Genomic DNA, 53,496 nt, shown 5'->3' with positions numbered 1-53,496 from the left:
GGCTGGCGGAGGAGGCCCGGATCGTGAATGGGGCCATTCAGATCGACCCGGCCCAACCGAGCTGGCCCCTCAGCGGTTGATCAGCCCCAGGCCACCCAGCACCCCGGCCACCGCCATGAACCAGAGCGGCGAGATGCGGGTGCGCAGCATCAACCCACACACCACCAGCGACACCAACACCCCAGGGGTATTGGTGTCGGCCGTGCGCAGGATCTTGAGCCCCACAGCAAACAGGATGCCCAAGGTGATCGGCCCCAGCCCCCGCTCAAAGGCCACCCGCCACGGGGAGTGCTCGAGCCGCTTCCAGCTGAGGCAGGCCAGCACCATCACCAGGGTGGACGGCAACAAAATGGCGGCCTCGGCTCCATAGGCGGTCAGCAGGGACCAAAACGGTCCTTCCCGCCAACTGGCCCCGAGACCCAACAACCCCACCAGCATGGAGCTGGGGCCCGGCGCTGCTTCGGCCAGGGCATAGAGATCGGCGAACTGGGCATTGCTGAGCCAGCAGAACTGACTGACGGCCAGATGGTGGTATTCCGCCAGCAAGGTGTTGCCGCCGCCGAGGGAAAACAGCGACAGCGACAGAAATTCCCAAAGCACCTGCAGCAGGGTGCCGAGGTCAGAGAGGCGGGCGGGCTCGCAAACAGCCGCTGAGGCGACCAGCCCACTCATGGCTGGCCCGACCGATGGGGCCAGTACCAAGCCATGGCCAACGGACCGGCCACGAGCACGGCCGGAATGAGGCGCACATGCCACCAGGTGAGGGCGACAAACACCAGGGCCGCCAGCAGCAGGGCCACCCGATCATTCCAGTATTGATCGAGGATCTTGAAGCCCATCGAGAGGGCCATGCCGGCCGCCGCGGCCACCACCCCCGCCAGCACCCGATCAACCGCAGGAAGGGTGTGGAACTGGAAATAGGCCAGGCCCAAGGCCATCAACAGCGTGAACGGCAACAGCAACATCCCCGCCAGGGCCACCAGGGCCCCGGCCAGGCCATGGAAGTCGGCGCCGATGTAGACGGCCATGTTGATCTGGTTCGGCCCCGGGAACAGCCGGGCCACGGTGAGCCCCGTGAGGAACTGCTCGTTGGTCATCCAGCGTCGCTGCTCCACCACGATCCGCTGACTCCAGGCCGACAGGCCGCCGCCAAAGGAGGAGAGCGCCACCTGCAACATGCCCCAGAACAGCTGGCGGAGGCTGGGGCGGGGGGCCAAGGCGGGCTCAGTCATGGACGAAATGGGGATCCGGCGGCAATTCACCCGCCTCATGGAGGCTCGGATCGAGGGGATCGGGGGCGTGGTACTTCTTCGCCGCCGCCCAGTCGGCCTCAAAGGTGCTGCGCAGGCGGGCCACCACCTCGGGGGCATCGGACTCAATGCCGAGTTCCCGGCGCAGGTCGAAGGCACTGCGGTCGATGTTCATCGAGCCGGTCTGGGCAAAGGCCCCATCCACCAAGAGCAGCTTGGCGTGCAACTTCAGGTGTTTCTGGCGCCGCACCTTGACGCCGAAGCGCTCCATCACCCGCAGCGACGAAAAGGTGTCGTAGATGTCCCAGTCGGAGATGCCGTGCTTGCCGCCGCAGAGCAGGCGCACCTTCACTCCGCGCTCCCGGGCCGAAATGATCCGTTCCAGGATCACCGCATCGACAAATTTGGGGTGCTGGATCCACAGCGTTTGCCTGGCCATGTCGATGATCCGGGCCATCTGACCGCGGCTGTGCACGCTGCTCCACACCAGCCCCACCGTGAGGTCGGGGTGGAAGAAGCTGCGGTTCCAGTCGGCCTCGAAGCCGGCGATGACCTCCTCCACCACCGGTGGGTTGTGGCTGACGATCCCGTAATCACGGGTCTCGGTGAAGTATTTGTCGCTGAGGTTGAAGGTGGAGATCAGCACGGCGCTGCGGTCCACCACCAGTGACTTCTCATGGGTCACCGGGAAGGCCTCGCTGGTCCAGGCCACCTGGATGCCCCAACCCTCCAGGCGGGCATGGGCCTCATCATTCCAGCGGTCGCCGCCGGAGGTGTGGGGGTTGAGCATCACCCGCACCTGCACGCCGCGCTGGTGGGCCCGCAGCAGGGCCTGCTCAATGGTGGGCGATTGCAGCTTGAACTGCTTGAGCCGCAGGGTTTCGGCGGCGCCATCGATCAGGGCCACCACGGCCTCGGCTCCGTCATCGGGCATCACCAACAGCTGCTGGGGGGATGGCTGCTCACCCGGCGCTGGCGGCATCGCCGCGAATTCCATCGACAGAGTCATCCCTGCGGAGGCACCGGTTTGTCCTGTTGTAGACCCTGGGCCAGGAGGGGCAATGCCAGCCAGAACACCGGCAAGCCAGGATTTTGGCCTTAACCTGCCGGCACTCCAGCCTTCGCCGTGGCCGCCGCGTCAACCCGCTACATCCTGATCTGCTCCGGCAAGGGGGGCGTGGGCAAAACCACCCTCACCGCCAACCTGGGCATCGCGCTGGCCAAGCAGGGGGCCCGCACCGCCGTACTCGATGCCGACTTCGGGCTGCGCAACCTCGACCTGTTGCTGGGGCTTGAAAACCGCATCGTCTACACCGCCCAGGAGGTGCTCTCCGAGAGCTGCCGACTCGAGCAGGCCTTGGTGAAACACAAGCAGGAACCCAACCTGGCCCTGCTGCCCGCGGGCAACCCGCGCATGCTCGAGTGGCTCCAGCCCGACGACATGCAGAAAATCGCGGCCATGCTCGGCGAGCACTTCGACTATGTGCTCATCGATGCCCCAGCCGGCATTGAAGGAGGGTTCAAGAACGCCATGGCGGCGGCCCGCGAAGCGATTGTGGTCACCACCCCCGAGGTGTCGGCCGTGCGGGATGCCGACCGGGTGATCGGCCTGCTCAACAGCGAAGGGGTCAAGCCCATTCAGCTCGTGCTCAACCGGGTGCGCCCCAAGATGATGGCGAACCAGGAAATGCTGGCGGTGACTGATGTCACCGACATCCTGGCCTTGCCCCTGCTCGGACTGGTGCTGGAAGACGAGCAGGTGATTGTGAGCACCAACCGGGGCGAGCCCCTCACCCTCAACGGCAATGGCTCTCCAGCAGCCCGCGCCTACACCAACGTGGCCCGCCGCCTGCAGGGCGAAGAGGTGCCCCTGATTGACCCGAGCAAGGAGCGCCAGGGCCTGCGCGCCACCATCGGTCGCCTGATGCAAACCAAGCTCTTCTGAAGCCGATGACCCTGCGCGATGTGATCAACAAACTGCTGGGCCGGCAACCCGCCAGCGCCAACACCGCCAAGGAGCGGCTGCAGCTGGTGCTGGCCCACGACCGCAGTGACCTCAACCCCGAACTCCTCCAGCAGATGCGGCGCGAGATTCTGGAGGTGGTGAGCCGTTACGTCGAGATCGACCTGGAAGAGGGAGATGTGACCTTGGAAACGGAAGACCGGGTCACGGCGCTGGTGGCCAACCTGCCGATCCGTCGGGCCAAACTTCCGCCCCCTGCACCCGAAGCGACACCGGCCCTGGAAGCCAACGCCAGTTCCTGACCCCGGCGACGGCCCACCGTGGGAACCCTGAAGTCCCCGGCTTCAGCACCATGGCTCTCCCTCTTCAGGGCTCCGGACTTGACATCACCCCGGCCGAGCGGCGCGTGCTCCGGGAACTGGAACTTGGCTTGAGCAACAAGGGCATCGCAGCGGTGCTGATCGTGAGTCCGCGCACGGTGGAGAGCCACCTCTCGAGCCTGCTGGCCAAAACCGGCTGCCAGAACCGCACCCAACTGGTGCTCTGGGCCTTGGCTGAGCGATAAAGTCACTGGGGGGTCTGGGCCCAGGCCGGCTTAGCTCAGTGGTAGAGCAGCGCTTTTGTAAAGCGAAGGCCATCGGTTCAAATCCGTTAGCCGGCTTCCCGCAACTCCCAGCCCCAGACGCCAAGCTCCTTCGGAATCCAGGCTTGAAGACGTCATCCCCCCCTTCCAACGCTGAGCCCAGCCCAGATCTGGGCTTTGAAAGCCGACGGGACGAGCTCCTCGAGCAGATCCTCACCCTGATTCCCCCCAGCGATTCGCCTGCCGAGCCGGACTTGCGCGAACGGATCGGTGACTGCATCGACGGATTCCTCCAACGTCAATCCAAAGCCCAGACCCGTGAGGTATCGGTGCTGCTCGCGGATATCCGGGGCTTCACCGCACTGGCGGAAATGCGCACCGCAGAAGATGTCGTCAAAATCCTGAACATCTTCTTCCGGCGGATGAATTCAATCATCCAAAAGCATGGTGGGCTGATCGACAAATACATGGGAGACGCCATTCTGGCCGTCTTTGGCGTAGGCGACCAACCCGAAGAGCATGCGCTTCGGGCCGTGACCTGTGCCATTGAGATGCAGATTGAGATGGAATCGGTGAATGCCGAGAACAGCAGCCATGGCTATCCCGAAATATTCATCGGCATCGGCGTCAATTCCGACATCGTCTCCGCAGGCTTGCTGGGTTCCGAATTGCATTCGGAATACACCGTGATTGGCAACGGGGTCAATCTCGCATCGCGAATCGAATGCCACTGCCTGAGGGGCCAGGTGCTGATCAGCGCCCAGACCCTGGAGCGCACCCACTCCGCGCTGACTGTCGAAGCCGTCAATCGTGTCCGCGTCAAAGGCAAGTCTGACCCGGTCGACCTGTTCGATGTCATCGGACTCGCCGGGGACCCCAGCATGACGGTTCCAAGACGGGAAATCCGAAAGAACCTACGGGTTGAACTCTCCGCCGACGTCTCTTTTCAGGTTCTTCAGGACAAGCGGGTGCTGCCCGAGATTCATCGCGCCAAGATTCAGGATCTCAGCAGCAATGGCATGTTTGCAACCAGCACCATTGAACTCGAGCCCCTGACCAACATCCGGCTGGTGATGTCGCTCTCGATCCTCAGTGATATCACCTCAGAGATCTACGCCAAAATCACCAGCGTTCGTCCATTGGAGCAAGGCTTTGGCTATGGAATTGAGTTCACGTCCATCGACGAAGAGAGCCAACAGGTGATCAATGATCTGGTGAACCGGCTGATTTCCGGCCACTGACACCCTGGTGGACTGGTCAGCGGCGACCGGATGGGCGAGGCTGAAGGTCCTGGTTCTTTGCTTGGCCCAAGCCGATGACCCTGAAGTCCCCCCTGCAACGCCCTGACCGGCCCCAGCGCAATCACCAAGGCCTCCTCGCAAGCCTGCTGGGCCTGGTGGCCTTCGCTCTGCCGGTGGGGCCCATCGGAGCCGCCCTGGCCCAAGTCGTCACTCCCTCCGGCACGGCCCCGGCGGGAACGGCATCCCCGAGCCAGACCAGCGCCAAAGAGCAGGTTCTGCTCGACAAGATTCGCCAGCTCAAGGCTCCCCGCTGGAAAAGCTTCGGCAGCTGTCGCTACGACTGGAGCGCCTGGCGCATCGCGGACGGGGGCGTGCGCACCACCACCAGCATCTGCGGATCCCCGGAGGTGACCAGCAAGGTGGCCGTGCACTGCGACACCCTGCGGGTGAGCCATCAATCCAGCCAGGGAACCTGGGGAGAGTGGCGCCTGCCCCTGTCCCAGGAGGAATCCAAAAGCGAGGGCGGCGAAGACCTGATGGTGGCCAATCTCTGCGCCAACGCCAAGCCGATTCCAGCCCCGCCGGCGACACCAGCCGCCACCCCGGCTGGAACGCCCAAGGCCAGCAGCTCGAAACCGGCTGCCGCGCGCCCCTAACGGTCTGCCGGCCGACCCGCCAACAACCACATCCCCAGGCCCACCAGCACCCAGGGCAGGGCCTGCAGCTCCATCACGACCGGCAGCACGTTGAGGAGCGACTCCATCAACCAGTGGAAGGCCGCTGCCGCCAGAAGCACCACCAGGGCAAGGGCCACCATGCGATTGCGCTACATCCCTGGTGGCAGTAGAGCACCGGCCCGTAGCACCTGCCAGCCCCCTGGCTCCCGCCAGGCAACCACGGTGCTGGCCTGGCCGCCGGCCACCGGCCAGGGCAGTGGAGCCAACAAGGGCACCCCCGGGAACTGCAGGGTGGCTTGCTCAGCCGTGGTGGCGGCTGGCCTTCCGGACAGGTTGGCGCTGGTGGTCGCCAGGGGACCACTGAGCCGCAACAAGGCCTGGGCTTCAGCGCAGGCCGGCAGGCGCAGCCCCAGGCTGTCCCCGCCGGGATTGAGGGCAGCGGCCACGGGCCCCGTAGCCGGCAACACCAGGGTGACGGCGCCCGGCCAGGCCCAGGCCGCCATGGCCAGCCACTCGGGCCGGGGCGGCATCCCGGTGGCCTCCAGCAAGGCCTCAGCCGTGGCCGCCATCAAAATGAGGGGCTTGTCCGCTGGCCGTTGCTTCAAGGTCCAGAGGCGGTGGGCATGGCCGGGGGCGGCCGCGAGCGCCGGCAGGGTGTCGGTGGGGAACAGCCCCGGCGAGCCCTGCTGCAGACGGGCGGCGAGGTCTGGAGCCGAGAGCGCGGTGGGGGCGGCGTGTGTCATCGGCGTGGCATCAGGGGGCAGCCCGGTGCAGGGGCTGGATGGGCACGCACCGGGCCGAGGCAAAGCGCCATTGGCCTTCCAGATCGGCGTGGCGTTGCACCTGCTCCAGCCCAGCCATCGCCAGCAGATCCAGCACGGCCTCACTCTGGTCGTGATGGTGTTCGAGCACCAGCAGCCCCCCCGGGGCCAGGCCGGTGGCGGCACCCTCAGCCAACACGCGCAGGGCCTCGAGTCCATCGCTGCCGCCATCGAGGGCGAGGGCCGGTTCGTGCTCCCGAACGAGCGGATCGAGCTCTGCCCACACAGCCGTGGGGATGTAGGGGGGATTGCTCACCACCAGCTCGAGCTGGCCCCACCAGGCCCTTAGCGGCTCCCACCAACTGCCCTCCAACAACTGCACCTGCCCGCCGGCGCCACCCTGATCGAGATTGAAGGCGGCCTGGCGCAGGGCCTCGGAGCTGCGGTCCACAGCCCAGCCCCGGCTGCCGGGCCAGGCCCGGGCTAGAGCCAGGGCCACACAGCCCGAACCCGTGCCCAGATCCGCCCAGAGCGCCGGCCTGGGGGAGGCCAGCTCCAGTGCCCACTCCACCAGGATTTCGGTTTCCTGGCGCGGGATCAACACACCGGGGGCCACGGCAAGCTCCAAATCCCGCCAGGGGCAGCGGCCCACCAGATATTGGAGCGGCTCATGGGTCTGAAGATGGCGATGCCAGAGCATCTCCAGCCCTGGCAGCTCGCAGGCGAGCACCACCGGTTGATCGGGATGGAGCCGAAGCTCCTGCTGCTTCTGCCAGGAGAGGCCCCCTGCCAGATCGACCAGCCAGTCGAGATCTGCCGGGCTGCCGCCCCGGGCCAGTTGCTGCCGCCGCCAGGCCAACCACTGCTCCCCGTTGAGCTGCCTTTGCCCCATGGAATCAGGCTAAACGGGGCGCCAGCAGAGGCCAGGCTCCGCCCGCACCACCCCATTGAGCTCCAGGGCGAGCAGGCGGGGGGCCAGGACGGATGCGGACTGCTCCAGGGCCAGGCAGAGCTGCTCGAGCGAAGCGCCATGGCCCAGGGCCGACAACAGGGCTGCATCGGCGGCCCGCGGAGCCCCGGCGCCCAAGGGGGCGGAGGGATCGGCAGGAGCCAAGGGACCTGGACCCAGCTGGCGAATCAGGTCAGCCGGGTCCAGCAGGACCGTGGCGTCCTGGGCGAGCAGGCGGTTGCTTCCAGCGGCCGAGGCCTTCCCCGCATCGGCCGGCACCACCCAAAGCGGGAGCTCCTGTTGCATGGCCAGGGCCGCCGAGTGGAGCGCACCGCTGCGCAGGGGGCACTCCACCACCACCACGGCCTGGGCCAGGCCCACCTGAAGACGATTGCGGGCTGCGAAATGGCCCGGCTGCACCGACGTGCCTGGGGACAACTCACTGAGCAGGAGCCCTTGGGCGGCCACCTCTGCCTGGAGCTCCCTGTGATGGCGGGGATAGACCCGCTCCAGGGGAGTGCCCAACACCGCCACAGGCTGCCCGCCCCGGGCCAGGCAGCCGTGATGCACAGCCCCATCGATACCTTCAGCCAGGCCGCTCACGACCGGCCAGCCGGCCTGGGCCAGGGCCGCCCCGATCGCCTCGGCCATACCGATCCCATGCCGCGAGGGACGGCGGGTGCCCACCACCGCAATGGCCTGACGGCGGCGCAGCAGGGGCCAGAGCCCCCCTCGCCCCTGCCAGTGCAAGCGCAGGGGGGGCCGCTCAAGCGCGAGCAACGCCGGGGGAAAGGCCGGATCGGCAGGCAACAGCACCCGCCGCCCACCGGCACTCTCCCGAGCCAAACGGGGCAGGGGATCGGGCCCCCAGTGGGCGCGGTAGCGCTCCAGCTGGCGGCAGGCCACCGGACCCAGCCCCGCCAGGGCTGCAAAGGGCTCGGGGGGCGACGCCCAGGCCACGGCCAGGCTGCAGAAGCTGTCGCGAATGGCCACCACCCGCCGGAGACCCAGCCCAGGACATCCCGACCAGAGCAACCACCAGAGGCGCTGCTCCCGATCCCAGCCGCCCGCATCGGCCGCCCGCAGCAACGACCAGGGAGTCGGAGCCGATTGGGCCCCACCGCCTGGCCTTCCCCCACCACCTGGCCTTCCCCCAGCCCCACGCCCGCCACAGACCGCCACGCGAGATTCAGTACAGATGTACCAATCCTAATGCGGGCCGCGCACCAGGGTCGCCACAGCGGCTTCCAGGTCGGCCGGCAGGCGGCGCAGCAAGCGGCGCTGGCCAGGCCCGCCGGACCCATCCACCAGCACCAGCTCAACCCGTGCCTCGGCGGCCACACCCCCATCCGACGCCAGGAAGCGGCTCCGCCACGGCAACTTCACGCCTTGACGGGGCAGCACCTCACTGCAGAGCCGCACGGCATCCCCGTGGAACAGGGCCTGCCGGTAGTCGATGGTCAGACTCACCACCGGCAGCTCCAGGCCCCGGGCGGAGAGATCGCTGTAGGCCAGGCCCGCCGCCGCCAGGGCCTCCACCCGCGCCTCCTCCAGCCAAGCCACATAGGCGCCGTGCCACATCACCCCGGCATGGTCGGTGTGCTGGGGCAGCACCCGGCGCTCCAGCAGCCACCCGCCTGGATCGCTCGGCATGATCACGGTCTGCATGGCGGATGGGTGACGACCACAGATCAGCCATAGGCTGCCCGAGAGCCTGCTTCAACCTGTAGTTCCCGTGTTTCGCAACGTTCTGATCGCCGATTCCGGCAAGGGCCATGTGGAGGAGATGGTGCGCATGCTGCGCGACATCCCCGCCGTTCGTCAGGCCCGCATCAACCTGCTGCATGTGGTGCCCGAGCAGGCGGGCGAAAGCTTCACCGAGCACTCCCAGAAAGCCGCCGCGATCGCCGCAGAAGCGGTGCAGCGCCTGGGGCTGAACCCCAGCGACGTGAACACGATCATTCGCCAGGGCGACACGAAGCAAACGGTGCTGAAGGTGGCCGACGAGCTCAACAGCGACCTGATCGTGATGGGGTCCCGCGGCATGAACCGGCTGCAGGCCATCCTCAGCAACAGTGCCAGCCAATACGTCTTCCAGCTCTCAACCCGGCCGATGCTGCTGGTGCGCGACGACCTCTACATCCGCCACATCAACCGGGTGATGGTGACCATCGACGGCACCGGCGTCGGGGATGACGCCCTCAAGCTGGCCTGTGAACTGGTGCGCGAGATCCCCGGGGGCAGCCTCACCGGGGTGCATGTCACCCGCCAGGACATCACCCCCTCCCGTGGGGGCAAATCGCCAGCCGATGAGGTGCTGGAGAAGGCAACCCAACGCGCCCGGGGCTACGGCGTGGAACTGAAAGCCCTGCATCGCAACGGGGATGTGGGCCGCACCGTGTGTGCTGCCGCCGACGACCTCAAGGCCGACCTGCTGGTGATCGCCTCCCAGGACCGACGCCCCGTAGTGGCCCGGGGGCTTGTCGACATCGACCGCTTGCTGGGCAGCTCGGTGAGTGACTACATCCGGGTGCATGCCCCGGCACCGGTGCTGCTGGTGCGCGAACCCGAGGGGCGCCGCTAGGCCCCCTCGGCCCCTAGGGCTCAGCCCCCCTGACGGCTGTTGGTCTGGATGTACAGGATGATCAGAAAGACCGCGGGAACCAGAACGAACAGCAGGCTGGCGACAAAGCCGAGATCGTTGGTTTCCATGGCTGTTGGGGAAGTGCTGGGAGGGTATCACCGCCAAATGGGCGGTTTTCAGGAGGCTTCATCGCTCGTTGCGGTTGGCTCCTCGCTGGCGCCCTCCCCGTCTTCCTCGTCATCACCCTCCTCCACCGGCGGAGCGGGCCAGGCGGTGGGCCCCGGGGGCAAGGGCTGGGCCTGGGCGGCGGCCACCAAGGCCTCCTGATCAGCCATGCCCACCTGGGGACGGGTCAACACCAGCACCGACTCCTGCACCATGGCCTGACAGGCCAGGCGCCAGGTCTGGGGCCTGCGGCGCAACTTCTGATCCTCCACGCCAGTGCGGCCGCTCAGCGCCTGGCCGCCACTGCCTTCGGGAATGGCCACAAAACAGGTGATGCACTGGCCGCAGCCGCCGCAGTTGCCCAGGGTGCCCTTGAGCCCATAGAGCTGAATGCCCTCCCGCAGGGCCACCTCGCGCAGGTTCTCGCCGGGGTAGCACTCCACATCCCGACCCTCGCGCACAAACCGGATCACGGGCATGGGGCACTCCCTAATGAGGCCCCCATTGTGAGCCAGGCCGTTGCGGTCCGTTACCTGGGCCGCACGGCGGCCGGGGCTCCCCTTACGATCGCCCAACCCACCCAGAACTACCCCCCATGGGATTGCCCTGGTATCGGGTGCACACGGTCGTGATCAACGACCCGGGCCGACTGCTCGCCGTGCACCTCATGCACACCGCTCTGGTTGCCGGCTGGGCCGGCTCCATGGCGCTTTATGAGCTCGCCATCTTTGATCCCTCCGACCCGGTGCTCAACCCGATGTGGCGCCAGGGCATGTTTGTCATGCCCTTCATGGCCCGCCTTGGCGTGACCGGCAGCTGGGGCGGCTGGAGCATCACCGGAGAAACCGGCGTTGACCCCGGCTTCTGGAGTTTTGAAGGTGTGGCCGCTGCCCACATCATTTTCAGCGGCCTGCTCTTCCTGGCCGCCATCTGGCACTGGACCTACTGGGATCTGGAAATCTGGCAAGACCCCCGCACCGGTGAGCCGGCGCTGGACCTGCCCAAGATCTTCGGCATCCACCTCCTGCTGGCTGGCCTCGGCTGCTTCGGCTTCGGAGCCTTCCACCTCACAGGCGTCTTCGGACCGGGGATGTGGATCAGCGATCCCTATGGCATCACCGGGCACTTGGAGCCCGTACAACCCTCTTGGGGACCAGAGGGCTTCAACCCCTTCAATCCCGGGGGCATCGTGGCCCACCACATTGCTGCTGGCATCGTCGGCATCATTGCCGGCATTTTCCACATCACCACCCGGCCGCCGGAACGCCTCTATAAGGCTCTGCGGATGGGCAACATCGAAACGGTGCTGGCTTCCGCCATTGCCGCCGTCTTCTTTGCCGCCTTCATCGTGGCCGGCACCATGTGGTACGGCGCCGCGGCAACCCCCGTGGAGCTGTTTGGCCCCACCCGTTACCAGTGGGATCAGGGCTACTTCAAGGCGGAGATCAACCGCCGTGTGCAGACCGCCCTCGACAACGGTGCCACCAAGGAACAGGCCTACGCCTCGATCCCTGAGAAGCTCGCCTTCTACGACTACGTCGGCAACAGCCCGGCCAAAGGCGGTCTGTTCCGCGTCGGTCCGATGGTGAACGGCGACGGCCTGCCCACCGGCTGGCTCGGCCACATCAGCTTCACGGACAAAGACGGCCGCGACCTCGAAGTGCGCCGCCTGCCCAACTTCTTCGAGAACTTCCCTGTGGTTCTCCAAGACCAGGAGGGCATTGTTCGGGCCGACATCCCCTTCCGCCGGGCTGAAGCGAAGTACTCCTTCGAACAGACCGGTGTAACGGCCACCGTCTACGGCGGCGCCCTCAACGGCCAGACGTTCACCGACCCCGCCGACGTGAAGCGCCTGGCACGCAAGGCCCAGCTGGGTGAGGCCTTCGAATTCGATCGCGAGACCTACCACTCCGACGGCACCTTCCGCAGCTCACCCCGCGGCTGGTTCACCTTCGGCCACGCCACCTTCGCCCTGCTCTTCTTCTTTGGCCACATCTGGCACGGTGCCCGCACCCTCTACCGCGATGTGTTCGCCGGCATCGACCCCGACCTGGGCGAGCAGGTGGAGTTCGGCCTCTTCCAGAAGCTGGGCGACAAGTCGACCCGCCGCCTGCCCGAGGGCTATGTGCCCCCGGCTGGCGCCCCCCTCAGCTGACCGCCAGACCCTTCGAGGACATCCATGGAAAGCTTCGCTTACATCCTGATCCTGGCTCTGGCCATTTCCACGCTGTTTTTCGCCATCGCCTTCCGCGATCCCCCGAAAATCGGCAAATAACCAGACCCCTGTACAGCCCCTGCTTCGGCAGGGGCTTTTTTGTTGGTTGAGTGGCTCGAGAGGACCAACAGAGCCTTATCGGCCTTCACGGAAATGGCAGCCCTTTCCAAACGAAAAAGTGCTGTCTACACTGAAGAACACCCACCCGGACGTTCGGGGATGCAATGCCCCTCCTGCCAACACACCGATAGTCGGGTGCTCGAGTCGCGGGCGGCCGACAGCGGACGCAGCGTGCGGAGGCGGCGTGAGTGCCTCAACTGTGAATTCCGGTTCACCACCTACGAGCGGGTGGAAACGGTGCCGATCACGGTGGTGAAGCGCAACTCCACCCGGGAAACCTTCAACCGCGCCAAATTGCTGCACGGCGTCCTGCGGGCCTGTGAGAAGACCGGCCTCGAGCCCTCCAGGCTGGAGGTGGTGGTGGATGAAATCGAGCTCCAGCTGCAGCAACGCAGCGGCCGCGAAGTGACCAGCGGCGAAATCGGTGAGCTGGTGCTGCAGCAACTGAGCGACATGAGTGAAGTGGCCTATGTGCGCTTTGCCTCGGTGTACCGCCAGTTCCAGGGGGTGAGTGACTTCGTCGCCACCCTCGAGGGCCTGCACAAGCGTGGCGGTGGTCGCCTGCGGGAGAAGCCCAGCCTCGCGGCTATCAGCTAGAGGCACCAGAGGCGCTGAGGATTCTGGGGCTGTCCCGTTGGTACAGTGATCGACTGCGCTCGATCTGCTGGCGGGCAGGTCGTTCCTTCCTTCGCACTGCCAACCGGCAGGCCGCCATCTCTCCATGACCGTGACCCCTTCCGACACCACCGCTGAGGTGCTCAGCAACCCTGACACCCTCAGTGCCGCCACTGATCTGGATCTCGCCGCCGACGATGGCGACGATCTTGATCTGGCCATTCCGGAAGAGGTTCCCACCGCCGACGACCCCAGCAGCCGTGCCGCCTCCCGCAGCGACGTCGACGGCGTGGGGTTCACGCTGGATGAGTTCGCGTCACTGCTGAGCAAGTACGACTACAACTTCAAGCCCGGTGACGTGGTCAACGGCACCGTGTTCGCCCTGGAATCGAAGGGCGCCATGATCGACATCGGCGCCAAGACCGCCGCCTTCATGCCCCTGCAGGAGGTGTCGATCAACCGGGTCGAGGGCCTGAGCGACGTGCTCCAGCCCGGCGAAATCCGGGAGTTCTTCATCATGAGTGAGGAGAACGAGGACGGCCAGCTCTCGCTCTCCATCCGCCGCATCGAGTACCAGCGGGCCTGGGAGCGGGTGCGCCAGCTTCAGAAGGAAGACGCCACCATCTACAGCGAAGTGTTTGCCACCAACCGCGGTGGCGCCCTGGTGCGGGTGGAGGGCCTGCGCGGCTTCATCCCCGGCAGCCACATCAGCACCCGCAAGGCGAAGGAAGAGCTGGTGGCCGACTTCCTGCCGCTCAAGTTCCTGGAGGTGGACGAAGAGCGCAACCGCCTGGTGCTCAGCCATCGCCGCGCCCTGGTGGAGCGCAAGATGAATCGCCTCGAAGTGGGCGAAGTGGTGCTCGGCACCGTCCGTGGCATCAAGCCCTACGGCGCCTTCATCGACATCGGCGGGGTCAGCGGCCTGCTGCACATTTCCGAGATCAGCCACGAGCACATCGAGACACCCCACACGGTGCTCAACGTGAACGACCAGATGAAGGTGATGATCATCGACCTCGACGCCGAGCGGGGCCGGATCTCCCTCTCCACCAAGGCCCTCGAGCCCGAGCCCGGCGACATGCTCACTGATCCCCAGAAGGTGTTCGAGAAGGCCGAGGAGATGGCCGCCCGCTACAAGCAGATGCTGCTCGAGCAGGCCGAAGACAACGAGCCGATGGGTGTCACCCTCGACTGAGGGCCAAGCGGCCCCGGAGGCGCCCATGGCACATTTGCTTCTGCGGGGTCAACTCCTGGCTGATGCCAACGGCCATCCCCACCGGATTGACGCGGTGTTGTTCGACAAGGACGGCACCCTCTCGATCAGTGAGCCCATGCTCCACGCCCTGGCCTCGGCCAGGGTTTTTCATGCCCGCACGTTGCTGCAGCAACGCCACCCGGAGCTGCCAGCCAGCAGGGGCGACGAGCTGGCAGACCTGCTCCAGCGGGCCTACGGCCTGACCGAGCAGGCCATCCATCCGGCCGGCGCCACGGCCGTTGGCTCCCGCAGCCACAACCTGATCTCCACCGCCACGGCCCTGGCCCAGGTGGGGTTGGGCTGGCCTGAAGCCCTCGAACTGAGCGAGGCCATCTTTGCGGCCACCGATGGCCTGCATGGGCAGGGCAGCCAGCAGCGACCGATCGCTACCGAGGGACTGCACGACCTGGTGGAGGCCCTGGAAGCCGCCGCCGTGGCCTGCGCCGTGATCAGCAACGATGATCGAGCCGGCATCACGGCATTTCTGGCCAGCCAGGAGCTCAGCGGCCGTTTTCAGGCCTGCTGGAGTGCCGACCACAGCCCCCGCAAACCGGACCCGGCCGCGGTGCTGGCCCTCTGCGCTGCCCTTGGGGTGCCCGTGGAGCGATGCGCCCTGATCGGAGATGCCAACAGCGACCTGCGCATGGCCCAACAGGCCGGAGTGCCCGTGGTCCTTGGCTATCGGGCGGGCTGGAGTACCACCCCTCCACTCGACCCCTGCTTCCCCTGCCTCAGCCACTGGCAGGAGCTGGAGGTGCGCACCGCGGCCGCATAGGCTTTCCCAACGTTGAATTGGGCTAAATGAGCCGCTACGTCTTCACGTCTGAGTCGGTCACCGAAGGCCACCCCGACAAGATCTGTGATCAGGTGAGCGATGCGGTGCTGGATGCCCTGCTGGCCCAGGACCCCGCCTCGCGGGTGGCCTGCGAAACCGTGGTGAACACGGGCCTGTGCCTGATCACCGGTGAGGTCACCACCACCGCCCGGGTGGACTTCAACACCCTGGTGCGGGGCGTGATCAACCAGATCGGCTACTCCGGAGCTCGGGCTGGCGGTTTCGATGCCAACAGCTGTGCCGTGCTGGTGGCCCTGGATCAGCAGTCGCCCGACATCGCCCAGGGGGTGAACGAAGCGGACGACCACGACGGCGACCCGCTCGATCTGGTGGGGGCGGGCGACCAGGGGATCATGTTTGGCTACGCCTGCAACGAAACCCCCGAGCTGATGCCGCTGCCCATCAGCCTGGCCCACCGGCTGGCCCGACGCCTGGCGGAAGTGCGCCACAACGGCAGCCTCGGCTACCTGCTGCCCGACGGCAAGACCCAGGTGAGCGTGGTGTACGAGAACGACGTGCCGGTGGCGATCGACACGATCTTGATTTCCACCCAGCACACCGCTGAGATTGACGGCATCAGCGAGGAGAAAGCCCTGCGCGAGCGCATCGCTGCCAACCTCTGGAGCCACGTGGTGGAACCCGCCACCGCCGATCTGGATCTCAAGCCCTCCAAGGAGCACACCCGCTTCCTGGTGAACCCCACCGGCAAGTTCGTGGTGGGCGGTCCCCAGGGGGATGCCGGCCTCACCGGCCGCAAGATCATCGTGGACACCTACGGCGGCTACGCCCGCCATGGCGGTGGTGCCTTCTCTGGCAAGGATCCCACCAAGGTGGATCGCTCGGCCGCCTATGCCGCCCGCTACGTGGCCAAGGCCCTCGTGGCCGCCGGCCTGGCCAGGAAGGTGGAAGTGCAGCTGAGCTACGCCATCGGTGTGGCCAAGCCCGTGAGCATCCTGGTGGAGAGCTTCGGCACCGGCGCCATCAGCAACGCCGACCTCACGGCCCTGGTGCAGGAGCATTTCGACCTGCGCCCAGGCGCCATCATTGAGATCTTCGGCCTGCGCAACCTGCCCCAGCAACGGGGCGGGCGTTTCTACCAGGACGTGGCGGCCTACGGCCACTTCGGCCGCAGCGACCTCAACCTGCCCTGGGAAGACGTGGACGCCGTCGCCAAGACGCTCCAGCAGGCCACCGCCGCACGCGTGGCCGTCTGACGCCACCGATCGGGCGGCCCATGGGCGAACTGGGGCTGGGCATCGATCTCGGCAGCAGTGGTCTACGCATCGCCCTGGTGGCGCCGGGCGGTCCACGCCTGGTTGAGGAGGCCAGCCCGTACCCCAGCAGCCTCGACGATCCCTGGGGCTGGATGAGCGGCCTGGAAGCACTCTGCGCTCGCCTGCCAGAAGAGCTGCGCCGCCGGGTGGGCGCCATCGCCATCGACGGCACCTCCGGCACCCTGCTGCTCTGCCGCCCCAACGGCGAACCCGGCCCCGGCCCCCTCGGCCTGGCCCTTCCGTATCACCAGGCCTGCGGGGAGCAGGCCGCCGCTGCAGCGGCCCTGGCCGAGCATGGCCCCGCCTGCAGCGCCAGCGGCAGCCTGGCCCGGGCCCTGCACCTGCTGGCGGCGGCGTCCCAGGCCGCGGAGAGCGGGCCCTGGCTGCTGCGCCACCAGGCCGACTGGCTGATGGGCTGGCTCCTGGGCGACTGGCGCTGGGGGGAGGAGGGCAACAACCTGCGCCTGGGCTGGAACCTGCAACGCCAGGCCTGGGCTGGGACCATCGGCGAGCAGCCCTGGGCGCCAGCCCTGCCGGAGGTGTGCCGCAGTGGAACGGTGCTGGGAACCCTCACAGCTGAGGTGGCGGCCCAACTGGGGCTGCCCAGTGACGCCCAGGTGGTGGCTGGCAGCACCGACGCCAATGCCGGCGTTCTGGCCGCAGAGCCCCAGAGCGGTGATGGCATCACCGTGCTGGGCACCACCCTGGTGCTGAAACAGTTCAGTCCAGTGCCGATCGAAGGCGCAGGGATCAGCTGCCACCGGGTGAACGGACGCTGGCTGGTGGGGGGCGCCTCCAATGCCGGGGCCGGCATCCTGCGCCGCTTCTTCTGTGACGACCAGATCGCCGCCCTGAGCCGCCAGATTGACCCTCACCAGCCCAGCGGCCTGACGCTGCGCCCCCTGCCAGCGCGCGGGGAACGCTTTCCCGTGGACGATCCAGAGCTGGAGCCGATTCTGGAGCCCAGGCCCATCAGTGATGCGCGCTATGTGCAGGCCCTGCTCGAGGGGCTCACGGCGATCGAGCGGGAGGGCTGGCAGCGGCTGCACCAGGCCGGCGCGCCAGCCCTGCGCCGGGTGATCACCCTGGGGGGCGGGGCCCGCAATCCCCAATGGCGGCGGCTGCGGCAGCAGCTTCTGGGGATACCGGTGCTGAATCGTCCTGGGCTTTCCGCCGCCCTCGGCATGGCCAGACTGGCGGCTTCCTCCCTCCTCCAACCATGAATGAACGCCTGCGCTCCGTGATCGCCATGGGGCTCTTCGTGGTGCTGGCCGGCTACGTGGGCTTCAGTGCGATCCGTCTCGGCCTGCTGCTCTGGCAGCGTTTCGGAGCCGGCTGACGCCAGAATCCGCCCCGACCCCCCGCTGCACTGCGCCATGGCTGCCGACCCCCTCACCCCCGTCGTGAGTGATCGGATCTGCAAACACATGAACGACGACCATGCCGAAGCGGTGCTGGCCTACGCCCGTCACTACGGCGGCATCGAGGCAGCCAGCGCGGCGCGCATGGTGGCGGTGACCGCCGAGGCGATGGAGCTCGAGGTGGATGGTCAGCCCGTTGCCGTCGCCTTCGACCATCCCCTCAGCGACAGCGAAGATGCCCACCGCACCCTGGTGGCGATGCTGCGCAGCCTGCCCCAGTAGGGGCTTGGGCTGCCGTGGGAACCCTGGAGCCACTGCCGCCTTCCCTGAGCCATGGCTGCCTCCAGCGCCAGCACAACGCCCCTGCTCCAGGACCTGCTGCAGCTCCTCCCCCTGCATTGGCTGGCCGCACCGCCACGCCTGGCCCCCGATCTGCAGGCGGAATTGGCCCCAGGTGGGATCCACGGGACGAGCCCAGTTCCCTGGTGGGCCTCGGGCCTTTACCAGGATCGGCTGCGGCGCCAGCTGCTTCAGCTGCGCCAATCCCCCCAGGGGCCGCTGATCGGAGCCTTGGTCCAGAACCTGGCCGCGGGCCTGCGGGCCGAACCATGGACCACACCACCCCTGCTGGTGCCCATCCCCAGCTGGAAAAAACGGGCCAATCCCCTGCCAGGCCTGCTGGTGCGCTCCCTGGCCTGGCAGCTCCGGTGGCGCCCAGCCCAGCTGCTGAAACGCAGTCGGCCGGTGCTGGGCCAGCACCACCTGGGCCGCGACCTGCGCTGGGCCAACCAGGCCGGGGCTTTCAACGCTGTGCCGTCCCCAGAGCGGCCAGGGAACACGCGGACCCCGGTGCTGCTGATCGACGACATCCTCACCACAGGGGCCACCGCCTGTGCTGCCGCCACGGCCCTCGGGGAGCAGGGCTGGCTGGTGGTGGGGATGGCCTGCCTGGGGCGCACCCCACCGAAGGGCCGTGATCTAAGATCGCCAAGTCGCTCAGGCGACGGGCCGGGATAGCTCAGTTGGTAGAGCAGGCGATTGAAAATCGCCGTGTCCCCAGTTCAAATCTGGGTCCTGGCATGCTTGTTTCTGGTGGTGTTTCTGGTGGTGTGGATCCCAGACCTCCAGGCTTCCTTGGCTCCAAAGACCATGGGATCAGTGCCCTATCTCCGCTGGTGAGCGACCCTATGGTGATCGCAACTCCTCCGGACGACCCTGTGCCGCCAGGCGCACCCCAAGGCGAGACAACCCTGCCTCCTGAACAGAAGAGCCAGATCCAGGCCTTCTTTCGGGGGGACAACATTCGCCAGTTGCTCGAATGTGACCAGGCCTTCATCGAGCATTGCAACCGCCTCAGCTACAAGGCTGAACCGAGCAGCGATCCCGAATTGGTGAGTCCCACCATGGGCCGGGCCCTGCTGGAGATCGCTCTCGGCTTCTGCGACCTTGCCCATGGCGGCAGCAGCGACAAAAACCTCTATGACGCCGCCAGCACCATCCATGCGGTGGTCTGCGATCACGAGGGTGATGGACTGGGTGCCACAGACAGCAAATCCCTGGCCCTCAAACGACTCCTGGGCAGTCGGGGAGGGATGACCGTGGCCCAGACCATCACCCGGGTGTTGATCAAAGTGGACCAGCTCGACCCTTGGGGCGAGAGCCATCTCGGCGACACCTGGCGATCGCTCATCCACCAGTACTGCCAGATCCTCGGAAACGAAAGCAGCGTGCCGATCCCTGCGGACGACCAGCCTGCCTTGATCGAGCGCTTGCTGCAGAACCTGTTCGGCTCCTGATCGGCTCCGGCACGGATCTGCCCCAGTGCTAGGACTCGGCCATCCCGGTTGATCCTTGGGGTCCCGGGCGCGACCCCGAATCGATGCGCGAGCCACCCGAAGCCTCCAACCGGCTGTTCAACAACGCCGACAGCTTTGCCCAGGCCTTTGATGACGCCTGGAAACAGCACGAAGAGCGCGACCCGCACCATGGCCTGGATCCGGGGGCCAAGGTTGACCTGATGCTGGAGCGCCTCGCCGACCACCCCTTTCTCCAGAACGAACCGGATCTGGCCCGGCAAGTGGCTGGATTCCGACTGCGGCTGTTGGGGCTGGCCGGCCCGAGCCGGTAGCGTCAGGTTCGCAGGTGACGTCTGGCGCGATGGTGAGCTCCCTGGAGCGGTTGGTACGGATGCTGAGCGGGGGCTTCAGCAACCAGGTGCAGGCCTTTGAAAACCCACCGCTCTATGCCCACATCCTGGTGAAATTCCGCCCCCTACCCCAGCTGGCACCAGGATCCCTGCTACTGGAGCAGAGCTATGCCATCAATCCAGCGGCGCCCTATCGGATCCGGGTGCTGCGAGCCGAACGTCAGGGCGACCAGCTGATCATTCACAACCAGGCCCTGGTCAATGACCAGCGCTTCTGGGGCGCCGTGGACGATGCGGAGCTCCGCAGCCAGATCCAGCCAGGCGACCTGCGCCTTCTGGAGGGGTGCGCCTATCTGGTGAAAGAAGAGGGCGACGGTTTTGTGGGCGAAGTGGAGCCCGGCTGCCGCTGCCTGGTGGAGCGCAAAGGGGCCACGTCGTACCTCGTGAGCCGACTGGAACTCAACCGCGATGGCATGCGAACCATCGACCGGGGCCATGACCCGGTGACCCATGAGCATCTCTGGGGATCGCTGCCCGGACCGTTTGAATTTGCCCGCACCGACGACTACAGCAACGACATCCCCGCGAGCTGGACAGAGCTGCTCAGCCGCTGAGGCTCAGGCGCTCAGCTCATCGAGGAACGGCTGATCCTCAGGGAAGGGTTGCTCCTCCTCATCGAGGAACGCTTCCTCCGTCAAGGTGTCGTCGGGGAACGTGTCCTGGTGGGGTTGGGGTTCGCGAGCCGCCGCCGGGCTGTCCACAGGGTGGAGATGGCGGGCCGCGCCGGGGCTCTCCATGCCGCTGAGCAGACCCTCCAGGCGAGCGAGCCGGTCTTCCGTATCCCCCAGCCGCAGCTCGGTGTCCTCCGCCATCTCACCCAAAGCGCCTCCCTGGTCCTCCAGCAGGGACTGGACTTTCAGCTCCTGGGCCGCGAGGCGCTCCTCCAGCTCCAGCAGGCGAAAGGTGAGGGTTTCAGCCACCTCGGAGAGGGTCTGCAGCTGGTCAGCCAGCCGCTGGGTGCAATCTGCGACCTTCAGCTCAACAGCCATGGCCAATGCCGGTGGATTGGGCGGATGGTATCGGCGCTGCAGCGAGGCGCCAGCGCCAGGTTTGTAACGATTCCGAAATCCATGTGATCCAGCCAAAACGCGCCCGTAGGAACCCGCTTGCAGCTGTCCCACTGAAAATGACAAAGCTGTCCTGATCCGCGCGGTCTACAAGCATGTGCTGGGTCACCAGTTCGTTAGGGCCAGCGAGCGGCTGAAAGGGCAAGAGTCCCTGTTCAATCGTGGCCACCTGAGCGTGGGTAAGTTTGTGCGCCAGGCGGCCAAGAGCGGCCTCTACAAGCAGAAATCCTTCGAACACTGCAATCCCTACCAGTTGATCGAGCTCAATTTCAAGCATCTGCTGGGTCGCGCACCCCAGAGAGCAGCAAGGGAGTGCGCTTCATCCCCTTCAACAAACCGCTGCAGTACCAGCAGCAAATTCAGCGGGAGGGGGGCGCATCGCCAGCATTACCCCTGTGAACTGAGCTCCCATCCAACCCTTATGCCCATCACACGACGAAGGTTTCTGCAGGCACTCGCGGCACCAGGTTCAGCAGCGGCCATCAGGTGACATTCACTGTTGACGTGGACCCCGGAAGTCGGTCCAGGGTGAATGAGAGTCCTCATCCGGCCAGACTGGGCCGGGGACTTCACCATGAAACGCACCAGGCACACGGCGGAGCAGATCATCCGCAAGCTCAAGACCGCCGAGCAGCTGATCGCCCAAGGCAAGACCGTCGTCGAGGTCTGCCGCGTCATCGAGGTGACGCAGCCGACCTACCACCGCTGGCGGCAGCAGTACGGCGGAATGCAGGCCGAGGAAGCCAGGCGGCTGACTCAGCTGGAGAAGGAGAACGCCCGGCTCAAGAAGCTTCTGGCGGAGGCGGAGCTGGAGAAGGCGATGCTCTAGCCGCAGGCCCGGCGAAGCCGTAGGACCTTGCCGAGGGAAACTTCTGAGCCCGGAACGCCGTTGCGCTGCAAAGCGCACCTCGCGGTGCGACAGAGCCGTCAAGGTTCTGCAGGATCGTTACCGGGCTTCTGAACGCTTTGTCTGCCGGGTGGCGGGGCAGCACCGCAGCACCCAGCGCCATGGGGGCAAGGTTGTCGATATCGAGGAGGCCAAGCTGCGCCAACGCCTCCGGGATATTGCCGCTGAGCACATCCGCTGGGGCCGGCGGATGGCCTACCGCCTGCTGCGGAGGGAGGGCTGGACCGTCAATCACAAGCGGGTGCAACGGCTCTGGCGGGAGGAAGGCCTGCAGCGGCCCACTCCCCGGAAGCGAAAGCGGGCACGGCCCGCAGATGGTTCGGTGCGGCGTCACCGGGCCGAGCATCCCCACCAGGCGTGGGCCATGGATTTCCAGTTCGACGCCACCGCCGACGGCCGCAGACTGAAGTTCTTGAACGTGATCGACGAGCACAGCCGCCTCTGCCTGGCCATCCGGGTGGGCAGACGCTGCAAGGCCAAGGACGTGGTGGCGGTGCTGGAGGAGCTCACCAGCTTTTACCCGGCCCCGGCGTTCATCCGTAGCGACAACGGTCCGGAATTCATCGCCCAGGCCCTACGGGACTGGTGTGAGGCCAGCACCACCACCAGCACGGCGTACATCGCGCCGGGATCCCCCTGGGAGAACGGATTCGCGGAATCGTTCAATGGCCGGTTCCGGGATGAGTTCCTCAACACCGAGCTGTTCACCACAGCTCCGGAGGCGCAAATCCTGGCCGATCGTTGGCGCTGGGAGTACAACTCTCTCAGGCCGCACTCGGCCCTCCAGGGGCGTACGCCCCTGGAGGCAGCTCAACAGGGAGTTGCCGCATGACCAACCCACCCACTCTCATAAGGCCTGGACCGATGAAGGGGGTCACGTCACTGTGACCGGGGCAAGCGTGAATAGCCGTCGGCATCGCCGTGACCACAAAGCCCGCTCTCACGGGCCTTTTTTGTAAGCCCCACGCCTGGCCAGCAGATCGCTTGGCAGCACTTGGGTACTCGGGGTGACCATTTGTTAACCCTGACTCAGCCAACCCCCGCCAGGAGACGAGAATGGACCTACCGAGTTGTCGAGCACCTAGCTGCAGCGGACCCGACGGTCCACCGCCTCTGGGTGAACGCCAGCCTGGAACCACAATCCCCTCCCCGACCCCTCCGTCGAGAACAGGAGCACTAACAATGTTTGACGCCTTCACCAAGGTGGTTGCCCAGGCTGATGCCCGTGGCGAATTCATCAACGCTGGCCAGATCGACGCCCTCGCGGCAATGGTCGCCGAAAGCAACAAGCGGATGGATGCTGTCAACCGCATCACCTCCAACGCGTCCAAGATCGTCACCAACGCGGCCCGCGACCTGTTTGAGGCACAACCTGCCCTGACAGCCCCAGGCGGCAACGCTTACACCAGTCGCCGCATGGCTGCCTGCCTGCGCGACATGGAGATCATCCTCCGCTACATCACCTACTCCGTGTTCAACGGCGACGCCTCCGTGCTGGAAGACCGCTGCCTGAACGGCCTGCGTGAGACCTACCTGGCCCTCGGCGTTCCCGGTGCTTCCGTAGCCGAAGGCGTACGCAAGATGAAAGAAGCCGCCATCGCCATCGCCAACGATCGCAATGGCATCACCGCCGGCGACTGCTCTGCACTGATGAGCGAGATCGGCACCTACTTCGATCGTGCCGCTGCGGCAGTAGCCTAAATTTTAAGCAAAAACTAATTCTTTAGCCAGGTACTCCCATGAAGACCCCTCTCACCGAAGCTGTTTCAGCAGCTGATTCCCAAGGCCGCTTTCTGAGCAACACGGAGATCAACTCGGCATTCGGTCGATACAACCGTGCCAAGAGCGCCCTTGCAGCAGCAAAGGGATTAACCGCGAATGCAGATAGTCTTGTCAATGGTGCTGCACAAGCCGTTTACAGCAAGTTCCCCTACACCACCCAGATGCAGGGTGCCAACTACGCTGCTGATGCGCGTGGCAAAGCAAAATGCAGCCGTGATATCGGCTACTACCTGAGAATGGTTACATATTGCCTCGTGGCCGGTGGCACTGGGCCGATGGATGAGTATCTGATTGCTGGCATCGATGAAATCAACCGTGCCTTTGAGCTGTCTCCGTCGTGGTACGTTGAAGCTCTCAATTACATCAAAGCCAATCATGGTCTCACTGGCGAGCCAGCCACCGAAGCAAATAACTATCTAGACTATGCAATCAACGCCCTAGTTTGATTGCATACAAAAGATTTTCATTCTCGGGCTCCCCATGCGGGAGCCCTTTGTTTTTGCAAGCCAAAGCTAAGAGTTTGCAGCTAAGAAACTATCATTGCAATGAATACATACAGCCCAGTCAACCATGAATACTCAAAGCCATAAGATTTGAGTAGTGCTATTTGAAGGAAGAATTTTTCCCATTGGCCATTCGACATCATGTATATAAGCAGACATAAGCCCGCATCGCCCACCCCCTTCTCCTTGCCAAGAGCATGACGTTCCAGCAGCCCGAGCAGATCATAAACTTGATAAGACAAGCAGGAGAAAGCGAGGAAATCGTATACAAGTCGGGAGATATGCATCTTCGCATTGACCTTAGGAGTGACGACATATCCCTTTGGAGATCGCATTTTATGGCTCATTATAATAATGCGAATCTCCTCGTTGCATGCCAAGATAGTGATGGCGATCTAATGCAGACACAACTCACATGGGTCGTAGGCTCTTCGATTCGGACCACTCTCGTATCTGGTAAAAAAGAAGCTCAAGCGCTCTTGGAATCAATCGGTATAGTGGCCGAGCTAGCCAGTCTTGCATGCGATCGCTGCTATGGATTAGGCGAGTCGACTATATGGGCATTCTACTTGGACCGAAAAAATACATTGTCCGCAACTCCACTTGGCTCTATTTTATGACAACAGGAACGGAATACAAAGCCGAGATTAGCCGTCTTATCGCGCAAGCCAACGTATGTGGGCTTGGCGCTAGAGAAACTATACCTATAGAAGTTAGAAAGATTATCGTGATTGCAGATGGAGCGCGATGCGCACTGAGTCAAAATGAAATAGAGCATATCTGCACTATTTGCGAAGTCTCAGAAAGAGCTGTTGCCGAACTAATCGAGCAGTCACCAAAGATGATCGCCAGAGCGAGAGCGTCATTACTATATAAACAACCAGGGTTGATAATGCAAGGAGGAGAGCTTTTCCCTGAGCATAGAGCCATGGCGTGCTGGAGAGACTGCGAGCAGTTTATGAGGGTAGTGACTTACGGGGTAGCATGTAATTGCACAGAAATCACCGACAAAGAAGGCATGAAGGCATTATTGGAACTCTATACGTTTTTGAGAGTACCCGTAAAAGCACTCTTGTACGTCATATCAGAATTAAAGGTTCTCTCGGTCAATAGTCTTCGAAGATCAGGCTATGAGAGTGAAAGCTTTAGCGCTGAAAATGCATTTAACGACTTGATCTTTGCGCTAAACCCAAAAAGCGAATGACGGCTCAAGAGCCACAATCAAGCAATCAAGATATTCAACATACATTCCACCAGCGCAGTTTAGTCCTAAAATGCCAAAGCCAAAAAAATACTAACGTTAACAGAACGAACTTCCAAGCCATCCCGAATCCCAACTCAAGATGAATTTATTACCAGAGAATCCACAGCAGTGGCATCCCCCGGAGACATGCGTACCTGATATGATTAATCAGGTGGCACTTGATGCCCGCGGAGCCTGCTGGTCACATCGAGCTCTACCCCCTCTAGATTTAAGAGAATCTAAACTGTGCCGAGCAGATCTAAGAGGTGCTGATCTCTCTGGCTGCCGGCTTGATGGCTGTGATCTCAAGTTAGCGCGTTATGATATGGACAGCAAGTTTCCCGAGGGATTCAATCATTTCAAATCAGGAGCAGTCGGACCAAAGGCTTATCTGAATGGGGCATTTTTTAATGGTGCCGACTTAAGGGGGATGGACCTGAGTGGAAGTAGTTTCATGGGGGCCTATCTCAGTGGTTGCGACCTTAGCGGCTCTGTGCTTGATGGTGCAAACTTTGTGGGGGCCGATCTTCGCTTTGCCAGACTACAGGGGTGCAGCTGCAAAGGAGCGCGCTTTACGGGTAGCCAATTGAATCAAGCAGATTTGCGCACAGCTAACTTCATTAACACATCCATCGATACTGCAGATAGCATTCAGGGAGCCGATTTTAGTTGTGCCTCAGGGATCAGTTCTGAGCAGCTTATAAACCTTTTATCACGGCCACACACGGAACTTGATTGCTGGAACCCATTCACTCGTACGACAACTCGGGACTCTCTGGAGTCGCTTCGGTGCTGAGGGAAAGCGACACGAAAACTGCGAAGCGCTGCAATGCCAATCAGGGCGACCGGAGGACAAGCGGACACCAGCTGGAGAGTGCGGTCAGTCAGAAGGAGTTGAGTTTCATAAAGCAACCTGCAAGCCTGGCCGATAAATCACGGATAATTGTGAGGTTTCGCCAACGCACCCATGCCCTTCGGCCCCGCCTCGATACTCGGTGTTGAACGCTTCGCTCAAGACTGCGAGGCCCCCCAGGAGCTCGTGCCTGGTGATGATGACGCCACCAAGGAAGCTCTGATCCGTGCTGTATACAAGCAGGTCCTCGGAAATGCTTATGTCATGGACAGCGAGCGTCAGCTGGTTGCCGAATCACAATTCAAATTAGGCGAGATCAGCGTGCGTGAATTCGTGCGCACCATTGCAAAAAGTGAACTCTATCGCACACGTTTTTTTGATGCGTGCGCTCGATACCGCTATATAGAACTGGCGTTTCGCCATTTGCTTGGGCGTGCGCCGGCTAGCTTTGAGGAAATGCGCCGCCACGCAGAGCGACTTGATGCAAGCGGATATGAATCAGACATCGACAGTTTTCTCGACTGTGATGAATACCAGAACACCTTTGGTGAATGGACAGTTCCGTACCAGCGGGGCTGGAGGACTGAATCCTGCGCCACTCTCCAGGAGTTCACATGGTCGTTCCAGCTACTGCGGGGAAACAGCAGCAGCAGCCTGAAGGGAAACCTCGCTGGGATCCAGAGTCGGCTGGGCGGTGCAGCCTACCAAAACCGCCCACTCCCGGTGGTAGCACCGTCATCGATCGATTCACAGGGATGGAGTTTTCGTCCATCACCAAACCTCGGCGATGCCGCTACTCGCAGTGGCGTTGGCGCAGGGCAAGAAGGAAAGGTCTATCGGGTTGAAGTCACAGCATATCGTGCAAATAATGTACGGCGTGTCTCCCGATACACGAAGTCCAATCGTGTCTATTTTGTTCCCTACAACAAGCTATCAGAGCAGTATCAGCGCATTCATCGTGAGGGAGGGAAAATAGCTAGTATTACCCCTGCATGACAAGTTCCGAGTGCGGGCAGAGATCAGCGCTCCTGTTCATGAATGTCCATAGACTTCTGTGCATCCACGCCAGCACTATGACAGCTCCAAAAGACTGTTAAATGTCGGTACGACCACACCAAAGCCCTCATTCCTCCCTAGCCATGTCAATGAATCAATCTCCGGCGCTTGGATTCGGTGCCATTCAATTACTAGACGCACCTGCCAGGTTTTCGCGAAGGCTGAACCATGAGGCTACAGAAGCAGCAACGAGCAATAATCGATACAGAAACCAGCAAGACCTAAACCATCCTGGGGCGTTCACAGCCAGCGATAACGCCTCCTATCAGCTAGCGGTGATTGCTGCCTATCGCCAAGTATTCGGCAATGTTCAGCCGATGGAGAGTGAGCGCCTGCTGAGTGCCGAATCACAACTCCGCAATGGAGATATCAGCGTTCGTGAATTCGTGCGCCGCCTCGCGCTATCAAGTTTTTATCGCTCTCGCTATTTTGATGCGGTGTCTCCGCATCGTGCTGTTGAACTCAACTTCAAGCATCTACTTGGTCGCCCGCCGCAGGACGAAGCCGAGATCAGTGCCCATGTAGCAACAGTTGCCACCACTGGTTTTGAAGGTGAGATTAACAGCTACCTTGATTCCGATGAGTATTTGCAGACATTTGGTGAAGACACTGTTCCTTATCCCACCAGCTGGAATTCTCCTCTGGGTCAGCCACAGTCTGCCTTCAACCGGATGGCGGCTCTTGAGCAGAACTTCGCAGGAAGTGATACCGCTGTGGGGAATAAGAGTCAGCTATTGGGTAACCTTGCAAGGGGCTACAGCCTCTCGATCAAGGTCCCGGCTCAAGTCTACAGGTCTGGAAACGCAGGCAGCGTGAATCGATCATTGGCGGGAGGTACCCGTGGGATGTTTGAGCCCGTCAGGCGTATCAATGCCGATGGGGCTGACTCCGCACCGATGCGCGGCGATCTTTACGTCGGCTTCGGTCTTGGCCAACGAGATCAGGAGGTGTTTGAGCGCAGCGGTGGTGAGTCCGCTGATCAAATTGCCGGGCTGATACGTGCAGCCTATCGCCAAGTGATGGGAAACCCCCATCTGATGGAAAGCGAGCGCAGCCTCACAGCAGAGAGCCAGTTCGCGGAGGGTCGGCTCAACACGCGTGAGTTTGTACGCGCAGTTGCTCTTTCTCCTGATTACCGGCGCCGCTTCTTTGAGAGCAACGCGCCCTATCGCTTTGTGGAGCTCAACTTCAAACATCTTCTGGGTCGAGCTCCACTCACTCAAGCAGAGGTAAGCGAGCACATCCAACGACTCGCCAACGAAGGCTACGAAGCCGAAATCAACAGCTATATTGATAGCGATGAATACCAGAATTTGTTTGGCGAGAACACCATCCCGTTTGCTCGTATCAGCTCAGAACAAGGTCGCTCCCAACTAGCATTCAACCGTCATCTTTCGCTGGCAGGGGGCTACGCATCGAGCGACACAGTCCAATCTGCATCGAATCTGGTGATGTCGGTGGCCACCAATACGGTGCCCAGCAATTGGTCAAACACGTCGCAAAGGATCAACCGCATCGGTGCCAACGCTGGCACCACCGAGCCAACAGGCAAGCGCTATCGGATTGTCGTTCAGGCCCAGCCTGCGGGAGGCCGGCAGCGCACGCCGAATGCGACCTATCTCGTCTCAGGGAAAGACATGACCAGCCAGCTCGGTTATGTCCATCGCCGAGGTGGTCGGATCCTCTCGATCACTGAAGTGCTCTGATTGCTACAACACGATCGAAACTTAGCTCACTCTAATTCAACACCACATTCAATCTATCTCCTCCCATGCCTGCAGCTACAATCGCTATAGCTAATACCGGTCTCCGTCAAGAATCGGCACAAGCCACCATTCGTGCGGCCTACCGCCAGGTGTTCGGCAATGCCCATCTGATGGAGGAAGATCGTAGTGCTACTGCTGAAAGCCTTTACATCAACGGCGATCTCAACGTCCAGGGGCTGGTGACCGCCCTTGCCCTATCAGACAGCTACCGCCGTCTTTTTCTGGACAAGAATGGGCCCTATCGCTTCGTGGAGCTCAACTTCAAGCACCTCCTAGGTCGCGCACCCCGAAATCAAGCTGAGGTTAGCGAGCATGTGCAGCGACTTGCAAAAGAAGGTTATGAAGCTGAAATCAACAGCTACACTTTCAGCGTGGAATACATCAACGCCTTTGGGCTCGATGATGTACCCCACATGCGCGGCAGCCAAAGCCTAATCGGTGAAAGCAACGCCACTTATGTCCGTTCCAAGGCCCTTGACAATGGCTTTGCCGGATTTGACGGAAGCCATCAATCCGTGCTTCTGAGCAGCATCGGCAGTGGCGCTGCCTTATCCGCCGGCAGCAAGGTCCCTGGCCCCGGAAATCGAGACAGCAAGCGTTACGCCATCACCTGGACCACTGCGAACCCAGTGGGCATGCGTCGCCGTTCCATGCAGACATCGATCGCTCCCTACAGTTCCCTGACGACAACGATTCAAGGGATCCAGAAAAGAGGCGGACGCATCCTTTCTGTTGCAAACACTTAACGACCACGGGCCTGGAGACAATCCAGGCCCCCTTTCCAAGTAGCATCAGTAAACGGCTGGATAGTTGGGAATGATTGTTTTCCCAAAATTCAATCGCCATCGAATTCTGATCAGGACAACTCAAATGCCTCTATCGCCGCGCCAATACAATCAGAAAAAGGGCCCATGTGAAAAGCCTGCGGGCCATTTAGGGAGTGGCGTTTCCATGGCTACGGCCCTAATGGTGGAGTCCATGGTTTACATGGTACACAACTCTCAAGCTCTGCAGAAAGGCGAACGTTGAATCTGACGCTTCGAAATCGAGGTAAGGAATGAATCTCGAAACATTTGTCTTGCAGAGCGAAGGAAATTGGCGCTGTATGAGAAGTGGCCACTCGCTTGCATTTCGGCAGTTTGAGGAAGTACTTAGCCATATCACGATCAAGCGGCTTTCACTTGACGATCCACGGGTAACCGATCTGATAGCAACAGCTGATGAGCCAGAGGGTAAGCCTTGCTCACCTTTTTTTATGGAGTGGAGCGCAGAAAGTGACTGGGAGCCTGATGATCCATCGCTTGTCAGTCAGGGGTCATGTGTGCTGATTCCATTTCCGACAAATGCAGATGAAGGGTATTTGCTGCGCAGTGTAGGGTATGCTGAACCTGAGCAAGCTATCGGTAAATATTGCTTTCTTTCCGATGGCACGTTTACACTCACAACGCGCTACGGGCAATCCATCGCAGAGGAGAGAATCTGGTTCGTATCAGAACATGTGCGCTGTCGTTCCTCGGTGCTGAGAACCTCGGAAGGCTCTGGTGTTCTACAGACTTCATTTTCGTCAGAAGTCCGGCGACTTACTCTCTAAAACAAGAGCTGTTCTAGCCGTGGATCCCTCTCTACTCTTCGCCAAAACTCTTTGCGGCCATTATAGCAACCTTGATCAGGCCCAGCAAGATCCTTCAAAATTCGCGCGCATTAATATCTTCTTCATGCCCCTCCCCTGGGAGGTGCTCCGCGCACCGGGCATTTATTCTGAACAGAGTTATGACCATGATCCGTGGCGCCCATACCGACAAGGAGTTCATCGCCTAAGCCGATGTGATGATATTCACATTGTTGAGAATTTTGGGCTTGAGCAGCCGGAACGGACAGCCGGAGCTGGGCTGCATCCTAAACTTCTCCAAACGATTGATGCCAATGCCCTCATCGAGAGATGCGGCTGCGCCATGCATTTTCGATGTGTTGAGCCTGGATCCTACCTTGGTGAACTTGAGCCGGGTCAAAAGTGTTTGATTCCCCGCGATGGGAAACTAACCTATCTCGTCAGCGAAGTGGAGCTCAATCAGGACCGTTGGAGCAGTCGAGATCGTGGCTTTGACCCACTCACTGACGCCCCGATCTGGGGTTCAGAGCATGGGATGCTCCGCTTTGCAAGGATTTCATCCTTTTCGGACCAGTTAGACGAAAGCTGGGTCCAATCATAACAAGATGATCCGTGGAGATGCGCTCTAATGCACGCAAATGATGCACATAAGTTGCTCAAAGCGTGGATCCGATCTCAGCATCTGATCTGCCTAGGCACAGACTTCATCTTTGAAACCGTTGATCAATCACACGTGGAACGATTCGAGCAGTGCATGCTGGATTGTGGTGGACATGTGAGGGAAGTGCGCGCCGTGGGAAATTGGCCAATGGGACCGAACCGATCATTCAAAGTGTTGAGAGCTGTGGCATCTATACCAAGGCCTGGCGGAGAAGAACTTGTCCAGTACTGGGCCAGCCGTGGAGGCAGGAGCACCCGTTTCTCGGAAATCAACCACTGATGGCCCGCAACAATTGAAGGCGAGCCTTCACGTAGGGATGGGCTTCTTTGCCATTGAATACTTTACTATCTTCGCCAGAATCGATCAATTCTTGAGCCATTGCTGCCGCGTAGCGGCATTCCCACCAGGGCGTGCGATCGACATCTTCCCATCGGCTGAGATGCCGCTTACACAGCAGGGGATCTAATGAGGCCAGAGCCAATAGTGCTGCAGCTTTTGATTTGACGAATTGCGGCCTTTGGTTATCAACCGCCTCGACGAGCCACTCTGTAATCATCGCCATAGCTTCCACCGGCCATCCTTTATGGGAACCAAAAAGTCGAATAAAAAAGTAATGCGCACCATAATCGTTATGCGCATCCTCGAGCCAGCCCCGCCGCAACAGCGGCCAGAGAGCCTCAGCTGGCCGTTGACGCAGTGTCTGAAGTGCCAGATAGCAACGGCTGAAGTCAGTTCCAAAAAACTCCTGGATCAGGAATGCATTGTCAGGCTCATCGTCATAGCGATGTACCAACACCAAAGTACTTGGATCATCACGCACCAAGGCATCAAGCGCATCTGTCAATACCATGCCCTCACAGGACGTGGCACTCTCCGGCCAGAGAGCCTTAAGAGCACGCATCCGAAATACGGGGGAAACCGGTGCCTGGAGGACACTCTGGAGAAGATTAATGGCACCAGCATTGATCACATCCTGGATAGCAGACTGGCGATCCATCTGATTTGGCAGAGTGAGATGGTCTTCAAGGGCCAGTAGCTGATCACGCTGACCTGATAGCTGGGCAATGGCACACAGAGCTGCCCCGCGCACACCAGGATTGGAATCGTTCTGGAGGCTTTCAATTGCTGCCAAGGCAGAGCGAACCTTCAATCCAGCAAGGCTCTGGATCAAAACCCGACGATTCTGGGCAGGATCAGCCAGGCAATCGATCATCACCTGATGCAACATTGAATCCATACAACCCAATTGCTCAAGAGCCCAGGCACTATTTTCAACGAGGTAGGGATCTTCACTCTTGAGGCAACAACCGATGGCCGATATTGCTTGTTGTGCATTCAGACGACCAAGCACCTCCACCGCCTTACGCTGGGCTAAACGGATGGGCTGCTCTTCGGAATCAACGGCAAGGAGTTGCAGGAGGGCTTTCTCGGTGGAGTCTCCAGGAAAATTAATCAGGTGGGAGGCCGCCATGTAGTAATCGCTGGCCGATTCAAGTGCTTCAAGAGGCTGTTCTAAAATCCGCAGAGCCTCCTGCTGGGTGAGGCCAAGATGGATGTTGTCGAAACGGCTCACGGATGGCGCTGCAGGGCGGGCCCTAGATTCACACCTAGCACCATTGCAGGTCAGGTCACCCAAGCAGGCCGTTCGTTAAGAACTTTCCATATATTGGCGGTCTGCTTGATGTTGGTGCACCATGGGACATCGTTGTTCCTGCCAGCATGGGGCCTTTTCTAACCAACTCCTATGTGATCAAATTGAGCCTTGGCAAGGGTGCAAGGCTGAATTCACCACAAAAGTTGTGCGTTCCTTACGAACTACTCAGCCGCACACTGGATCTCATCAATCACCAAGGAGCAGAGGTGCAGGATGTTTCCGTGCAGGGGGCCACAAGCACTCAAGCTCCTCCAGCCCAGACCCCCCCTGAAGCGGTGTCAACGGAGAAACAGCCTCGGGTTGGTGGAACGAGGCAGCGTCGGTCGCGCGTCTCCTAATCAGCCTTGCATCGCGAACACGGCATCGGCAGGACGCCCCTGCTTCAGGGCCTCCCAGCCGATAGCGCGCAAAAACGTTGGGCCGTCCATCGTTTCCACCACATCCACACCCCAGGCCCCCAGCGTCAGGGGAGAACCCGCTGAGCTGGGACTGTCCTTGCGCCCGCCAAGGGCCAGCAACTGATGCCCATCGGTATGGCCGCAGGCCCGCCGAAACCCCCGCCATGCCTGGATCAAGTCAAGGGCCAGATCCGCAGGTGCTAGATCCGATTCGATGCGAATGAGCCAATGGGGATGATCCAACGGCTCTGCCGAAACAATCGCAGAAGCGTGCGCCTTCAACCCTGCTGCAAGGTCCACCGCGTTGAAGGGTGGTACGCCCGGCTCTTGTACCTGGAGGTTATGGGACAGAACGAAGCAGGTCATGCCGGATGCCGTGTGTTACGACGACCCTAGGCGGCCGCCAATGGAACTTGATAATGCTTCCACCCGCTAGCCAGCAACCGTGAATGACAGCCAATGCTCGCCGATCAGCGGGCACCCACTCCAACTGAGCGAAGACGAAGCCAGCCAACTGGCGGAGGAGCTCAAGCACCAGCTCCGGTGTGGAGAGGTGCCTGATGCCAACAGCAGCAGCATCGAAAAAATGGTGGCGGGCCTGGGCGACCGGCGTGGTCTGATGCGACTCACCTTCGCCGAAAGCCTCGGGGTCGTTGGCAAAGCAGCCGTGCCAGCCCTTTGCCAGGCCCTTGAAGGCCACGACAATGTCACAGTGCGGCGTGCTGCCGCCAAGACCCTCACGCTGATCGAAGATCCACAGGCTTTGCCAGTCCTGCTGAACGCCCTCCTGCATGACCCTGACCCAGTGGTTCAGGGGTCTGCCGTGGGAGCGATGGCTGCACTGGGCGCGGAAGCCGTTGATGCACTCCTGGGTGTCCTGATCAACCCCAAAAGCAGTTCAATGCAGCTGGGCTTGGCCAGTTGGGGGCTTGCTTTTGTTGGCGCGAGGGCCCCTGAAGCCTTGCGCGAGGCCGCAGGCTCCGAGCATGCGGAGATCAGAGCTGCTGCAATTGCTGCACTAGGCGATCAAATCCAAGCTCAGGGGGATGAAGCCGCAAGAGATCTCCTGATTCGTGCGCTCAGCGATCAGCATGTCGATGTGCGGGCCGAGGCAACCACCTTGCTCGGCAAGCTGCATGATTCTTGTTGGGCAACACCACACCTCATCCCGCTCCTCAATGACGAAGCGGGCCAGGTGCGCAAGAACGCAGCTCTTTCACTGATGAAGCTAAAAGCAAGCGACGCGTTACCAGCCCTGCGCGAGCACCTCCAGTGCGAGCACGAATCAGATGTGACGGCCGTGTTACGAGTTTCCATCAGCCAGCTCGAAAGGATCTGATCTTGATCCTCAAGCCAAGTCAGCCCCCGTATTGACGGGCCTTTAGATCCTCGATCCTGATCAGGGCCGAGCTCACAGTCTCCCGCACGTAATCATCAGTTGCCGGGTCATCAAGCAGCTGCTGTAAGACTGGCTCAATATCAGGATGATCGATCTGTGCCAACGCATTGACCGCTGCAACTCCTTGAGCTGGATTGTTACCGCGACTCACCTGCAGCAAGAGAGGCACCGCTTGGCGACCCACCTGACCTAACGCCATGACGGCTGCGACCGCAACCACAGGTGAGCGATCATCAAGGGCTTCACGCAAAACCGCCATGGCCTGCTCAGTAAACGCCTGACCTGCGTAGTTGGAAGCCAACTGGGCGTAGGCTTTAATGCAACTTGCCCTCACCGTGTCATCGCTACTGGTGCTGAAGCACACTGCAATCGGCTGCATCGAGCGCGCACCGAAGGCCCCAAGCCCCCGAACAGAAGCTCGACGCAGAGAGACATCCGGCTGATCCAGGAGCGCGATCAAACGCGGGATTGCTTCGTCTGGCCAATGTTCGACCATAGCCGTGAAGGCGCGCGTTTGAATGTAGGGGTTGGGATGGGCAAGATCTGCAAACAGTTGATCGAGATCGGGGGGGTGTGGCATCGAAGAAGTCGCTATTTTGAGGCTGGGAAGGGGAACCTAGACCGCCACGACCCGCCGATGGAAAGCCTGAAACAAGACATGAAAAAGGGGGCCTTTCGGCCCCCAGATGGCATCATCAAAAATGAGGCTCAGGAGAGCGCATTGATGGCGTAGTCCAGGTAGGACTTGAACTCGTTCAGAGCCTGGGGGCTCATGTCACGAGGGGAGCATGCGCGGTCGCGGGTGAAGGTCAGCGCTTCAACGTAGGCAGCCGTAGGCAGACGCAGGGTGCGATAGACCTCGCGGGCGCCTGCGATGCCCCACTCGTCCAGGGGGCCGGTTCCACCGACCACGAGGCAGTAGTTGATCAGGCGCAAGTAATGCGCGATATCGCGGTAGCACTTGTCCACCTTGGTCTGATTCTCACCAGCCTCGCCGGCTTGCTTGAGGTAAGGATACTTGCTGAAGCAAGCATCACCTGCTTCTTTGGTCACTTTGTCCAGGCCTTCAGCAAGCTTTTCCGCAGCTTCCAGGCGTGCAGCAGCACGCTGGATATTGCCCTGAACGGCCTCAAGGTCATTCTGAGAGGGGAAGCGACCGGCAGCATCAGCGGCGGTCACCACAGTGGTTGCAACAGATTTCATCGTGGGTCTCAACAGAAAAGGGTGGTGTTGTTAAAGATCAGGATTGATCCCTTAATTTGTTCAGCTCAGCGCGCCGATCACGCGATCAAAGTAGGAGGCTGCTTCAGCAACCAAGGCGGAGCAATCACCCTTCACGGTTTCCATCTTGCGGAAACGGGTCTCAACAGGATTAGTGCCGCTGGTGTTGGTCTCGTTGATATGAGCCGTAGAAGAGGCCTTCATGATGGCCACAGCGCGACCAGCCGATTGCAGGGGCACGCCGAGGGCGATGTAGGTTTCCTTCAGGCCGTTCAGGCAGCGGTCATCCAGCACGGAGGCATCGCCGGCCAGCAGGGCATAGCTGATGTAGCGCAGCACAATCTCGCCATCACGCAGGCAGGCAGCCATGCGGCGGTTCGGGTAGCAGTTGCCGCCAGCCTGGATCAGGCCGGTGTTTTCGCAGATCATGCCGGTCACAGCATCGGACACGATGCAGGAGGCATTGCTGGTGATGGCGTTTACAGCGTCGAGACGCTTGTTGCCTTCAGCCACATAGTTACGGAGAGCGGCCAACTCACCGCCACCGATCGGAGCAGTTTTGGCGTCAGCGCTGACGACAGCGCGAGAAAAGGCGTCGAGCATGGGGGTCGGGACAGGGGGAGGATGCTTGGTCGAGTATCGGCTGAAGCCAATGGCGCGAACCACCAAGGTCTGGTGGTTTCCGCTCTCTTCACCTGAGCACCCAGGAAAACTACGGCCATCCCCACTCGCCATTCCCCGATCCGATGCATCACGCAAACTTTCGTGATCCCGGTCGCCGGCACTCCCTGGCTCTAGTGCTCGCAGTGCTTCTGGGAGGCGGTGGGCGGAGATGGCGCGCGCCATTGCCAGAGAAAACCGCCTTCTTCATTTTTTGTTCCGGATTGGCGGCTGGTGCTCAGAGGGCTGGTGTTTGCTGGACAGCTCGCCAATAAGCTGAGGAATGCCAGTGAGCTTCCACCATGTCCAGCGCCAGTTTTGATGCGGTCGCGGCCGACGCCATTGCTGAGCCGTCTCCGAGCCGGGAGGAGCTGCAGGAGGCCATTGAGCAGCTCGAGGCATTCCGAGATCGGATTGTGAGCGACGTCACGGGCATGGGCCAGAAGCTGAAAATGCCACAGCAGCAGGTGGCCTTCACCCTGTCCCAGCATCCCGAGCTTCAGAGGATCGAGTCGGTTCTGGCCCAGCTCCAGCTCCAGATCGCTGAGCTGGCCTAGCCCTTTCCCATTCACTGCTGCCTCTGCAACCATGGCGCCTGCCCAATCCATGCGTGAGTTCCTGGAGGCCAGTCGTGGGGTCTGGCTGACTCGTCGAGCTGTCCATCACCTTGACCATCAGGACGACGAATCTGGCGATTCCAACCTCGTGATAGAGCCTTTCAGCTGTTTTGATCCTGCCGTGGAGCAGATCTGCCAGGCCCTCGACATTGACCCAGGCCTGGCCGCTGGAGGAGCTCGCTTCTGGTGGGAGAGCAATCTCAAACCCTTGGCCCGAACCGAAGACCAGGCCGCTGTAGTCATTGACATCCCGATCGAAGGCGATCCATCCCGGGGATTCCTAGTGCGGGACAAGGGCTACGTGGAGAAACAGCCGGTGCTCAGTGAATACGCTTTTTCCCCTGATGGCGTGATGACGGTGACGACCCGCTACGACAGCAATGTGGGCACGGAGCGCTGCTGGTTTGTGACAGATCAGGTGCGCATGCGGGTGAGTTCGGTGCAGTGCCTCGATGGTGTGTCAATGACCACCTATTGCACGGAGCTACGTTGCCCATCTGTTGAGGATCTTCAAGCGGTTCGGGCCAGTGCCGAGGCCCTGGCCACCCGTCTCGTGTCCCTGACCCACTGAACTGCTGCGCTCGACGATGTTTGATCCCTTTCTCCAGGAACTGACCAGCAGATTGGAAGCGTCGGGGGGCTATCCCCTGCCACCGCCCGATGGGCTGGCCGAATGTCGATCTCAGAAGCAACAGAGCGTGATTCGAAGCTGGCTGTGGCAGGTGCCAGGATTTCGGCGTTGGCGCGTGACCAGATTGGATGCCGGTGACAGCCTGCAAGTGCTCAATTCTGTGGCTTATCCCGATTTCTCCAATGATCAGCCTTTGCTGGGCATCGATCTTCTCTGGTTTGGTGCCCGCGGAAAACTAGTTGCCGTGCTCGATTTTCAGCCACTGATCCAAGATCAAGACTACCTGGATCGTTATTATCAAGGGCTACGCGAGCTAATCACTCACTACCCAGATCTACACGGTGCCGAGGCGATGCGCTCCTTTGATCCTCATCAGTATTTTTCACCATGGCTGCTTTTTTGCCGTGGGGGAGCTGAGCAGGCCCAGGGATCACTGCCCAGTGCTTTTACACTCTTTCTTGACTGCTACTGGCAACTCAGCGCTGCAGCCGACCATCGCACTTCACAGATCACCGCTGAGAAGGTTCAAAGCCTGCAGGAGGATTACGACGTGTATAGCGCTGAGCGCGATCCAGCCCACGGACTCTTCACCAGCCACTTTGGCAAGGCCTGGTCTGATCGTTTCCTGCACGAGTTCCTGTTCCCCGCAAGCCGTCAGCCATGACCTCTTCCCGCTCCAACAGTCTTGAACCCGTCAATTTCTCGAACTGGCGATGGCAGCCCTTCCTGGAGCATGCGGTCAAGGTGCTTCAGCAGTTCAATCCCATCGCTTACCCGATACCCCAACAATTTCTTGAGCAATCCGGAGCCACTGGGTCCAAGGCCCAACCCGTAGCAGTCCACACCGCCACCTGGGCGTGTCAAACCGAGAAATTGCGCCAGGTGAGGGCTGCCTGTGTGGAAGCTGGAGCAGCGGCTTCCGTTCTCAACCTGGTGATCAACCCCAGCTGCCGGTACGACCTGCCGTTCTTCGGCGCCGATCTGGTGACCCTGCCCTCCGGACACCTGCTGGCGTTGGATTTGCAACCGGTCGACCGAGGGGATCCACTTCACACACAGCCTGTCTGGAATCGTTTGCTGCCCATCTTTGAGCGCTGGAAACCACTCTTGCCCCATGGTGGTCCAATTCCTGCAGAAGCAGAGCCTTACTTCTCTCCAGCGTTCCTCTGGGCTCGCCTGCCACTGGGTGAATCTTCAGATGAACTCATTAAAAGCACTCTATTCGATGCTTTTGCTGAGTACCTCAATCTCTACGTCGATCTAGTGCGCGCAGCACAACCGGTAGCAGAAGAGCGCTCAAGGTTTCTGCTTGATGGCCAGCGGCGCTACACCCACTATCGTGCAGAGAAGGATCCCGCGCGCGGAATGCTCAGCCGGTTCCACGGTGCCGAGTGGACAGAAGCTTATATCCACGAGGTGTTATTTGATTTGGATCGTCACTACCCTGCATAGTCCGAGATCAAAGCAGGCCGAGCGCATGAAGCGGTCCCCGTCCGCTGATCAGCTCCAGCAGGAAAGCGGAAAAACCCACCATCGCCAAGCGACCGTTCCAGACCTCGGAGCTGTTGTTCCAGCCCCAGGCCCACTTGTCCTGGGGATAGAGCTTCACCTTGGTGGGCAACTCGGCCGCCTGATCCAGGTTGACCTCCGGGCCCTCCAGGGCGTGTTGCACGAGGTCGGCCAGGCCATGGATGAAGGCGGGTGTGGTGTCCAGAGCCGGAACCCGGCGGAAATTGATGATGCCCGCTTCGGTGGCAATTTCCCGGTATTCGATATCAATTTCTTCGAGCGTTTCGATGTGCTCGCTGACGAAACTGATCGGCACCACCACCAGATCGTTCACGCCGGCCTCGCCCAGCTCCTGCAGGGCGTCGTCGGTGTAGGGCTTGAGCCACTCCACGGGGCCCACCCGACTCTGGTAGGCCAGGGTGAAGGGGTTGGGGTGGCCAAGATCGCGCTCGAGGCGCTCCATGATCAGGCGAGCGCAGGCTTCGATCTCCTGCTGGTAGGGGTCGCCAGCCTCCTCCACATAGCTCTTGGGCACGCCATGGGCGCTGAAGAACACATGGGCCGTGGCCGGTTCGGGGCAGGCCTGGATCTCCTTGGCAATCAGGCCGGCCATGGCGCCGATGTAGCCGGGGTCGTCGTAGTAACTGCGGATGCAGCGGATCGGCAGGCGGGAGAAGCCGGTGTCGGCCTGGCGCAGACGCTGCAGCTCGCGGAAGCTCGAACCGCTGGTGCTGATCGAGAAGTGCGGGTAGAGGGGCAGCACCACCACCTCATCCACCCCGTCGGCCTTGATGTCGGCCACGGCCGATTCGGTGAACGGATGCCAGTAGCGCATGGCCACATAGCTGGTGGCCTCGATGCCCCGGGACCGCAGTTCGCTCTGCAGTTCACGGGCCTGCTGCTCGGTGATCCGGCGCAGCGGCGAGCCGCCGCCGATCGAGCGGTAGGCCTCCTGGGATTTTCCCGCCCGCAGGCTGCTGATCAGCCAGGCCAGGGGCTTCTGCAGGGCGGGATTGGGCAGCCGGATGATCTCCGGATCGGAAAACAGGTTGTAAAGGAACGGACCGACGTCCTGGATCCGCTCGGGGCCCCCGAGGTTCAGCAACAGCACGCCAACCTTGGCCATGCCTTCGTTCCGTGCGGCTCAGGGAGAGCAGGAGCGTAACGCTGCAAGCTCGCCTCTAGCGGCATCGGTCCAGGATCGATAAGGTCGGGGCCTGTGCAAAGCCCATGGCAAGCGGAGCTGGGGAGCCCGATCTGGAGGGAACGGCGGAGCCGATCAGCCCGGCCAGCACTCTGGCCATCCAGGCCCGCCTGGCCCAGGAGAACAGCCAACTGGCGGCGGCGGGGGTTTCGCTGCGGCTGGAGCTGCGCGGCCAGCGGCTGGGGCTGCGCGGCCCCCTGCCCTGCCGGCGGGGATCCGGCGGCCATCCCGTCCAACGCATCAGCCTGGGGCTGAACGCCGACGGGGCGGGGCTGGACCGGGCCAGGGAGCGGCTCAAGGAGGTGGTACGCCAGTTGCAGCAGGGGCGCTTCGACTGGTCGGAGTGGGGCCGCAGCAACCCGACCGTCCCCCGGCGGGTTGCCACCCCCTCCACGGATCCCCTGGGGTTGGAGAGCTTCCAGACCGCCTTCTTCGCCGATCCGCGTCGCCGCCGCAACCCGGCCGGCTGCCGCACCACCTGGACCGGCGCCTACCGCCCCTACCTGCGGCGGCTGGCTGCGATGGCGGAGGGCCGCGGGCAACCAATGGGACTGCCCCTGCTGGAAGCGGTGCTGGAGAGCTACCCCCCCACCAGCCGCGGGCGCCAGCAGTGCGGCATCGCCCTGGCCGCCCTGGCCCGCCACCTGGGGGAACCCCTGCCCGACGACTGGAGCGTCCGGGCCGCGGGCTATGGCCTGCACGCCGCCCAATTCCGGCGGCTGCCCGGCGATCCCCAGATCCTCGCCCTGGTGGAGCAGATCCCCAACCCGGCCTGGCGGCTGGCCTACGGCCTGATGGCCACCTACGGCCTGCGCAACCACGAGGTGTTTTTCTGCGACCTCTCCGCCCTGGCCCCCGGGGGCGACCGGGTGATCCGGGTGCTGCCCACCAGCAAGACGGGCGAACACCAGGTGTGGCCCTTCCAACCGGAATGGGTGGAGCACTTTGGCCTCGAGCAGCTGGGTGCCCTCCAGCCCCCCCTGCCGCCGGTGACCACCGACCTGCGCCGCACCACCCTGCAGCAGGTGGGCCGGCGGGTGGCCGAGCAGTTCCGTCGCTACGCGCTGCCGATCACGCCCTACGACCTGCGCCATGCCTGGGCCGTGCGCACCATTCACATCGGGCTGCCCGACACGGTGGCGGCGCGGATGATGGGCCACTCGGTGGCGATTCACACCCGCACCTACCACCACTGGATCACCCGCCGGGATCAGCAACAGGCCGTGGATGCGGCCCTCTCCCGCCGCCGCCAGAGTGGAGACCCTGCCCTAGCCGTTCCGTGAGCCTGCCCCCCGCCGATCCCGCCCCAGCCCCAGCGGCCGCCACTGGCCTGGACGCGGTGGCCGCCGAACTCGGCCCCGGTGGTGACCTGGCCCCGGAGGGGGATGCCGATGGCTACCGCCGCCGCATGGCCCGCCGCAAGGAGGTCCAGCAGCAGCGGGTGGGCGAACGCAACCTGGAAAAGGGCCTGGTGCTGGTGTTCACCGGCGACGGCAAGGGCAAGACCACCGCGGCCCTGGGGCTGGTGCTGCGCACCCTGGGCCACGGCGATGCGGTGGCGGTGGTGCAGTTCATCAAGGGGGGCTGGCAGCCCGGCGAAGCCAAGGCCCTGGAGCTGTTTGGCGACGCCCTGGCCTGGCACGCCCTCGGCGAAGGCTTCACCTGGGAAACCCAGGACCGGGAGCGGGATCGGGCCTTGGTCCAGGCCGCCTGGGAGCAATCCCGCAGCTATCTGGCGGACGCCAGCCGCAAGCTGGTGGTGCTCGACGAGGTGAACGTGGCCCTCAAGCTCGGCTATCTCGCCCTGGACCAGGTGCTCGAGGGCCTGGCCCTGCGGCCCGAGCTCACCCACGTGGCCCTCACCGGTCGGGGCGCACCGCCGGGCCTGGTGGAGCGGGCCGACCTGGTGACCGAAATGAAACTGGTGCGCCACCCCTTCCGGGAACAGGGCGTGAAGGCCCAGCGGGGCATCGAGTTCTAGGCCCCGGTCAGCCCAGGTCGTCCTGGAGCTGGGCCAGGGCACTCACCAGCACGGTGAGACCCGTCACCAGCACCGCCCGGTGCACATCGGGTTGGCGCCAGATGGCCGGATCCTGGCTGGCCCGCTCCAGGGCCGAGAGCGTCAACCGGGCCATCACACTGCTCGGCCTGGGGGTGCCGGAGGGAGGGTGGGCCATGGCACGGTCGCTTTGCAGCAGTGAAGCGGCGGGGAAGGCAGGACGCAAGGCCGTTGCTACGGTGCGGCAAATCAGTGGGGTCGATGGGTTACAAGCGCGTGCTCCTCAAGCTCAGCGGCGAAGCGCTGATGGGTGAGCAGGGCTATGGCATCGATCCGGCGATCGTGCAGTCGATTGCGGCCGACGTGGCTGCCTGCGTCGCGGCCGGCACGGAGATGGCGATCGTGGTGGGCGGCGGCAACATCTTCCGTGGCCTCAAGGGCTCGGCCGCGGGGATGGACCGGGCCACGGCCGACTACGTGGGCATGCTCGCCACCGTGATGAACGCCATCACCCTCCAGGACGGACTGGAACGGGCCGGGGTGCCCACCCGGGTGCAGAGCGCCATCTCGATGCAAGAGGTGGCCGAGCCCTACATCCGCCGCCGGGCCATCCGCCACATGGAGAAGGGGCGGGTGGTGATCTTTGCCGCCGGCACGGGCAACCCCTTCTTCACCACCGACACCACGGCCGCCCTGCGGGCGGCGGAGATCGGCGCCGACGTGGTGCTCAAGGCCACCAAGGTGGATGGGGTGTACGACAAGGACCCCAACAAAGACGCCAGCGCCGTGCGCTACGACAGCCTCTCCTTCCTGGAGGTGCTGAGTTCGGAGCTCGAGGTGATGGACGGCACGGCCATTGCCCTCTGTAAGGACAACGCCATTCCGATCGTGGTGTTTGATCTGTTCGGCGACGGCAACATCGGCCGCGCCGTGGCCGGCCAGCCAATCGGCACCCGCATTCACCCCTGACCCCAGCCATGGATTTGGACGCCAGCATGCGCAAGTCGCTCGACGCGACCCAGCGCACCTTCAACACCATCCGCACGGGCCGCGCCAACCCCTCCCTGCTCGACAAGCTGTCGGTGGAGTACTACGGCGCCGACACCCCGCTCAAGTCGCTGGCCACCCTCTCCATCCCCGACTCCCAGACCATCCAGATCCAGCCCTTCGACACCAGTTCGATGGCCTTGATCGAGAAGGCCATCGCCATGAGCGACCTGGGCCTCACGCCGAACAACGACGGCAAGGTGATCCGGATCAACATCCCACCCCTCACCGAAGATCGCCGCAAGGAGCTGTGCAAACTCGCCGCCAAGTACGCCGAAGAGGGCAAGGTGGCCCTGCGCAACGTGCGGCGCGACGCGATTGACAAGGTGAAGAAGCAGGAAAAGGACGGCGAGCTCTCGGAGGATCAGAGCCGCGATGAGCAGGACAAGGTGCAGAAGCTCACCGACAAGTACATCGCCGAACTCGAAAAGCTTCTGGCCGAGAAGGAAGCCGACATCCTCAAGGTGTGAGCCACTCCGCCAGCGGGCACCCCGATGTGATCGTCGTGGGGGCCGGCGCGGCCGGCGCCACCGCCGCCTTTCATCTGGCCCAGCAGGGACGCGGGGTGTTGCTGCTCGAACGGGGCCCCTACCCCCGGGCCAAACCCTGTGGGGGGGGGATGGCCGCCTCCATGCAGGCGCTGTTTCCCTTCGATCTGAGCCCGGCCGTCGATGCGGTGATCGAACGGGTGCGATTCACCTGGTGCCTGGGCGACCCGGTTACCGCCGAACTGCCGGGGGATGCACCGTTCTGGATCGTGCGCCGTTCCGTGCTCGATGCCTACCTGGTGGAGCAGGCCAGGGCCGCCGGTGCCGACTTTCAGGTGGGGGTGACGGTGCAGGCGCTGCGGCGCAGCGGCGATCGCTGGCACCTGCTCTGCCGGGGGCCTGGTGGCGAGGCCCAGGAGTTTGAGGCGCGGGCCGTGGTGCTCGCCGATGGCTCCGGATCCGAGCTGGCAGGCCGCCACGGCCTGGGGCCTGCCCGCCCCCGCTTTGCCGACACGGTGTCGGTGGAAGTGGACTGTGCCGTGGCGGAGCCCAGCACCGCCCGCTTTGAATTCGGCCTGGTGCGCCATGGCTTCTGCTGGGCCTTCCCCCGCCAGGGGGGCTACAGCATCGGTGTGGGCACCTTCATCGGCCGCGATCCCGCCGATGCCGACGCGGTGCTGACCCAGCTGCTGCCCAGCCTGGGCCTGCCACCGGATGCGGGCGACCGGCGCAGCGGCCAACTGCGCATCTGGGATGGCCACCATCCCCTCCATGGCCAGGGGGACAACACCGGCCTGGTGGTTGTGGGGGATGCGGCGTCCCTGTGCGATCCCTTCCTGGCGGAGGGGATCCGGCCCGCCCTGATCAGCGGCTGCCGGGCTGCCGAGGCCCTGGGGCCCTGGCTGGATGGGGATCCCGCGGCCCTGGCGGACTATTCACGCCGCATGCGGCAGGACTGGGGCGAGTCGATGGCCTGGGGCAAACGGATGGCCCAGGTGTTTTACCGGGTGCCAAGGGTGGGCTACCAACTCGGCATCAAACGCCCCACGGCACCCCAGCGGATCGCCCAGATCCTCTCGGGGGAGATGGGCTACGGCGACATCGCCCAGCGGGTGATCCGACGGCTGCTGTTCCAGCGCCGTTAGCTAAATCCTGGTGCAGTCCTTGAGCTGCCGCAGCCGCTGATCAATCGATCCCAGCAGCTCGATGGCGAACATGGGCGACTCCTGCACCGCAAAGAGGAATTTCTCGCGGTTCATCACCAGCAGCTTGCAGGGGGTCAGGGCCCGGGCGTTGCCGTAGCGGCGGTGATCGTTGGTGACCAGGGCCCCGGCACCAAAGACATCGCCCGCATTGATCTGCTCATGGCCCTGGTCTCCGTTCCAGCTCAGCTGAACGGACCCCTCCAAGAGGCCGAACATGCACTCCCCCGATTCCCCGGAGGAAAAGATGAGCGCACCGGGTTCCACCGTGACCACCTCCCCGTTGCTGGCCAGGGCGCGCATGGTGTCGAGGGCGTTCACAGGGCGACAGAGGGGAGGTCGGATGCCGCCAGTGTGCCTGAAGCCGGTTAAGGCTGGCCCATGCCTGCGCCCACCAACGCGGCGCCCAGACCACCCTTGATGTCCTCAGGAGCGAGGCGGCCATCGTTGTCCGTGTCGAGGGCATCGAACACCGCATCGCTGCCGAGCCACTCCTCACGGGTGATGCAGCCATCGCCATCGAGGTCGTTGAGCAGGAAGATCTCGTGCACGGCATGGCTGAAGGCGGCACCGCCCTCGAGCTCGGCCAGGCGATGGGCCAACTGGGCTTCCAGGGTTTCGATCGCCTTGCAGAAGCCCCGGATGCCCTCATCGAGCTTTTCGGTGGCCATGGGGTCAGACGCCAGCATCTGGCGGAAATGGGCCTCGTCGAGATGGATCTGGGCTTCCGTGGGGGCGGGATCAAAGGCGTTCAGCTTTCGCTCCAGTTCCCCTTCGGTGTGGCGCAACTGATCCAACAGGGCCGGGGAGATGGTGAGCAGGTCGCAGCCCGCCAGCTCGATGATCTCCTCGATGTTGCGGAAGCTGGCCCCCATCACCTCGGTCTTGTAGCCGTAGGTCTTGAAGTAATTGAAGATCTGGGTCACCGACACCACGCCGGGATCCTCGGGACCGGGGTAGCCGTCACGGCCGGTGCTCTTCTTGTACCAATCGAGAATGCGACCCACAAACGGGGAAATCAGGGTGACCCCCGCTTCGGCACAGGCCACCGCCTGGGCAAAACCAAACAACAGGGTGAGATTGCAGTGGATGCCTTCCCGCTCCAGCTGCTCGGCGGCCCGGATGCCTTCCCAGGTGGAAGCCACCTTGATCAGCACCCGGTCGTTGCTGATGCCGGCCTGGTTGTAGAGCCCGATCAGCTTGCGGGCCTTGGTGATGGTGGCCTCGGTGTCGTAGCTCAGCCGCGCATCCACCTCCGTGGACACCCGCCCCGGCACGATCTTGAGAATCTCCTTGCCGAAGGTGACGCAGATCTCATCGAGGGCTTCCCGCACCACGGCATCGGCACCGGCATCCACGCCCATCACCTGACGCGACTCCTGCAGGGAGCGATCGATCAGGTTTTGGTAGGTGGGAATCTGGGCCGCCGCCAGGATCAGCGACGGGTTGGTGGTGGCATCGCGGGGTGTGAACTGCTTGATCGCGTCGATGTCGCCGGTATCGGACACCACCACGGTCATGGCGGCGAGTTGATCGAGCAGGTTGGCCATGGACAGCGGGTTGGACAGCAGGTAGGTGGGGATGGCAGACGCACAACCCTGGTTGGCGTCACGCTAGCCAGCGTTTCCGGGCTCACCCAGAGGGCCATGGCGATCCTTGAGGGAACGGCAACAGGCGGGGCGCCCCAGGCCGAACTCAGGCCGGCGGCTTGGTGGGCGGTTTTTGGGCTGCCGTGGGGCGGGAGGGAGGAATGCGCTCCAGCACCAGCAGGGCATCGATGATCTGCCGGGCCACGGGTGCGGCCACCGTGGAGCCGAAGGTGTTGCCGCCCTTGGGTTCATCCACCACCACCAGCACGACGTAGCGGGGATCGTCGATGGGCAAGTGGCCCACAAAACTGGTGATCAGCGCACCTGGGATGTAGACCCCGCGCTCGGCCTTCTGGGCGGTGCCGGTCTTGCCACCGATGCGGTAGCCAGGAATCTTCATGCCCAGGCCGCTGCTGTTCTCCACCACCGACTCCATCCAGCCCATCACGGTGCGGGTGACGGTGGGATCGAGCAGCCGCAGGCCGCCACTGGCCGGGGAGCTGGCCAGGGCATCGCCGGAACGCAGCCCCCGCGTGATGTGGGGACTCACCAACCAGCCGCCATTGGCCAACATGGCGTGGAGCTGCAGCAGCTTCAGGGGGGTGAGGGAGAAGCCCTGGCCGAAGGCTGCCACGGCAGGTTCGATGGCCTGGCTGGTGAAGGCCTTGCGGGACTTGAGCTCACCGGCCACGGCGCCAGGCAGATCGGTGTCAGGGGTGCCATCGATGCCCAGGGTGTGCAGCCAGTGCCAGAAGCGATCCCGCTTCACCTGGGACATGGCCTGCACCATGCCGACGTTGCTCGACACCTGAAGCACGGTGGGGAAATCAATCAGACCGTTGGCCCGCTTGTCGTGGTTGAAGATCGGCCAGCCGCCGATGGTGAGCTGGCCGGTATCGGACACGCGGCCATCAGCCTGAATGGCCTTTTCCTGCAGGGCCAGGGCCAGGTTGATCGGCTTGAAGGTGGAGCCCGGTTCGTAGAGGTCCTGCACCGACCATTCCCGGAACAGCCCGGGATTGAACTTCCAGAATTGGTTGGGGTCGTAGGTGGGGGTGGAGGCGAGTGCCAGCATCTCGCCGTTGCGCACGTCCATCACCAGGGCTGCGCCGCGCTTGGCGTTCCACTTCTTCACCTGCTTCACCAGGGCCTGCTGGGCCACCTGCTGCAGGCGGGCATCCAGCGTGAGCTGCAGGCGCAGGTCGTCGCCATAGAGCGAGCCCGCCGTCAGGCCAGCCGGCAGGGGAGTGCCATCGGCACCCCGGCGCATCTGCAGGGCCGTTTCCTGGCGCTTGAGGTCGCTGTCGCGGCTCTGCTCCAGGCCGGCTTGGGGTACGCGCTCCAGATTGAGGAAGCCCACCACGTTGGCGAACAGCGGGCCCTGGGGATAGATCCGGTGGGGATAGGCCTCCAGATCCAGGCCGCTGATGCCGAGCTGGCGCACCCGTTCGGCCGTTTCAGGATCGAGATCGGTGCGCAGCTTCACGCCACTGCGACGGCCAGCCATGGTCTGGAGCAGCACCGGCTTGGGCAGCGCCAGCACGGCCGCCAACTTGCCGGCCACCTCATCGGCACTGCGAACCTTCTGGGGGTCATCGCCCGGGAAGTTGAAATAGCGGGGGTGGGCCCAGAGGGTGAAGCGCTGCTCGTCGAGGGCCACCAAGCGGCCATTGCGATCGACGATCGTGCGGCGCTTGCCGATCGGCTTGGTGGTCTGGGTCTGGATGGCGTGGGCCCGGTTCTGGAGGTTGGTGGCATCCACCACCTGCAGCCAGGCCAACCGACAGGCCAGCCCCACCAAGCCGGCACAGAGCAGGCCGTACACCGCCAGCAACCGCCCGGTGGGCACCGGCTGGATCGCCACCACCCGTTGCTGGCTCCCCGTCCGGCCGCGCGTCGGTCCCCGGTGACGGCTCGGCGTCATCAGTAGCCCGAGCGGATCTGGCGCAACTGGATGCTGCCCAGCAAGGGCAGGCCAGACGCCGTGGCAGCGGACCTGGGGCTGGGGAGATAGATCAGCTTTTCGCTGCTGGTGGGCACCAACCAACCCGGCCGCTTCACCGCCCCCAGGTGGTGTTGCTCCAGCAAAGCTGCCGATTCCTGCAGCTTGTGCTCCAGCACTTGGGCGGCCTCCATCTGCTGGTAGCTCACCCCCCACTGGTTCTGCCAGTGCAGGGTGAGGGCACTCAGGGCCAGCATGCACACCCCGAGCCCGGCCAGGGTTCCGTCGGTGGCGCGGTGCAGGCTGGTGATCCAGGGGGCGCGGCGCTCCAGCTTGCGGCCCGACAGGGAGCCCTGGATCAATTCCAGGGTGCGGCGCTGAGCACGCTTGCCAGCGCCCCCCGCCACGGTGGCGGCTGGGGATCGGGTCAGGCCCCAGGTGGGACGGGGCGCCACTGGAACGGGACCGTCGGGAGCCTGCCGTGGGGATGGGGAGGCAACCAAGGGGAGGGGCCGAGCACTGCGCGATTGAACCACCCCTGGTGCGGGCCAGCAAGGGTGCTTGGCCCTCTCAACCCGCCAGGAGCAACAGGTTGGCGAAGGTGAGTCCGTTCCAGAGACTGTGCATCAGCACGCTGGCGCCGAGGCGCCCGCTCTGCAGCCGCAGCCAACCGAGGCCCAGACCCAGGACGAACAAAGGCGGCAGTTCCCCCAGGCTGAGATGGGCGATGCCGAAGACCAGGGCACTGATCGTCACGGCGGCCACACCGCCCCAGCGCTGGGCCAGCACCGGCAGCAACACGCCGCGGAACAGGGTTTCCTCAAACAGGGGGGCCAGCACCACAGCCGTGACGGCAAAACACAGCAGGGCGAGGGGGTTGGCACTGGTGAGCACGAGCTCCAGCAGGGGGTTGCTCCCGCCCGGATCGCCCACCAGGCGCTCCAGCAGCCAACCCACCAGGGCCACCACGGGGAGCACCATCAGCACCTGGGCCACGGCCCGGCGCAGGGCACTGCCCAGCGGCAGCCAGTGCCACTGCAGCCAGCCTCCCGCCGGAGCCGAGCCATGGGGCCGCAGCTGGCTCCACAACAGCACCAGGGGAACGGCCATCAGGCCCAGATAGAGCCCCATGACCAGCAAGCCTTGCTGCAGGGCCGGCTGGGCAGCCAGGGGGCTCAGCACCCCCTGCAGCAGGGGGGCCAGCAGCAGGGGCATCACCAGCTCCCCGAGCACCACGAAGCCCCCGGCAATGAGCAGGGTGGCTTGCGCCAGGTTCAGGGGTGGGCCCGCCAGGGGGGAGGGGGCAGGCGCCTTGCCGCGCCAGCGCAGCCACAGCTGGCGCAGCAGCAGCGCCGTGCCGAGCACCAGCAGCAGCACGGGCGCCACGGCCGTGCCCAGCAGGCGCCCCACCGCAGCCCGCTGGGCTGGCCGATCAGCGCAGTCGTCGGGGGGGCCACCCAGGGCCTGGCAAACCAGCTGGCGGCTGAGGGGCGATGCCTCCCAACCCTCCAGCAGTCCTTCCGTCTCGACGGCGGTCCGTTGGGCGTCCTGGCCCCTGGCGGGCAGAAGCAGGGCCTCCAGCAGGGGGCGCTGGCTGGGGGGCACCTGCTGACCCAGCTCCTGCAGCCGTTGCGTGGCCTCCTCAGACTCACCCGCCTGACGCTCCAGCAGGGCCAATTGCAGCTGGAGCTGGGGTGCCGGCGGCACCGGGGAGTCGTCGAGCTGCTTGCGCAACGCCCGACGCAGGGCGTCGAGGGGCTGCTCCCCCGCCAGGCTGGAGCGGAGGCTGGCGGGCAGGGCCGGAGCGGCCAGGGCCGTCAGCTCGAGCTGGCGCAGCTCCAGGGCGTTCCCCACCGACGGGCGCTGCAGGCTGTCCACCAGGCCGTTGAGCCAGAGCAGACCGCTGAGCGCGAGGCTGAGCAGGGCCAGTCCGGTGGTCCAACCCCCGCTCTGGCGGGGTTGCGGCGGGGGACTGACGTTCAACCGCAGGCCCTCCGGGGCGCTCAGGAATGGGGATTCTGGCCCCTCCCATACGATGGGTGGCGAGCAGCCTCCAGCCCGTGCCCCTTCGGATTGTGTTGGTGCGCCATGGGCTGAGCAGCTTCAACGTGGAGCACCGGATCCAGGGTCGCGACGATCTCTCCAGCCTCACGGACACCGGCCAACAGCAGGCCCGCACCACCGGCGACGCCCTGAGGGATCTCACCTTTGCGGCGGCCTACAGCTCGCCCCTGGGGCGGGCCGCCGACACCGCTCGGCTGCTCCTTGAAGCCCAGGGCCAGGGCCTGGACGCCCAGCTCGATGAGGGGCTGCTGGAAATTGACCTGGAACCGTGGAGCGGCCTGCTGCGCCGCGAGCTGAAGGAGCAGTTCAGCGAGCAGGAGCGCCAGTGGCGCCAGGCGCCCGAACTGCTGGAGCTGCAGCGGGCCAATGGCAGCACCTACCGCCCCCTGGAGGAGCTGATGGGGCAGGCCCGGGGGTTCCGCCAACGGCTGCTGGAACGCCATGCCGCCGCCCTGGCGGACGACCAGGCTGCCCCCCAGACCGTGCTGGTGGTGGGCCACAACGCCATCCTGCGCTGCCTGCTGCTGGCCCTGCTGGATCTGCCCGTCAGCGGCTTTCGCCGGCTGCGGGTCGACAACTGCGGCATCTCGGTGCTCAACCTGAATGCCAGCGGCGTTCAGGTGGAGTCGCTGAATGGGCTGGCCCACCTGGGGGATCCCCTGCCTGCCAAAGGGGACGGGGCGCGCCTGCTGCTGGTGCGCCACGGCGAAACCGACTGGAACCGCGAAGGCCGCTTCCAGGGTCAGATCGATATTCCCCTCAATGCCACCGGCCGCTCCCAGGCCGAAGCCGCCGGCCGGTTTCTGGCCCCGGTGACCATCCACCGGGCCTACACCAGCTGCATGGCCCGGCCGCGCCAGACCGCTGAGGCGATCCTGGCGGCCCACCCCGGCGTGCCGCTCACCAGCAGCACCGGCCTGGTGGAGATCGGCCATGGGCTCTGGGAGGGACGGCTCGAACAGGAGATCGCCGAGGGTTGGCCCGAGTTGCTGGCCGACTGGAAACGGGCCCCCGAGACCGTGCAGATGCCGGAGGGGGAAACCCTTCAGCAGGTGTGGGACCGCTCCCTGGCCACCTGGCAACGCATCGCCGCTGGCCTGGACGCCGACGAAACAGCCCTGGTGGTGGCCCATGACGCCGTCAATAAAACGATCCTGTGCGGGCTGCTGGGCCTGGGCCCCGCGGACATCTGGGCGATCAAGCAGGGCAACGGCGGCGTCACCGTGATCGACTACCCCGAGGGTGCCCACGGCCGGCCGGTGGTGGCCGCCATGAACCTCACCCCCCATCTTGGGGGCGTGTTGGATCGCACCGCCGCGGGTGCCCTCTGAAGTTTTGACCCGCCCCCTCTGGCTTCACCAGGTGCAGCTGCTGGCTGGTCCAGGCCAGGCGATGGCCCCTGGCGATGCCCTGATCGACGCCGATGGCGCCCTGCTGGCCTGGGGTGAGGAGGCCACCCGGCAAGCGGCCGGCCTCGAGCTGAGCCCCACGGCCGCCCAGGACTGGCTGCTGGCGCCCGCCCTGGTGGATCCCCACAGCGTGCTGGAGCAGCCTCTGGGGGGACGGGCGGAGGATCTCGACAGCCTGGCCGCCGCGGCCGCCGCGGGGGGATACGGCACCGTGGGGCTGCTGCCCTGGGCCACGCCGTGGCGTGACAGGCCCGAGCGGTTGGGGCTCCGCTGGCCGGCCCCGATGCACCTTTCCCTCTGGGGCAGCTTCAGCCAGGAGGGGGCCGACCAGGAGCTGGCTCCCCACCGCGACCAGCTGGAGGCTGGCGCCATTGGCCTGGCCGGCTCCGACCAAACCCCACCCCTGGCCCTGCTGGAGCGCGGCCTGCTGCTGGCCGAAATGGGCTCCCAGCCTGTGCTGGTGGCGCCTCGCGACGGCAGTCTCACCGGCGGCGGCTTCGTGCGCGAAAGCGTGGAGGCCCTGCGGGCCGGCTGGCCCCCCGATCCCGTGTTGAGCGAGACCCTGCCGCTGCAGAGCCTGCTCACCCTGGCGGAGCTGCGTCCCGCCGTGAAGCTGGTGCTGATGAACCTCTCCACCGCCGCCGGCACGGCGCTGGTGCGGCAGGCCCGGCGGCGGCCCCAGGCCACCGTGGGCTGGTGGCACCTGCTGGCCGACAGCGGCAACCTCGACCCAACCGCCGAAGGCTGGCGGCTGCGGCCCTCCCTGGGGGCTCCGGAGGATCGCGAAGCCCTGATCACCGGCCTGGCCGATGGGGTGATCACCGCGGTGGCGGTGCACCACCTTCCCCTCGATGCGGAAGAGCAGCTGCTCCCCCTCGACCAGCGCCGCCCCGGCCTGGCCGGCCATGGGGCCCGCCACGGCCTGGTGCTGCCCCTGCTCGGGCAGGAGCTGGTGCAGGCTC

65 protein-coding genes, 2 tRNA genes and 2 pseudogenes (1 of these 69 only partly in view) are annotated in these 53,496 nt (G+C 63.6%); 45 read left to right on the top strand and 24 right to left on the bottom strand.

Annotated elements, in window-relative coordinates; genetic code table 11:
• On the top strand, positions 1-80 hold the end of the coding sequence (minC, locus tag KBY71_RS04235) for a septum site-determining protein MinC (RefSeq protein ID WP_254927717.1). 628 nt of this gene lie to the left of the window's left edge; only the last 80 of its 708 coding nucleotides appear in the window; its start codon lies off the left edge, out of view; the stop codon is at positions 78-80.
• On the opposite strand, the gene KBY71_RS04230 is transcribed toward minC, so the two are convergent.
• The 3 genes from KBY71_RS04230 to KBY71_RS04220 are packed head-to-tail and all read right to left on the bottom strand — an operon-like array spanning position 70 to position 2,259.
• On the bottom strand, positions 70-672 hold the full coding sequence (locus KBY71_RS04230; RefSeq protein ID WP_254927716.1) for a chromate transporter: 603 nt from the start codon (positions 670-672) through the stop codon (positions 70-72). The two genes, minC and KBY71_RS04230, sit on opposite strands and share 11 nt — an antisense overlap.
• Entirely contained in the window at positions 669-1,232 is a 564-nt protein-coding gene (locus KBY71_RS04225; RefSeq protein WP_254927715.1) for a chromate transporter, read from the bottom strand. The genes KBY71_RS04230 and KBY71_RS04225 overlap by 4 nt, the downstream gene beginning before the upstream one ends.
• Complete coding sequence (locus KBY71_RS04220) at positions 1,225-2,259, bottom strand: phospholipase D-like domain-containing protein (protein WP_254927714.1); 1,035 nt, start codon at positions 2,257-2,259, stop codon at positions 1,225-1,227. Before KBY71_RS04220 ends, KBY71_RS04225 begins: the two co-directional genes overlap by 8 nt.
• 117 nt (positions 2,260-2,376) lie before the next feature.
• Here KBY71_RS04220 and minD point away from each other — a divergent pair, with 117 nt between their 5' ends.
• The 6 genes from minD (at position 2,377) to KBY71_RS04190 (ending at position 5,693) form a co-directional block, all read left to right on the top strand.
• Positions 2,377-3,195: a septum site-determining protein MinD gene (gene minD / locus KBY71_RS04215; protein ID WP_254927713.1), complete on the top strand. Its 819-nt coding sequence runs from the start codon at positions 2,377-2,379 to the stop codon at positions 3,193-3,195.
• A gap of 5 nt (positions 3,196-3,200) precedes the next feature.
• Positions 3,201-3,515: a cell division topological specificity factor MinE gene (gene minE, locus KBY71_RS04210; RefSeq protein ID WP_254927712.1), complete on the top strand. Its 315-nt coding sequence runs from the start codon at positions 3,201-3,203 to the stop codon at positions 3,513-3,515.
• A 50-nt stretch (positions 3,516-3,565) separates the two neighbouring features.
• The gene (locus KBY71_RS04205; RefSeq protein ID WP_254927711.1) at positions 3,566-3,778 is read left to right on the top strand and encodes a response regulator transcription factor; all 213 of its coding nucleotides are present in this window, start codon (positions 3,566-3,568) and stop codon (positions 3,776-3,778) included.
• A gap of 24 nt (positions 3,779-3,802) precedes the next feature.
• Positions 3,803-3,874, top strand: a tRNA-Thr gene (locus KBY71_RS04200).
• 47 nt (positions 3,875-3,921) lie between these two features.
• Positions 3,922-5,037 (top strand): adenylate/guanylate cyclase domain-containing protein, encoded by a 1,116-nt coding sequence (locus tag KBY71_RS04195; protein ID WP_254927710.1) that lies wholly within the window; start codon positions 3,922-3,924, stop codon positions 5,035-5,037.
• Between the two features lie 74 nt (positions 5,038-5,111).
• Entirely contained in the window at positions 5,112-5,693 is a 582-nt protein-coding gene (locus KBY71_RS04190; protein WP_254927709.1) for a hypothetical protein, read from the top strand.
• On the opposite strand, the gene KBY71_RS04185 is transcribed toward KBY71_RS04190, so the two are convergent.
• From KBY71_RS04185 to KBY71_RS04165, 5 genes are all read right to left on the bottom strand, one after another.
• Positions 5,690-5,854 carry a hypothetical protein gene (locus KBY71_RS04185; protein ID WP_254927708.1) on the bottom strand — a complete coding sequence of 55 codons (165 nt, stop codon included), beginning with the start codon at positions 5,852-5,854 and terminating at the stop codon, positions 5,690-5,692. The two genes, KBY71_RS04190 and KBY71_RS04185, sit on opposite strands and share 4 nt — an antisense overlap.
• A 9-nt stretch (positions 5,855-5,863) precedes the next feature.
• Positions 5,864-6,457: an L-threonylcarbamoyladenylate synthase gene (locus KBY71_RS04180; protein ID WP_254927707.1), complete on the bottom strand. Its 594-nt coding sequence runs from the start codon at positions 6,455-6,457 to the stop codon at positions 5,864-5,866.
• A gap of 10 nt (positions 6,458-6,467) precedes the next feature.
• Positions 6,468-7,367 (bottom strand): peptide chain release factor N(5)-glutamine methyltransferase, encoded by a 900-nt coding sequence (gene prmC / locus KBY71_RS04175; protein ID WP_254927706.1) that lies wholly within the window; start codon positions 7,365-7,367, stop codon positions 6,468-6,470.
• A gap of 9 nt (positions 7,368-7,376) precedes the next feature.
• Positions 7,377-8,513, bottom strand: a complete 1,137-nt coding sequence (locus KBY71_RS04170; protein WP_254927705.1) for a DNA-processing protein DprA — start codon at positions 8,511-8,513, stop codon at positions 7,377-7,379.
• A 120-nt stretch (positions 8,514-8,633) separates the two neighbouring features.
• The gene (locus tag KBY71_RS04165) at positions 8,634-9,077 is read right to left on the bottom strand and encodes an acyl-CoA thioesterase (protein ID WP_254927704.1); all 444 of its coding nucleotides are present in this window, start codon (positions 9,075-9,077) and stop codon (positions 8,634-8,636) included.
• Positions 9,078-9,159: 82 nt separating this feature from the next.
• Between KBY71_RS04165 and KBY71_RS04160 the strand changes: the two genes are divergently transcribed.
• Positions 9,160-10,008 carry a universal stress protein gene (locus KBY71_RS04160; protein ID WP_254927703.1) on the top strand — a complete coding sequence of 283 codons (849 nt, stop codon included), beginning with the start codon at positions 9,160-9,162 and terminating at the stop codon, positions 10,006-10,008.
• A gap of 20 nt (positions 10,009-10,028) precedes the next feature.
• On the opposite strand, the gene psbM is transcribed toward KBY71_RS04160, so the two are convergent.
• Both psbM and KBY71_RS04150 read right to left on the bottom strand, forming a co-directional pair.
• Positions 10,029-10,136 (bottom strand): photosystem II reaction center protein PsbM, encoded by a 108-nt coding sequence (gene psbM, locus KBY71_RS04155; RefSeq protein ID WP_015109223.1) that lies wholly within the window; start codon positions 10,134-10,136, stop codon positions 10,029-10,031.
• Between the two features lie 48 nt (positions 10,137-10,184).
• Positions 10,185-10,652, bottom strand: coding sequence for a 2Fe-2S iron-sulfur cluster-binding protein (locus KBY71_RS04150; RefSeq protein WP_254927702.1), 468 nt, complete (start codon positions 10,650-10,652; stop codon positions 10,185-10,187).
• A 116-nt stretch (positions 10,653-10,768) separates the two neighbouring features.
• On the opposite strand from KBY71_RS04150, the gene psbB reads away from it, so the two are divergent.
• The 13 genes from psbB to KBY71_RS04085 all read left to right on the top strand — a co-directional run bounded on the left by psbB (position 10,769) and on the right by KBY71_RS04085 (position 20,608).
• The gene (gene psbB, locus KBY71_RS04145; protein ID WP_254927701.1) at positions 10,769-12,328 is read left to right on the top strand and encodes a photosystem II chlorophyll-binding protein CP47; all 1,560 of its coding nucleotides are present in this window, start codon (positions 10,769-10,771) and stop codon (positions 12,326-12,328) included.
• Positions 12,329-12,352: 24 nt separating this feature from the next.
• Positions 12,353-12,448, top strand: a complete 96-nt coding sequence (locus KBY71_RS04140) for a photosystem II reaction center protein T (RefSeq protein WP_010314684.1) — start codon at positions 12,353-12,355, stop codon at positions 12,446-12,448.
• A gap of 159 nt (positions 12,449-12,607) precedes the next feature.
• Complete coding sequence (gene nrdR, locus KBY71_RS04135) at positions 12,608-13,105, top strand: transcriptional regulator NrdR (RefSeq protein WP_254927700.1); 498 nt, start codon at positions 12,608-12,610, stop codon at positions 13,103-13,105.
• A gap of 124 nt (positions 13,106-13,229) precedes the next feature.
• On the top strand, positions 13,230-14,318 hold the full coding sequence (locus KBY71_RS04130; RefSeq protein ID WP_254927699.1) for a 30S ribosomal protein S1: 1,089 nt from the start codon (positions 13,230-13,232) through the stop codon (positions 14,316-14,318).
• 25 nt (positions 14,319-14,343) lie between these two features.
• A complete protein-coding gene (locus KBY71_RS04125; protein WP_254927698.1) occupies positions 14,344-15,153 on the top strand; it encodes an HAD family hydrolase in 810 nt (269 codons plus the stop codon).
• A 26-nt stretch (positions 15,154-15,179) separates the two neighbouring features.
• Positions 15,180-16,427 (top strand): methionine adenosyltransferase, encoded by a 1,248-nt coding sequence (gene metK, locus KBY71_RS04120; protein ID WP_254927697.1) that lies wholly within the window; start codon positions 15,180-15,182, stop codon positions 16,425-16,427.
• Between the two features lie 20 nt (positions 16,428-16,447).
• On the top strand, positions 16,448-17,710 hold the full coding sequence (locus KBY71_RS04115; protein WP_254927696.1) for an FGGY-family carbohydrate kinase: 1,263 nt from the start codon (positions 16,448-16,450) through the stop codon (positions 17,708-17,710).
• Positions 17,711-17,863: 153 nt separating this feature from the next.
• A complete protein-coding gene (locus tag KBY71_RS04110; protein ID WP_254927695.1) occupies positions 17,864-18,130 on the top strand; it encodes a DUF2470 domain-containing protein in 267 nt (88 codons plus the stop codon).
• Between the two features lie 51 nt (positions 18,131-18,181).
• Complete coding sequence (locus KBY71_RS04105; protein ID WP_254927694.1) at positions 18,182-18,865, top strand: ComF family protein; 684 nt, start codon at positions 18,182-18,184, stop codon at positions 18,863-18,865.
• A tRNA-Phe gene (locus tag KBY71_RS04100) sits at positions 18,856-18,928 on the top strand. Before KBY71_RS04105 ends, KBY71_RS04100 begins: the two co-directional genes overlap by 10 nt.
• A gap of 95 nt (positions 18,929-19,023) precedes the next feature.
• Positions 19,024-19,644, top strand: a complete 621-nt coding sequence (locus KBY71_RS04095) for a hypothetical protein (RefSeq protein ID WP_254927693.1) — start codon at positions 19,024-19,026, stop codon at positions 19,642-19,644.
• An 83-nt stretch (positions 19,645-19,727) separates the two neighbouring features.
• Complete coding sequence (locus KBY71_RS04090; RefSeq protein ID WP_254927692.1) at positions 19,728-19,976, top strand: hypothetical protein; 249 nt, start codon at positions 19,728-19,730, stop codon at positions 19,974-19,976.
• A gap of 29 nt (positions 19,977-20,005) precedes the next feature.
• Positions 20,006-20,608 (top strand): chromophore lyase CpcT/CpeT, encoded by a 603-nt coding sequence (locus tag KBY71_RS04085; protein ID WP_254927691.1) that lies wholly within the window; start codon positions 20,006-20,008, stop codon positions 20,606-20,608.
• A gap of 3 nt (positions 20,609-20,611) precedes the next feature.
• Here KBY71_RS04085 and KBY71_RS04080 read toward each other — a convergent pair whose 3' ends face one another.
• Positions 20,612-21,043 (bottom strand): hypothetical protein, encoded by a 432-nt coding sequence (locus tag KBY71_RS04080; RefSeq protein ID WP_254927690.1) that lies wholly within the window; start codon positions 21,041-21,043, stop codon positions 20,612-20,614.
• Positions 21,044-21,173: 130 nt separating this feature from the next.
• Here KBY71_RS04080 and KBY71_RS04075 point away from each other — a divergent pair.
• The 4 genes and pseudogenes from KBY71_RS04075 to cpcA form a co-directional block, all read left to right on the top strand.
• Positions 21,174-21,428 (top strand): annotated as a pseudogene (locus tag KBY71_RS04075) (phycobilisome rod-core linker polypeptide); the annotation flags it as partial.
• A gap of 267 nt (positions 21,429-21,695) precedes the next feature.
• Positions 21,696-22,860 (top strand): annotated as a pseudogene (locus KBY71_RS04070) (IS3 family transposase).
• A 350-nt stretch (positions 22,861-23,210) separates the two neighbouring features.
• Complete coding sequence (locus tag KBY71_RS04065) at positions 23,211-23,729, top strand: phycocyanin subunit beta (protein ID WP_254927689.1); 519 nt, start codon at positions 23,211-23,213, stop codon at positions 23,727-23,729.
• Positions 23,730-23,767: 38 nt separating this feature from the next.
• A complete protein-coding gene (gene cpcA, locus KBY71_RS04060) occupies positions 23,768-24,256 on the top strand; it encodes a phycocyanin subunit alpha (protein WP_254927688.1) in 489 nt (162 codons plus the stop codon).
• Positions 24,257-24,336: 80 nt separating this feature from the next.
• Here cpcA and KBY71_RS04055 read toward each other — a convergent pair whose 3' ends face one another.
• Complete coding sequence (locus KBY71_RS04055; RefSeq protein WP_254927687.1) at positions 24,337-24,660, bottom strand: hypothetical protein; 324 nt, start codon at positions 24,658-24,660, stop codon at positions 24,337-24,339.
• A 209-nt stretch (positions 24,661-24,869) separates the two neighbouring features.
• Here KBY71_RS04055 and KBY71_RS04050 point away from each other — a divergent pair, with 209 nt between their 5' ends.
• From KBY71_RS04050 to KBY71_RS04015, 8 genes are all read left to right on the top strand, one after another.
• On the top strand, positions 24,870-25,517 hold the full coding sequence (locus tag KBY71_RS04050) for a phycobilisome polypeptide (RefSeq protein ID WP_254927686.1): 648 nt from the start codon (positions 24,870-24,872) through the stop codon (positions 25,515-25,517).
• 139 nt (positions 25,518-25,656) lie between these two features.
• Positions 25,657-26,352, top strand: a complete 696-nt coding sequence (locus tag KBY71_RS04045; RefSeq protein ID WP_315858516.1) for a pentapeptide repeat-containing protein — start codon at positions 25,657-25,659, stop codon at positions 26,350-26,352.
• Between the two features lie 171 nt (positions 26,353-26,523).
• Complete coding sequence (locus tag KBY71_RS04040; RefSeq protein ID WP_254927684.1) at positions 26,524-27,405, top strand: phycobilisome linker polypeptide; 882 nt, start codon at positions 26,524-26,526, stop codon at positions 27,403-27,405.
• A gap of 143 nt (positions 27,406-27,548) precedes the next feature.
• Positions 27,549-29,171 (top strand): phycobilisome rod-core linker polypeptide, encoded by a 1,623-nt coding sequence (locus KBY71_RS04035; protein ID WP_254927683.1) that lies wholly within the window; start codon positions 27,549-27,551, stop codon positions 29,169-29,171.
• 65 nt (positions 29,172-29,236) lie between these two features.
• Positions 29,237-29,977 (top strand): phycobilisome rod-core linker polypeptide, encoded by a 741-nt coding sequence (locus KBY71_RS04030; protein ID WP_254927682.1) that lies wholly within the window; start codon positions 29,237-29,239, stop codon positions 29,975-29,977.
• A 311-nt stretch (positions 29,978-30,288) separates the two neighbouring features.
• On the top strand, positions 30,289-30,822 hold the full coding sequence (locus KBY71_RS04025) for a phycobiliprotein lyase (protein ID WP_254927681.1): 534 nt from the start codon (positions 30,289-30,291) through the stop codon (positions 30,820-30,822).
• Positions 30,823-30,841: 19 nt separating this feature from the next.
• Entirely contained in the window at positions 30,842-31,441 is a 600-nt protein-coding gene (locus tag KBY71_RS04020; protein ID WP_254927680.1) for a chromophore lyase CpcT/CpeT, read from the top strand.
• Between the two features lie 27 nt (positions 31,442-31,468).
• A complete protein-coding gene (locus KBY71_RS04015; protein WP_254927679.1) occupies positions 31,469-31,780 on the top strand; it encodes a CpeR family transcriptional regulator in 312 nt (103 codons plus the stop codon).
• Here the strand turns inward: KBY71_RS04015 and KBY71_RS04010 are convergent.
• Both KBY71_RS04010 and KBY71_RS04005 read right to left on the bottom strand, forming a co-directional pair.
• Positions 31,770-33,074, bottom strand: a complete 1,305-nt coding sequence (locus tag KBY71_RS04010; RefSeq protein ID WP_254927678.1) for a HEAT repeat domain-containing protein — start codon at positions 33,072-33,074, stop codon at positions 31,770-31,772. The genes KBY71_RS04015 and KBY71_RS04010 overlap by 11 nt on opposite strands.
• Before the next feature lie 419 nt (positions 33,075-33,493).
• Positions 33,494-33,919: a DUF2656 family protein gene (locus KBY71_RS04005; protein ID WP_213203222.1), complete on the bottom strand. Its 426-nt coding sequence runs from the start codon at positions 33,917-33,919 to the stop codon at positions 33,494-33,496.
• A 79-nt stretch (positions 33,920-33,998) separates the two neighbouring features.
• On the opposite strand from KBY71_RS04005, the gene KBY71_RS04000 reads away from it, so the two are divergent.
• Positions 33,999-34,892, top strand: a complete 894-nt coding sequence (locus tag KBY71_RS04000; protein ID WP_254927677.1) for a HEAT repeat domain-containing protein — start codon at positions 33,999-34,001, stop codon at positions 34,890-34,892.
• Positions 34,893-34,911: 19 nt separating this feature from the next.
• Here the strand turns inward: KBY71_RS04000 and KBY71_RS03995 are convergent, their stop codons facing one another.
• The 3 genes from KBY71_RS03995 to cpeB all read right to left on the bottom strand — a co-directional run bounded on the left by KBY71_RS03995 (position 34,912) and on the right by cpeB (position 36,776).
• Complete coding sequence (locus KBY71_RS03995) at positions 34,912-35,532, bottom strand: HEAT repeat domain-containing protein (RefSeq protein ID WP_254927676.1); 621 nt, start codon at positions 35,530-35,532, stop codon at positions 34,912-34,914.
• Positions 35,533-35,660: 128 nt separating this feature from the next.
• Positions 35,661-36,155 carry a class 1 C-phycoerythrin subunit alpha gene (gene cpeA, locus KBY71_RS03990; RefSeq protein ID WP_254927675.1) on the bottom strand — a complete coding sequence of 165 codons (495 nt, stop codon included), beginning with the start codon at positions 36,153-36,155 and terminating at the stop codon, positions 35,661-35,663.
• Positions 36,156-36,215: 60 nt separating this feature from the next.
• On the bottom strand, positions 36,216-36,776 hold the full coding sequence (cpeB, locus tag KBY71_RS03985; RefSeq protein WP_213203226.1) for a class 1 C-phycoerythrin subunit beta: 561 nt from the start codon (positions 36,774-36,776) through the stop codon (positions 36,216-36,218).
• A 359-nt stretch (positions 36,777-37,135) separates the two neighbouring features.
• On the opposite strand from cpeB, the gene KBY71_RS03980 reads away from it, so the two are divergent.
• From KBY71_RS03980 to KBY71_RS03965, 4 genes are read left to right on the top strand one after another with little or no spacing between them, the layout of a single operon-like run.
• A complete protein-coding gene (locus KBY71_RS03980; RefSeq protein ID WP_254927674.1) occupies positions 37,136-37,390 on the top strand; it encodes a hypothetical protein in 255 nt (84 codons plus the stop codon).
• Between the two features lie 49 nt (positions 37,391-37,439).
• Positions 37,440-38,021, top strand: a complete 582-nt coding sequence (locus KBY71_RS03975; protein ID WP_131457123.1) for a phycobiliprotein lyase — start codon at positions 37,440-37,442, stop codon at positions 38,019-38,021.
• Positions 38,022-38,037: 16 nt separating this feature from the next.
• On the top strand, positions 38,038-38,745 hold the full coding sequence (locus KBY71_RS03970) for a 15,16-dihydrobiliverdin:ferredoxin oxidoreductase (protein WP_254927673.1): 708 nt from the start codon (positions 38,038-38,040) through the stop codon (positions 38,743-38,745).
• Positions 38,742-39,533, top strand: coding sequence for a phycoerythrobilin:ferredoxin oxidoreductase (locus KBY71_RS03965; RefSeq protein WP_254927672.1), 792 nt, complete (start codon positions 38,742-38,744; stop codon positions 39,531-39,533). The genes KBY71_RS03970 and KBY71_RS03965 overlap by 4 nt, the downstream gene beginning before the upstream one ends.
• Positions 39,534-39,540: 7 nt before the next feature.
• Here the strand turns inward: KBY71_RS03965 and hemH are convergent, their stop codons facing one another.
• Entirely contained in the window at positions 39,541-40,716 is a 1,176-nt protein-coding gene (hemH, locus tag KBY71_RS03960; protein ID WP_254927671.1) for a ferrochelatase, read from the bottom strand.
• A gap of 170 nt (positions 40,717-40,886) precedes the next feature.
• Here hemH and KBY71_RS03955 point away from each other — a divergent pair, with 170 nt between their 5' ends.
• Positions 40,887-42,077 carry a site-specific integrase gene (locus KBY71_RS03955; RefSeq protein WP_254927721.1) on the top strand — a complete coding sequence of 397 codons (1,191 nt, stop codon included), beginning with the start codon at positions 40,887-40,889 and terminating at the stop codon, positions 42,075-42,077.
• Positions 42,074-42,775, top strand: a complete 702-nt coding sequence (cobO, locus tag KBY71_RS03950; RefSeq protein ID WP_254927670.1) for a cob(I)yrinic acid a,c-diamide adenosyltransferase — start codon at positions 42,074-42,076, stop codon at positions 42,773-42,775. Before KBY71_RS03955 ends, cobO begins: the two co-directional genes overlap by 4 nt.
• Positions 42,776-42,782: 7 nt before the next feature.
• Here cobO and KBY71_RS03945 read toward each other — a convergent pair whose 3' ends face one another.
• Positions 42,783-42,971, bottom strand: coding sequence for a hypothetical protein (locus KBY71_RS03945; RefSeq protein ID WP_254927669.1), 189 nt, complete (start codon positions 42,969-42,971; stop codon positions 42,783-42,785).
• 83 nt (positions 42,972-43,054) lie between these two features.
• Here KBY71_RS03945 and pyrH point away from each other — a divergent pair, with 83 nt between their 5' ends.
• The 3 genes from pyrH to KBY71_RS03930 are packed head-to-tail and all read left to right on the top strand — an operon-like array spanning position 43,055 to position 45,473.
• The gene (pyrH, locus tag KBY71_RS03940) at positions 43,055-43,762 is read left to right on the top strand and encodes a UMP kinase (RefSeq protein ID WP_254927668.1); all 708 of its coding nucleotides are present in this window, start codon (positions 43,055-43,057) and stop codon (positions 43,760-43,762) included.
• An 8-nt stretch (positions 43,763-43,770) separates the two neighbouring features.
• Entirely contained in the window at positions 43,771-44,310 is a 540-nt protein-coding gene (gene frr, locus KBY71_RS03935) for a ribosome recycling factor (RefSeq protein ID WP_254927667.1), read from the top strand.
• Positions 44,307-45,473, top strand: coding sequence for an NAD(P)/FAD-dependent oxidoreductase (locus tag KBY71_RS03930; protein ID WP_254927666.1), 1,167 nt, complete (start codon positions 44,307-44,309; stop codon positions 45,471-45,473). The genes frr and KBY71_RS03930 overlap by 4 nt, the downstream gene beginning before the upstream one ends.
• On the opposite strand, the gene KBY71_RS03925 is transcribed toward KBY71_RS03930, so the two are convergent.
• From KBY71_RS03925 to KBY71_RS03905, 5 genes are all read right to left on the bottom strand, one after another.
• Positions 45,474-45,851: a Crp/Fnr family transcriptional regulator gene (locus tag KBY71_RS03925; RefSeq protein ID WP_254927665.1), complete on the bottom strand. Its 378-nt coding sequence runs from the start codon at positions 45,849-45,851 to the stop codon at positions 45,474-45,476. It abuts the gene before it with no gap.
• A gap of 47 nt (positions 45,852-45,898) precedes the next feature.
• On the bottom strand, positions 45,899-47,080 hold the full coding sequence (locus KBY71_RS03920; protein WP_254927664.1) for a transaldolase: 1,182 nt from the start codon (positions 47,078-47,080) through the stop codon (positions 45,899-45,901).
• A 145-nt stretch (positions 47,081-47,225) separates the two neighbouring features.
• A complete protein-coding gene (locus KBY71_RS03915; RefSeq protein ID WP_254927663.1) occupies positions 47,226-49,043 on the bottom strand; it encodes a penicillin-binding protein 2 in 1,818 nt (605 codons plus the stop codon).
• Positions 49,043-49,564, bottom strand: a complete 522-nt coding sequence (locus tag KBY71_RS03910) for a hypothetical protein (protein ID WP_254927662.1) — start codon at positions 49,562-49,564, stop codon at positions 49,043-49,045. The genes KBY71_RS03915 and KBY71_RS03910 overlap by 1 nt, the downstream gene beginning before the upstream one ends.
• 67 nt (positions 49,565-49,631) lie before the next feature.
• The gene (locus KBY71_RS03905; protein WP_254927661.1) at positions 49,632-51,044 is read right to left on the bottom strand and encodes a CPBP family intramembrane glutamic endopeptidase; all 1,413 of its coding nucleotides are present in this window, start codon (positions 51,042-51,044) and stop codon (positions 49,632-49,634) included.
• Between the two features lie 77 nt (positions 51,045-51,121).
• Between KBY71_RS03905 and KBY71_RS03900 the strand changes: the two genes are divergently transcribed.
• Both KBY71_RS03900 and KBY71_RS03895 read left to right on the top strand, forming a co-directional pair.
• On the top strand, positions 51,122-52,456 hold the full coding sequence (locus KBY71_RS03900; RefSeq protein ID WP_254927660.1) for a histidine phosphatase family protein: 1,335 nt from the start codon (positions 51,122-51,124) through the stop codon (positions 52,454-52,456).
• A 4-nt stretch (positions 52,457-52,460) separates the two neighbouring features.
• Positions 52,461-53,496: dihydroorotase (locus KBY71_RS03895; protein WP_254927659.1), on the top strand; the 1,036-nt coding region annotated here is incomplete at its 3' end.

The organism is Cyanobium sp. T1B-Tous, assembly GCF_024345475.1.
Classification (GTDB): domain Bacteria; phylum Cyanobacteriota; class Cyanobacteriia; order PCC-6307; family Cyanobiaceae; genus Cyanobium_A.
The sequence above is the reverse complement of the archived record's forward strand: the minus strand, read 5'-3'. Positions and strand labels throughout refer to the sequence as shown.

Bases quoted from the DNA above. Each gene is read 5' to 3' on its own strand.
- KBY71_RS04230 (WP_254927716.1), bottom strand. From the start codon at position 672: ATGAGTGGGCTGGTCGCCTCAGCGGCTGTTTGCGAGCCCGCCCGCCTC.
- KBY71_RS04225 (WP_254927715.1), bottom strand. From the start codon at position 1,232: ATGACTGAGCCCGCCTTGGCCCCCCGCCCCAGCCTCCGCCAGCTGTTC.
- KBY71_RS04220 (WP_254927714.1), bottom strand. From the start codon at position 2,259: ATGACTCTGTCGATGGAATTCGCGGCGATGCCGCCAGCGCCGGGTGAG.
- minE (WP_254927712.1), top strand. From the start codon at position 3,201: ATGACCCTGCGCGATGTGATCAACAAACTGCTGGGCCGGCAACCCGCC.
- KBY71_RS04205 (WP_254927711.1), top strand. From the start codon at position 3,566: ATGGCTCTCCCTCTTCAGGGCTCCGGACTTGACATCACCCCGGCCGAG.
- KBY71_RS04190 (WP_254927709.1), top strand. From the start codon at position 5,112: ATGACCCTGAAGTCCCCCCTGCAACGCCCTGACCGGCCCCAGCGCAAT.
- KBY71_RS04185 (WP_254927708.1), bottom strand. From the start codon at position 5,854: ATGGTGGCCCTTGCCCTGGTGGTGCTTCTGGCGGCAGCGGCCTTCCAC.
- KBY71_RS04180 (WP_254927707.1), bottom strand. From the start codon at position 6,457: ATGACACACGCCGCCCCCACCGCGCTCTCGGCTCCAGACCTCGCCGCC.
- prmC (WP_254927706.1), bottom strand. From the start codon at position 7,367: ATGGGGCAAAGGCAGCTCAACGGGGAGCAGTGGTTGGCCTGGCGGCGG.
- KBY71_RS04165 (WP_254927704.1), bottom strand. From the start codon at position 9,077: ATGCCGAGCGATCCAGGCGGGTGGCTGCTGGAGCGCCGGGTGCTGCCC.
- psbM (WP_015109223.1), bottom strand. From the start codon at position 10,136: ATGGAAACCAACGATCTCGGCTTTGTCGCCAGCCTGCTGTTCGTTCTG.
- KBY71_RS04150 (WP_254927702.1), bottom strand. From the start codon at position 10,652: ATGCCCGTGATCCGGTTTGTGCGCGAGGGTCGGGATGTGGAGTGCTAC.
- psbB (WP_254927701.1), top strand. From the start codon at position 10,769: ATGGGATTGCCCTGGTATCGGGTGCACACGGTCGTGATCAACGACCCG.
- KBY71_RS04140 (WP_010314684.1), top strand. From the start codon at position 12,353: ATGGAAAGCTTCGCTTACATCCTGATCCTGGCTCTGGCCATTTCCACG.
- nrdR (WP_254927700.1), top strand. From the start codon at position 12,608: ATGCAATGCCCCTCCTGCCAACACACCGATAGTCGGGTGCTCGAGTCG.
- KBY71_RS04130 (WP_254927699.1), top strand. From the start codon at position 13,230: ATGACCGTGACCCCTTCCGACACCACCGCTGAGGTGCTCAGCAACCCT.
- KBY71_RS04125 (WP_254927698.1), top strand. From the start codon at position 14,344: ATGGCACATTTGCTTCTGCGGGGTCAACTCCTGGCTGATGCCAACGGC.
- metK (WP_254927697.1), top strand. From the start codon at position 15,180: ATGAGCCGCTACGTCTTCACGTCTGAGTCGGTCACCGAAGGCCACCCC.
- KBY71_RS04115 (WP_254927696.1), top strand. From the start codon at position 16,448: ATGGGCGAACTGGGGCTGGGCATCGATCTCGGCAGCAGTGGTCTACGC.
- KBY71_RS04110 (WP_254927695.1), top strand. From the start codon at position 17,864: ATGGCTGCCGACCCCCTCACCCCCGTCGTGAGTGATCGGATCTGCAAA.
- KBY71_RS04105 (WP_254927694.1), top strand. From the start codon at position 18,182: ATGGCTGCCTCCAGCGCCAGCACAACGCCCCTGCTCCAGGACCTGCTG.
- KBY71_RS04090 (WP_254927692.1), top strand. From the start codon at position 19,728: ATGCGCGAGCCACCCGAAGCCTCCAACCGGCTGTTCAACAACGCCGAC.
- KBY71_RS04085 (WP_254927691.1), top strand. From the start codon at position 20,006: ATGGTGAGCTCCCTGGAGCGGTTGGTACGGATGCTGAGCGGGGGCTTC.
- KBY71_RS04080 (WP_254927690.1), bottom strand. From the start codon at position 21,043: ATGGCTGTTGAGCTGAAGGTCGCAGATTGCACCCAGCGGCTGGCTGAC.
- KBY71_RS04065 (WP_254927689.1), top strand. From the start codon at position 23,211: ATGTTTGACGCCTTCACCAAGGTGGTTGCCCAGGCTGATGCCCGTGGC.
- cpcA (WP_254927688.1), top strand. From the start codon at position 23,768: ATGAAGACCCCTCTCACCGAAGCTGTTTCAGCAGCTGATTCCCAAGGC.
- KBY71_RS04055 (WP_254927687.1), bottom strand. From the start codon at position 24,660: ATGAGCCATAAAATGCGATCTCCAAAGGGATATGTCGTCACTCCTAAG.
- KBY71_RS04050 (WP_254927686.1), top strand. From the start codon at position 24,870: ATGGGCATTCTACTTGGACCGAAAAAATACATTGTCCGCAACTCCACT.
- KBY71_RS04045 (WP_315858516.1), top strand. From the start codon at position 25,657: ATGAATTTATTACCAGAGAATCCACAGCAGTGGCATCCCCCGGAGACA.
- KBY71_RS04040 (WP_254927684.1), top strand. From the start codon at position 26,524: ATGCCCTTCGGCCCCGCCTCGATACTCGGTGTTGAACGCTTCGCTCAA.
- KBY71_RS04035 (WP_254927683.1), top strand. From the start codon at position 27,549: ATGTCAATGAATCAATCTCCGGCGCTTGGATTCGGTGCCATTCAATTA.
- KBY71_RS04030 (WP_254927682.1), top strand. From the start codon at position 29,237: ATGCCTGCAGCTACAATCGCTATAGCTAATACCGGTCTCCGTCAAGAA.
- KBY71_RS04025 (WP_254927681.1), top strand. From the start codon at position 30,289: ATGAATCTCGAAACATTTGTCTTGCAGAGCGAAGGAAATTGGCGCTGT.
- KBY71_RS04015 (WP_254927679.1), top strand. From the start codon at position 31,469: ATGCACGCAAATGATGCACATAAGTTGCTCAAAGCGTGGATCCGATCT.
- KBY71_RS04005 (WP_213203222.1), bottom strand. From the start codon at position 33,919: ATGACCTGCTTCGTTCTGTCCCATAACCTCCAGGTACAAGAGCCGGGC.
- KBY71_RS03995 (WP_254927676.1), bottom strand. From the start codon at position 35,532: ATGCCACACCCCCCCGATCTCGATCAACTGTTTGCAGATCTTGCCCAT.
- cpeA (WP_254927675.1), bottom strand. From the start codon at position 36,155: ATGAAATCTGTTGCAACCACTGTGGTGACCGCCGCTGATGCTGCCGGT.
- cpeB (WP_213203226.1), bottom strand. From the start codon at position 36,776: ATGCTCGACGCCTTTTCTCGCGCTGTCGTCAGCGCTGACGCCAAAACT.
- KBY71_RS03980 (WP_254927674.1), top strand. From the start codon at position 37,136: ATGTCCAGCGCCAGTTTTGATGCGGTCGCGGCCGACGCCATTGCTGAG.
- KBY71_RS03975 (WP_131457123.1), top strand. From the start codon at position 37,440: ATGCGTGAGTTCCTGGAGGCCAGTCGTGGGGTCTGGCTGACTCGTCGA.
- KBY71_RS03970 (WP_254927673.1), top strand. From the start codon at position 38,038: ATGTTTGATCCCTTTCTCCAGGAACTGACCAGCAGATTGGAAGCGTCG.
- KBY71_RS03965 (WP_254927672.1), top strand. From the start codon at position 38,742: ATGACCTCTTCCCGCTCCAACAGTCTTGAACCCGTCAATTTCTCGAAC.
- hemH (WP_254927671.1), bottom strand. From the start codon at position 40,716: ATGGCCAAGGTTGGCGTGCTGTTGCTGAACCTCGGGGGCCCCGAGCGG.
- KBY71_RS03945 (WP_254927669.1), bottom strand. From the start codon at position 42,971: ATGGCCCACCCTCCCTCCGGCACCCCCAGGCCGAGCAGTGTGATGGCC.
- pyrH (WP_254927668.1), top strand. From the start codon at position 43,055: ATGGGTTACAAGCGCGTGCTCCTCAAGCTCAGCGGCGAAGCGCTGATG.
- frr (WP_254927667.1), top strand. From the start codon at position 43,771: ATGGATTTGGACGCCAGCATGCGCAAGTCGCTCGACGCGACCCAGCGC.
- KBY71_RS03920 (WP_254927664.1), bottom strand. From the start codon at position 47,080: ATGGCCAACCTGCTCGATCAACTCGCCGCCATGACCGTGGTGGTGTCC.
- KBY71_RS03915 (WP_254927663.1), bottom strand. From the start codon at position 49,043: ATGACGCCGAGCCGTCACCGGGGACCGACGCGCGGCCGGACGGGGAGC.